Annotated in this window: 30 protein-coding genes, 2 pseudogenes and 1 riboswitch (1 of these 33 cut by a window edge); of the genes and pseudogenes, 19 read left to right on the top strand and 13 right to left on the bottom strand. The window is 46.3% G+C overall.

Annotation, left to right across the window (positions count from 1 at the left end; genetic code table 11):
* Both Q0307_RS00225 and gltB read right to left on the bottom strand, forming a co-directional pair.
* On the bottom strand, positions 1-1061 hold the 5' portion of the coding sequence (locus Q0307_RS00225; RefSeq protein WP_298654756.1) for a glutamate synthase subunit beta. The gene continues 430 nt to the left of window position 1, outside the view; only the first 1061 of its 1491 coding nucleotides appear in the window; it begins with the start codon at positions 1059-1061; its stop codon lies beyond the left edge, outside the window.
* 20 nt (positions 1062-1081) lie between these two features.
* Complete coding sequence (gene gltB / locus Q0307_RS00230; protein WP_298654757.1) at positions 1082-5674, bottom strand: glutamate synthase large subunit; 4593 nt, start codon at positions 5672-5674, stop codon at positions 1082-1084.
* Positions 5675-5844: 170 nt separating this feature from the next.
* Between gltB and dnaG the strand changes: the two genes are divergently transcribed.
* From dnaG to Q0307_RS00240, 3 genes and pseudogenes are all read left to right on the top strand, one after another.
* On the top strand, positions 5845-7662 hold the full coding sequence (dnaG, locus tag Q0307_RS00235; RefSeq protein WP_298654759.1) for a DNA primase: 1818 nt from the start codon (positions 5845-5847) through the stop codon (positions 7660-7662).
* A gap of 59 nt (positions 7663-7721) precedes the next feature.
* Complete coding sequence (locus tag Q0307_RS19005) at positions 7722-7988, top strand: transposase family protein (protein ID WP_366936728.1); 267 nt, start codon at positions 7722-7724, stop codon at positions 7986-7988.
* Positions 7989-8143: 155 nt separating this feature from the next.
* Positions 8144-8485, top strand: a pseudogene (locus Q0307_RS00240) (transposase family protein); the annotation flags it as partial.
* A gap of 719 nt (positions 8486-9204) precedes the next feature.
* On the opposite strand, the pseudogene Q0307_RS00245 reads toward Q0307_RS00240, so the two are convergent.
* A pseudogene (locus Q0307_RS00245) lies at positions 9205-10239 on the bottom strand (IS110 family transposase).
* A gap of 481 nt (positions 10240-10720) precedes the next feature.
* Here Q0307_RS00245 and Q0307_RS00250 point away from each other — a divergent pair.
* Complete coding sequence (locus Q0307_RS00250) at positions 10721-11899, top strand: helix-turn-helix domain-containing protein (protein ID WP_298654761.1); 1179 nt, start codon at positions 10721-10723, stop codon at positions 11897-11899.
* Here Q0307_RS00250 and Q0307_RS00255 read toward each other — a convergent pair.
* The 5 genes from Q0307_RS00255 to Q0307_RS00275 all read right to left on the bottom strand — a co-directional run bounded on the left by Q0307_RS00255 (position 11888) and on the right by Q0307_RS00275 (position 16922).
* Positions 11888-12883: a protein adenylyltransferase SelO family protein gene (locus tag Q0307_RS00255; RefSeq protein WP_298654763.1), complete on the bottom strand. Its 996-nt coding sequence runs from the start codon at positions 12881-12883 to the stop codon at positions 11888-11890. The two genes, Q0307_RS00250 and Q0307_RS00255, sit on opposite strands and share 12 nt — an antisense overlap.
* Positions 12884-12944: 61 nt before the next feature.
* Entirely contained in the window at positions 12945-14465 is a 1521-nt protein-coding gene (locus tag Q0307_RS00260) for an aldehyde dehydrogenase family protein (RefSeq protein WP_298654765.1), read from the bottom strand.
* Between the two features lie 116 nt (positions 14466-14581).
* Positions 14582-14869 carry a hypothetical protein gene (locus Q0307_RS00265; RefSeq protein WP_298654767.1) on the bottom strand — a complete coding sequence of 96 codons (288 nt, stop codon included), beginning with the start codon at positions 14867-14869 and terminating at the stop codon, positions 14582-14584.
* 35 nt (positions 14870-14904) lie between these two features.
* Positions 14905-15747 (bottom strand): methyltransferase domain-containing protein, encoded by an 843-nt coding sequence (locus Q0307_RS00270; protein ID WP_298654769.1) that lies wholly within the window; start codon positions 15745-15747, stop codon positions 14905-14907.
* A gap of 2 nt (positions 15748-15749) precedes the next feature.
* Positions 15750-16922, bottom strand: a complete 1173-nt coding sequence (locus tag Q0307_RS00275; protein WP_298654770.1) for an MltA domain-containing protein — start codon at positions 16920-16922, stop codon at positions 15750-15752.
* A gap of 235 nt (positions 16923-17157) precedes the next feature.
* Between Q0307_RS00275 and Q0307_RS00280 the strand changes: the two genes are divergently transcribed.
* The 3 genes from Q0307_RS00280 (at position 17158) to Q0307_RS00290 (ending at position 23927) form a co-directional block, all read left to right on the top strand.
* The gene (locus Q0307_RS00280) at positions 17158-18288 is read left to right on the top strand and encodes a polysaccharide lyase (protein ID WP_298654771.1); all 1131 of its coding nucleotides are present in this window, start codon (positions 17158-17160) and stop codon (positions 18286-18288) included.
* Between the two features lie 993 nt (positions 18289-19281).
* The gene (locus tag Q0307_RS00285; RefSeq protein WP_298654773.1) at positions 19282-20826 is read left to right on the top strand and encodes a P-loop NTPase fold protein; all 1545 of its coding nucleotides are present in this window, start codon (positions 19282-19284) and stop codon (positions 20824-20826) included.
* The gene (locus tag Q0307_RS00290) at positions 20823-23927 is read left to right on the top strand and encodes an NACHT domain-containing protein (protein WP_298654775.1); all 3105 of its coding nucleotides are present in this window, start codon (positions 20823-20825) and stop codon (positions 23925-23927) included. The genes Q0307_RS00285 and Q0307_RS00290 overlap by 4 nt, the downstream gene beginning before the upstream one ends.
* Before the next feature lies 1 nt (position 23928).
* Here Q0307_RS00290 and Q0307_RS00295 read toward each other — a convergent pair whose 3' ends face one another.
* On the bottom strand, positions 23929-24519 hold the full coding sequence (locus Q0307_RS00295) for an HAD family hydrolase (protein WP_298654777.1): 591 nt from the start codon (positions 24517-24519) through the stop codon (positions 23929-23931).
* 145 nt (positions 24520-24664) lie between these two features.
* On the opposite strand from Q0307_RS00295, the gene Q0307_RS00300 reads away from it, so the two are divergent.
* Positions 24665-25513, top strand: a complete 849-nt coding sequence (locus Q0307_RS00300) for a heme-dependent oxidative N-demethylase subunit alpha family protein (protein WP_298654779.1) — start codon at positions 24665-24667, stop codon at positions 25511-25513.
* A gap of 18 nt (positions 25514-25531) precedes the next feature.
* Here the strand turns inward: Q0307_RS00300 and Q0307_RS00305 are convergent, their stop codons facing one another.
* Positions 25532-26311, bottom strand: a complete 780-nt coding sequence (locus Q0307_RS00305; protein ID WP_298654781.1) for a carboxypeptidase-like regulatory domain-containing protein — start codon at positions 26309-26311, stop codon at positions 25532-25534.
* Positions 26312-26421: 110 nt separating this feature from the next.
* Between Q0307_RS00305 and Q0307_RS00310 the strand changes: the two genes are divergently transcribed.
* From Q0307_RS00310 to Q0307_RS00335, 6 genes are all read left to right on the top strand, one after another.
* Positions 26422-26916 (top strand): SH3 domain-containing protein, encoded by a 495-nt coding sequence (locus Q0307_RS00310; RefSeq protein WP_298654782.1) that lies wholly within the window; start codon positions 26422-26424, stop codon positions 26914-26916.
* A 222-nt stretch (positions 26917-27138) separates the two neighbouring features.
* Positions 27139-27702 (top strand): uracil-DNA glycosylase family protein, encoded by a 564-nt coding sequence (locus tag Q0307_RS00315; RefSeq protein ID WP_298654784.1) that lies wholly within the window; start codon positions 27139-27141, stop codon positions 27700-27702.
* Between the two features lie 69 nt (positions 27703-27771).
* Positions 27772-28149, top strand: coding sequence for a DUF2750 domain-containing protein (locus tag Q0307_RS00320; protein ID WP_298654786.1), 378 nt, complete (start codon positions 27772-27774; stop codon positions 28147-28149).
* Positions 28142-28972 carry a S1-like domain-containing RNA-binding protein gene (locus tag Q0307_RS00325; protein ID WP_298654788.1) on the top strand — a complete coding sequence of 277 codons (831 nt, stop codon included), beginning with the start codon at positions 28142-28144 and terminating at the stop codon, positions 28970-28972. Before Q0307_RS00320 ends, Q0307_RS00325 begins: the two co-directional genes overlap by 8 nt.
* Before the next feature lie 113 nt (positions 28973-29085).
* Positions 29086-30045, top strand: a complete 960-nt coding sequence (locus Q0307_RS00330) for a MerR family transcriptional regulator (RefSeq protein WP_298654789.1) — start codon at positions 29086-29088, stop codon at positions 30043-30045.
* Complete coding sequence (locus Q0307_RS00335) at positions 30042-31445, top strand: deoxyribodipyrimidine photo-lyase (RefSeq protein WP_298654791.1); 1404 nt, start codon at positions 30042-30044, stop codon at positions 31443-31445. Before Q0307_RS00330 ends, Q0307_RS00335 begins: the two co-directional genes overlap by 4 nt.
* Here the strand turns inward: Q0307_RS00335 and Q0307_RS00340 are convergent.
* Positions 31442-32212 carry an SPOR domain-containing protein gene (locus tag Q0307_RS00340; protein ID WP_298654793.1) on the bottom strand — a complete coding sequence of 257 codons (771 nt, stop codon included), beginning with the start codon at positions 32210-32212 and terminating at the stop codon, positions 31442-31444. The genes Q0307_RS00335 and Q0307_RS00340 overlap by 4 nt on opposite strands.
* Before the next feature lie 79 nt (positions 32213-32291).
* Positions 32292-33239, bottom strand: coding sequence for a thiamine-phosphate kinase (thiL, locus tag Q0307_RS00345; protein WP_298654794.1), 948 nt, complete (start codon positions 33237-33239; stop codon positions 32292-32294).
* Between the two features lie 324 nt (positions 33240-33563).
* Between thiL and serS the strand changes: the two genes are divergently transcribed.
* The 5 genes from serS to gcvP all read left to right on the top strand — a co-directional run bounded on the left by serS (position 33564) and on the right by gcvP (position 40016).
* Positions 33564-34838 (top strand): serine--tRNA ligase, encoded by a 1275-nt coding sequence (gene serS, locus Q0307_RS00350; protein WP_298654795.1) that lies wholly within the window; start codon positions 33564-33566, stop codon positions 34836-34838.
* A 131-nt stretch (positions 34839-34969) separates the two neighbouring features.
* On the top strand, positions 34970-35278 hold the full coding sequence (locus Q0307_RS00355) for a DUF192 domain-containing protein (RefSeq protein WP_298654798.1): 309 nt from the start codon (positions 34970-34972) through the stop codon (positions 35276-35278).
* A 92-nt stretch (positions 35279-35370) separates the two neighbouring features.
* Positions 35371-35457: riboswitch (glycine riboswitch) on the top strand.
* Between the two features lie 156 nt (positions 35458-35613).
* Positions 35614-36696: a glycine cleavage system aminomethyltransferase GcvT gene (gcvT, locus tag Q0307_RS00360; RefSeq protein WP_298654799.1), complete on the top strand. Its 1083-nt coding sequence runs from the start codon at positions 35614-35616 to the stop codon at positions 36694-36696.
* A 26-nt stretch (positions 36697-36722) separates the two neighbouring features.
* Positions 36723-37115, top strand: coding sequence for a glycine cleavage system protein GcvH (gene gcvH, locus Q0307_RS00365; RefSeq protein ID WP_298654801.1), 393 nt, complete (start codon positions 36723-36725; stop codon positions 37113-37115).
* Positions 37116-37136: 21 nt separating this feature from the next.
* Positions 37137-40016 (top strand): aminomethyl-transferring glycine dehydrogenase, encoded by a 2880-nt coding sequence (gene gcvP, locus Q0307_RS00370; protein ID WP_298654803.1) that lies wholly within the window; start codon positions 37137-37139, stop codon positions 40014-40016.
* Positions 40017-40083: 67 nt separating this feature from the next.
* Here the strand turns inward: gcvP and Q0307_RS00375 are convergent, their stop codons facing one another.
* Positions 40084-40446 (bottom strand): YbgA family protein, encoded by a 363-nt coding sequence (locus tag Q0307_RS00375; protein ID WP_298654805.1) that lies wholly within the window; start codon positions 40444-40446, stop codon positions 40084-40086.
* Between the last annotated feature and the right edge of the window lie 48 nt (positions 40447-40494).

Below are 40494 nucleotides of genomic sequence, written 5' to 3' on the forward strand. Positions count from 1 at the left end.
TCTTGGCCATAATCGATTCTGAAAATCAAAGGCCACTCTGGCCAAGGATTAGTTGGAGCGCGTTGATCAGGCGCACGCGGCATAATTTCTAACTGAGTGACCGATTTGCAGCCGTGACGCAGCGAAGTACCTACACAGTCAGTGCCGGTATCACCGCCACCAATCACGATCACATGCTTATCTTTAGCCGAGATGTAGTTGCCATCTGCATGTTTGGAATCTAACAAGCTTTTAGTATTCGCTGTTAAAAACTCCATTGCATAATGAACACCTGCTAGCTCGCGACCAGGCACTGGTAAATCCCGTGCTTGAGTCGCTCCAGCGCATAAGATTACTGCATCGAAGTCCTTACGTAGCTCAGTTACCGAAATATCTTTGCCAACATGCACACCGGTGACAAATTGAATGCCTTCAGCCGCCATTAAATCAACACGACGCTGCACAACTTCTGTTTTGTCCAACTTCATATTAGGAATGCCATACATGAGCAAACCACCGATACGATCTGCGCGCTCATAAACAGTCACCTCATGACCCACTTTATTCAGTTGATCGGCACAAGCTAAACCGGCAGGGCCTGAGCCAATCACTGCCACTTTTTTACCAGTACGAACTTCAGGTGGTTCAGGACAAACCCAGCCTTCAGCGAAGGCTTTATCGATAATACTGACTTCATTCAGCTTAATCGTTACAGGGTTTTCATTTAAGCCTAAAGTACAAGCACCTTCGCAAGGAGCAGGGCAAACGCGGCCGGTAAACTCAGGGAAGTTATTGGTCATCCGTAGACGCTCATAAGCTTCGCGCCATAGACCTCGATAAATCATATCGTTCCATTCTGGAATCAGGTTATTCACAGGGCAGCCACTCGCACCACCCGGTAATACTTTTCCAGTTTGACAGAACGGAATGCCACACTCCATGCAGCGTGCACCCTGACGTTGACTTTCTGCTTCACTATGGAAATGGAGATGAAACTCACCCCAGTCCTTGATGCGCTCTAAAGGCGAACGATCGGCTGGCAGTTCGCGCTCATATTCGATAAATCCAGTTGGTTTACCCATTCTTTTTGCAATCTCCCTGCTTAGTTGCCGCTGGCACGAGTAACATCTTCATTGTTCGCTTTAAAGGCCGCCATTAAAGCTTCCTCGCCAGTCATACCTTGCGCTTCAAATTTTTTCACTGTCTCTAAAACACGTTTGTAGTCATGGGGCATCACGCGCACAAAGTGCTGAATGCTTTGCTGCCAATTTGACAGCAGCGCTTTAGCCCGTGGGCTATCGGTATGCAGAATATGCTTTTCAAGCATGCCTTTGACATGATCAAGGTCTTCAGCTTCAGTTAAAGGCTCGTAGTTGACCATTTCACGATTACCGCTAATGGCTAAGATACCTTTTGGATCATAAACATAAGCGACTCCCCCCGACATACCTGCAGCGAAGTTGCGGCCAACGTCACCCAGCACAATCACTCGACCACCCGTCATGTATTCACAGCCATGATCACCAGTGCCTTCAACAATGACATTTACCCCTGAGTTACGCACGCAGAAACGCTCACCGGCAATCCCACGGATATAAGCTTCACCGCTAGTTGCACCAAAGAAGGCGACGTTACCGATCAGGATATTTTCTTCAGCGACATAGCGGGCTTGTTTCGGTGGGTAAACAATAATTTTCCCGCCTGATAAACCTTTGCCGATATAGTCGTTCGAATCACCTTCAAGCTCTAAAGTCATCCCGCGTGGTATGAAAGCACCAAAGCTTTGACCGGCTGAACCATAGAACTTCAACTGAATAGTGTCATCTGGCAGGCCTGCTGCACCATAGCGTTTGGTGATTTCATTCCCAGTAATCGTACCCACCACGCGGTCGATATTTTTCACTTGGAGCTCCGCTTTGACGGGTGTGCCATACTCGATGGCAGGTTGGCAGGTCTCAAGAAGAGTACGTATATCCATTGACTGGGCGATGCCATGATCTTGTGCACGATTGCACCGCACACCATCACATTCTTCTAGCTCAGGTTGATAGAGCAGGGCAGTTAAATCTACTTTACCTGCTTTCCAATGATCAATTGGCTTAGCATATAAGCGGTCAACGCGACCGATCATTTCATCAATGGTACGGAAGCCTAGTTTGGCCATATATTCGCGCATATCTTCAGCAATGAAATGCAGTAGATTGATCACGTATTGTGGATCGCCACTGTATTTTTTGCGCAATTCTGGATTTTGGGTGGCAATACCGACGGGGCAAGTGTCTAAATGGCAGACACGCATCATCACGCAGCCTAAAGCGACTAAAGGTAGGGTGGCAAAACCATATTCTTCAGCACCTAATAAAGCGGCGACGACGACATCACGCCCCGTCATGAGCTTACCGTCAGTCTCAACCCGCACTCGGCTACGTAAATTATTCAGCAGCAGCGTTTGATGGGTTTCTGCCAAGCCTAATTCCCAAGGTAAACCTGCATGTTGCAAACTAGTCTTGGGCGAAGCACCCGTGCCACCATCATAACCGGAGACTAAAACAACATCCGCTTTACCTTTAACCACACCCGCAGCAATTGTACCGACACCTGAACCAGAAACCAGTTTGACGTTAATCCGTGCTGCTCGATTCGCATTTTTCAGGTCATGAATCAGTTGCGCCAAGTCTTCAATCGAGTAAATATCATGATGCGGTGGAGGCGAAATCAAACCGACCCCCGGAGTGGTGCCCCGATTCTTCGCAATGTAAGGATAAACCTTTTTACCCGGCAACTGCCCTCCTTCACCAGGTTTTGCACCTTGGGCTAACTTGATTTGCAGCTCTTGCGCATTAGTCAAGTAATGGCTGTTAACCCCAAAGCGACCAGAGGCAGCTTGCTTAATCGCACTGCAACGTGAATCACCATTCGGCTCTGGAATATAGCGTGCTGGATCTTCACCACCTTCGCCGGAGTTGGATTTGCCACCAATCCGATTCATCGCAATCGCTAAAGCTTCATGGGCTTCAGGACTAATCGAACCTAAAGACATTGCACCGGTTTTAAACCGTTTAACGATCTCAGAAGCTGGCTCAACTTCACTCAAGGGAATCGCTTGATCAGCATAATGAAAGTCCAGCAAATTACGCAGATTAAAGCGCACTTCGGGATCATTATTTAGCAGCTCGGTGTATTGTTTAAACAATTGATAGTCATTAGTCCGCACGGCTTTTTGTGCCATATAAATAGTTTGCGGATTGTACTGATGCTCATCTTCGCCACTACGCCATTGGAACACGCCACCTGAGTTCAGGGTTCGCAAACCACTGTCATGCTGTCCATAAGCATGCTTGTGACGCATTAAGGTTTCTTTAGCGATGGTATCGAGGTCAATCCCACCGATACGCGAAGCAGTCGCAGTGAAGTAGCGATCTATAACGCTTTTATGAATCCCTAGAGCCTCGAAGATCTGTGCACCACGATAAGACTGGACAGTCGAAATACCAATTTTTGACATGACTTTAATCACGCCCTTGGTCGCTGCTTTAATATATTTCGCGATGGCTTTATCGTGCGAGGTCCCTTTCATGATACCTTCGCGTAGCAGGTCATCAATGGACTCAAAGGCTGTGTAAGGGTTAATTGCTTGTGCGCCATACCCTAATAAGGCAGCAAAATGATGGACTTCGCGTGGCTCACCGGATTCGAGAATCAAACTGACACGAGTACGTTTACCATCACGAATCAAATGATGATGCAGACCAGCAACCGCTAATAAGGACGGGATCGGTGCAAAGTCTTTATCCACGCCACGGTCTGATAGGATTAATAAATTAGCACCATTATCGACGGCATTATCCGCAGCAGCAAATAATTCGTCTAAGGCTCTTTCTAAAGCACCTGGTGTGTTGTCTGCTTTAAACAGAATTGGCAAAGTCACTGACTTAAAGCCAGCTTTTTGCACATATTTCAGCTTAGCTAATTCATCGTTATGCAATACAGGTGATTGCAATAGAATATGATGGCAACTTGCTTCAGTAGGATTCGTGATATCACCTTCTGAACCTAAGGTGGTCAGAGCTGAAGTGACGATCTCTTCGCGAATCGCATCCAAAGGTGGGTTGGTGACTTGCGCAAATAACTGTTTGAAATAGTTAAACAGCGGCTGCGGTTTATCTGATAATACCGCTAACGGCGAGTCACAGCCCATTGCACCTAAAGGATCAATACCCTCAACGGCCATCGGTACGATGACTTTACGCACGTCTTCATAGGTGTAGCCGAAAGCTTTTTGACGCTGAATCAAGGTGTCATGATCTGGCAGTGGTGCTTCAGGAGCGACTGGCAGATCTTCTAGTTTAGTCAGATGCTTATCGAGCCAAGCTTGATAAGGCTTAGCAGCAGCCATTTCGGCTTTGATTTCTTCATCAGAAACGATACGACCCGCAGCCGTATCGACTAATAACATACGCCCGGGTTTTAGACGTTGCTTAGAAATGACTTTTTCAATCGGTAGATCGTCTAATACCCCCACTTCTGAGGCGAGAATGATTAAATCATCATCGGTCAGATAATAACGGGAAGGACGCAGACCATTTCGGTCTAAGGTCGCCCCTACCAAAGTACCATCCGTAAAACCTAAGGCAGCGGGGCCATCCCAAGGCTCCATCAAGCAACTGTGGTATTCATAGAACGCACGCTTTTCAGGACTCATGCTTTCATGATTCGCCCAAGGCTCAGGAACCATCATCATCATCGCATGCGGCAGGGAGTAACCTGAGAGATATAAAAACTCTAAAGTATTATCCATGCGTGCCGAGTCGCTACCATCTGGACGCACAATCGGGGTGAGATTCTTTATATCAGTCTTAAAGACTTCGGTTTTAATCATCGCTTCACGTGCATTCATCCAATTTTGATTGCCGCGCATAGTGTTGATTTCACCATTGTGAATCATATAGCGGTTGGGATGAGCACGTTCCCAGCTCGGGAAAGTATTGGTAGAGAAGCGTGAGTGCACCAACGCAATCGCTGACTCCATATCCGGGTCATTTAAGTCCGGATAGTATTGCGCAACCTGCTCAGTGGTGAGCATGCCTTTATAAATAATGGTACGCGCGGACAGGCTGGCAAAATAAATGTAGCCCGGCTCTTTACGATAGAGTAAATCACCGCTGGTACGCTTACGAATGACATAGAGTTTGCGTTCGAAGTCGATACCCGGTTCCACATCCGTAGAGCGGCCAATGAAAACCATCTTCATGGCTGGCATACTACGCAAGGCGGATTTACCAATCGGGGCTGGATTCACCGGAATATCGCGCCACCCTAATAAGGTCTGACCTTCCGCTTTAATCATTTTATCTGTGGTGGCAATGGCATCAGCACGTGCCGCTTCATCTTGCGGCAGATAAACAAAGCCAACCGCATAATCACCGACTGCAGGCAGGGTAATTCCTAATTTAGCGCATTCCTTCACCATGAACTTGTGTGGAATTTGCAGCATAATACCCGCGCCGTCGCCGGTATTTTCTTCGCAACCACAGGCCCCACGATGTTCCATATGCGTTAATACTTTTAGCGCTTGCTGAACGATCTTGGCAGATTTAACGCCTTTTAAGTGAGCAACAAAGCCCATGCCACAGGCATCATGTTCGTTGGCAGGGTCATACAGACCCTGCGCCGGGGGGAGTTCAGTGTATTTCATCGGAACCTTCGGGCAACAAAAGGGGTACTATTATGGATAATTCACAGGGTATATGCCAGTATCCTGATATAATCATACTCAAGATAAAAGCGGCGACGCTTGATAATACAGGCAGTTACCACATTTTAATCGTATTAACCCACTCACGCAAAACCTTTTACGGCTGATCCATGACCGGACGCATTCCCAAAGACTTTATTGATCAACTGCTGACCCGTATCAACATTGTTGATGTGATTCAAACACGCTTGCCTCTTAAAAAAGCAGGGCGTGAATATATGGCTTGCTGTCCCTTTCATGGGGAGAAAACTCCGTCATTTACAGTCAGCCCTACCAAGCAGTTTTATCATTGTTTTGGGTGCGGTGCACACGGTTCAGCCATCGGCTTTTTGATGGAATACGAGCATCTTGATTACACCGAAGCTATTGAGGCTTTGGCACGCATACTAGGCATTGAAGTCCCTAGGGAGCGCGATGCAAAATCTATGCCTTTAGCATCGAAGGCTAAGCTTGCTGATCTATATAGCTTATTGACTGAAGCGGCCAAATTGTATACCCATTGCCTCACCCAAGCGCTAGAAGCACAAGCCTATTTGCAGCAACGCGGCCTAAGTATGGCCGTGGTGCAGCAATATAGCTTAGGTTTTTCACCGGATGATTGGCATACCACCAGTAGGCAATTCGCTGCGCAGTACGGGCAGGATAAGTTACTCGCTAGTGGCTTACAGCTAAAAAATGAAGCGGGCAAAATTTACGATCGTTTTCGTGGGCGCTTAATGTTTCCGATTCGCAATCGTAAAGGGCAGGTGATTGGTTTCGGTGGGCGTGTCTTAGGTACTGGAACACCCAAATATCTCAATTCGCCAGAAACGGAAGTCTTTCATAAAGGCTCAGAACTATATGGTCTCTTTGAGGCTCGCCAGCAAACCCGCCAGTTAGAGCGTTTGTTGGTAGTGGAGGGATATGTGGATGTAATTGCCCTCGCGCAGTTTGGTATTTCTTATGCCGTAGCTACCCTAGGTACTGCAACCACGCAACAGCATATTAATTTACTATTCCGCCAAGTACCGGAAGTCATTTTTTGTTTTGATGGTGATCGTGCAGGTAAAGAAGCGGCATGGCGTGCTTTAGAAACAGCTTTGCCTGAGCTACGTGATGGGCGTGAGGTACGATTTCTATTCCTCCCTTCTGGAGAAGATCCTGATACACAAATACGTAAAGTCGGGCGTGCTGCTTTTGAAGATGCTTTAACTAGAGCCTTGCCCCTATCGAAGTTTTTCACACTCGGTTTAAAGGAGGAGTTAGGTTTTAAAGCGGAGTCGACTTTGCATGTGAGTGAAGATAGTGCGTTATTTGCCAATGAAGCCAAGCGTCTACTGGATTTAATGCCGGATATTTTGCTCAAGCAGCCACTGATGCAAGAAATTCAACGTTTGAGTGGCTTGGCTTTAGGTCAAGAGCTATCTTTAACTGAAGAACCGAAAAGTTTTCGACAGCAAAATCCTAAGTTCAAAGGCAAATATGCAGAACATGAGCCGCAGGGAGTCCGTGCTAAAACGGCCAAGGATTTCGAGGTACGCAAAACGCCAGTACGCTATGCAATCACTCTTTTGGTGCATTCTCCCGAGTTGGCCACTGAAATAGAGCATCCAGAAAAACTCTTGGACTGGGGCTTACCCGGTTTAGACTTACTGGTTAAATTAGTTGCCACGATCGAGGAGTTTCCACAGATGCATGCAGCAGCTTTGTTAGAGCGTTTTCGTGATACGCCACATGAAAAAACTTTGTTAAAGCTAATGCTCTGGCAACCTCAATCTAGTGACGAAGCTTTGCTTAGGAGAGAGTTTCAAGATTGCTTAAGACGGATGAAAGTCCAAGCAACTGATAAAGCTGTTGAACGCTTAGTGGCTAAAGATCAAACTCAAGGCTTAAGCGAGCAAGAGAAACATGATTTATTTTCCCTGCTGAATGAGCGGCACGTTAAATAAATGCAAATATAGTAGATTTCTTGCGACAGTAGTGTAAGAGCGCTTATAATAGTCTAGAGATGACCTATGAATCCGTTCAATCCTTATCCGCGGCCGCCTTTAGACGAAGTGTGGGCATTGACCGCAAGCTATTCCACGAACTGGTTAAGGTGTTATCCCAAGCGGAACAGCAAAAGAAGAAGTCCGGCCGTCCGAGCTTGAGTCTTGAAAACCAACGCTGCTTAGCGTTAAGTTATTGGAGAGAATACCGCACCTTTTTTCATGTAGGCTTGAGTTTTGATGTACATGAATCCAATGCCCAACGTATTACGTGTCGTGTGGAATAGCGCTTAGCCGCTTCTGGTTACTTAGACTTAGTAAAGCCTAGTGAGAGTCCCGCTAAGGGAGTTGAAGCGGAAGCGCCTGAAACGATAGAGTCTGTCGTGGTGTTATTAGACGCCAGTGAAGTCCCCATTGAGCGTCCTAAAAAAGCCAAGAGAGCTTCTACAGTGGTAAAAAGCACACGCATACGTTGAAGTTTCAGCTCGTGATCGATGAACCTACGGGTGAGATTCGACAACTGGCGGTTGCACCGCATCATGAGCATGACCTAACCCTCGCGCGACAGCAGCCTCTCCCTTTACCGAAGAACGCCTTATGTGTCGTGGACTTGGGTTATCAAGGCTTAGCTATTGACGGTTGTCGGGTTGTGTGGCCGTTTAAGAAGCCGAAATCTCGCTCATTGGAGCCAGAAGAGAACATCTTTAATCAACGCTTAGCTCGCATTCGGGTCAAGGTCGAACACCGTATTCGTTCTTTAAAGATCTATGGTTCTCGCTACTAAATGTAATCAACTAGTGAATTTATAGGTTAAGGCATTGTTATACTAGCACGCATTTTACGAATGTTAGCTGTTTTAAACGGTGAGCGCTCCTTGACAAATTTTAAAAATCTGTGTGCATCTTTTAAAATAACTCCTCCATACACAGCTATAAAGTCGTAATTCGATCAATTACTGGTCATGATTTAGAGGAGTGGGTGTAGAGTTTTAAACTAGACTGATTGCCCAACGAGTCATATATGGTCTCTACAGTCAACTCTTTCTGGCATTTCCTTTCCGGCAAAGATTCAATCCCCCCTTACTCAAAGCGCAGACCCTGTGCCTTTTGGTGCAACAGCCCCTGCTGATGTCTTTGCCTGAAACGCTGGTATTGTCAAGGAGGAGTCTTGCAGGGAAGCTCCTTGATAATGCCGGTGTGTAAGTCATCCTGTTGGCGGGCATGTTGTCTTCATGCGATGTGTCTTTCCCCTGTGTTGCTGATAACGGTTTTGCTCAAGTACAGGCATTGGACAGACCAAACTGCATTTGTATATCCGGCTTCTTTACGCGGGGCGCATGGCCCCAGAGCTATCATGGAAACCGCGTAGTAGGTGCCTATCGCTCGATCGGGCTTGGTTTGGTTTACGTCACTCTCGTTACCGGCTTTTCCTGCTACTGGTTTAACCTGTCAAACCATGAACGTACTATCGTCAACGCAAGGTCAGGGAAAGGAAAACGGGGTATCAGGCTGGGCAGTACCCCGCTTGGTAAGGTTTGCCGCTTTTCCAGCACGCCCACACGATCTGCGCCAGTTTGTTGGCCAGCGCGACAGCGGTTTTGTTATGCCCGCTGAGCTGTTCCAGTTTGACCGCCCATTCTTGCAAGCGGCCAAGGGGTTTGCCGGATTTCACCTGGCGTTTGGCAGCCACCAAAGCCGACCTTGCCCCGTGGATCAGCAGGGTGCGCAAGTAGGTACTGCCTTGTTTGGTGATGCTGCCGAGGAAACGGCGGTGGCCACTGTTGCCTTCGCGTGGGGTGATCTGTGTACCTTAACACCGGGAATAGTACCGTCCAGGCCACTGCTACTTTCGCGTGGGGTGATCCCTAGCCATGAGGCAAATTGGCGGGCGGACTGGAACTGTTCGGGTTTGCCGACCGCCGCGACAAGGGCGGTGCTGGTCAGCAGCCCAATGCCGGGGATGGTTTGCAGGTTGGCAACCGTTTCATTCTGACGGGTGGCGTGGATGATCTGCTGTTCCAGTTATGCCATATGGGTTTCCAGCATTTCCAGCTTCTGCATTAGCGGACGCAGCATGTACAGCGTGAGTGAGGACAATGGTTAAACGTGAAGGTTGGCTTCCCGCAAGGCTTCGCGGTCACTCGCAGGCAACGGGATGCCATGTTCGCGGAACACGCCACGCAGGAAATTTATCTGTGCCACTTTGGTGCGTTTCCATTATTCACTCAGGCGGTGCATCTGTTTCAGTTCTTGCTACTCGATGCTTTTGATGGGCACCGGCTTGATCCCTTCGCAGCGGTACGCTTCTAGCAGGGTTTCGCAATCGGTAGGTCGGTCTTGTTACGGCGGCGGTAGGGACGGACATATTGTGCGGGTAGCAATAGGACTTCGTGTCCCCACTCACGGAATAACCTGCCCCAATGGTGGGCACTGCCACAGGCTTCCATCACCAGCAGCGCGGGGCTTGGTCATGGATAAACTGACGGAAAGCGTAGCGGTTAAGCCGCCGCTGGGTAATAAGGTATTGTGGGCTTGCCATCGCCAACTCGAAAACAGCAGTGGCAAGGTCGTTGGTGCTATTCGTGTTGAAGGCCTAAGCTAACATCAAGTTGAAAAGTATCTAGCACAAAACTTAGGTTTCACCCATTGTATAATACAATCAACTCAATGCTTTTATCTGATATTTAACCGATAAACGCACTACAGTAGAAGGCTAAGTCAAGGCAATGGTATTTAAAAGTAGTTGTGAAAGAAAGCCCATTAATTTAATGAGAGTATTTGCGAGCTTTCCCGATGATACGCTTCATCTAGGGGTTGTATTTTTCGCCATTTTGGAAAAATGACCGATTCTCGAATCAATCGCCAAAAGAAATACCATCTGTGTGAAATCAGCTCTTCTTCGGAATAAACTTACAGTCTCTAGGGCAGTACGATATACTTTTTAACTAACGCGTAAAATTAATGGACTTTTCTTAAAGTCGTAGCACTAGCTGGAGAGGCTAGTTAAGGGGAGGAGGGGTATGCAGCAGTTTTCAAGCACAGGCTTAGCCAAACGACGCAGGCTCATCGAATCCCAATGGAGTCAATTTGTCGCGGGCAGTGCGCCTTTAAGTAGTGAAGCGATTCGCCGCGATATTATAGGTTCATGGCAACGTAGTGCACAGATCACTTCTATCCAGCAGGGGCAAGCCCCTGTTGATGATGCTTACACAAGCTCTACGCTCTGGAAAGAATCGATCCTCCGCCAAGCTGCTGAGCGCGAGCAAGAGCAAATTATTCAATTAGCCCGTGAAGGTGAGTTAGTCGCTGCAATTGCCGATGCCTCTGGGCGCTTACTCTGGACTTATGCCAGTCGACATATGCAATCCAAGGCTGAAGCGGTGAATTTTACTGCAGGGGGGCATTGGGATGAGCGCTCAGTCGGTACTAATGCAGTGGGGCTATCCTTAAACCTTAAATCAGCGGTGACGGTGTTTTCCTCAGAGCATTATCAGCCCTTTGTGCATGATTGGGTTTGTTATGCAGCGCCGATTATTCATCCACACTCGGGTGAGTGTGTAGGCATTTTAGATCTATCCACCACGTGGAAACGCCACACACCGTTAGGCCAAGCAGCGGTAACAGCATTGGCACGTTCGATTGCGCGCTGCTTACCGAGTCATTTACCACGTGCTGAGTTAGAAATTCACGCCCTTGGTCAGCCGCGAGTCATTTATCGGGGTAAACCTTTAGCTTTACCGCAGCGCTATTTAGAAATGCTCTGTTTATTGGCTTTGAACCCACAAGGTTTGAGTTTAGAAGCTTTCCATGCTGCTTTATATGGCGATGCACTGGCTTCAACTGCGACTTTGAAAGCTGAAATTTCTCATTTGCGGCGCAGCCTTGATGGTCAAATCGGTTCACGCCCTTATCGGTTATTAATCCCAGTTTGGGCAGACTTTATTCAAGTTTGGCAGGCTTTGCGTGAGCAAAAAACTAATGAAGCCCTAGCTTTGTATCGCGGATCTTTAATGCCGCAATCAAATGCGCCGGAGCTGAGTGAATGGCGCTATTGTATTGATGCAGTGATGGATCAGGTTTTAGATACCTGTGTTGAACCTAGTTTATTAGTAGATAAAATCTGCCAGAATCCAGCAGGGAGTGATTTAGTACGTGAACGTTTGGCAGAGTTGATCGCTAGGCCACGGTTACGTTGGTGATTCAACAGTTGCTAAATAAATCGCTTCATAGGTTTCTAAAGCGGCTTTTAAGTCTGTCCATTCAATCAGTGGTGATAAAGCACGGGCTAAAATATTGCAATTCCATAAACCCACTACAGGCTGTTCAGCGAAGGCATAACGGCCTTTTTCATCAGCAGGGCTACTTACAAAATGAGGTTTACGCTCAGGATTAAACGCACTTTCTCCTAAATCTAAACTAATGCCAAGAATTGATTGGTTATCGGTATTCATCATCCCATGCACGAAACCGACGCTTTGCCAGTGTGCAATGAGCTGAGCAGTACGCTCAACGACTGCTTGGAAAAAAGCAGCATAAGGTTTGGGCTGATTTAAGCAGTCTGGATAGTAATGCTGTATGACAAAATCAGCTAATTGCTGAAGTTCTACATATTTGCGTTCAAAGTAATACAACTCAAAATGCCCAAAGCGAATAAAGCTAGGTGCTAAGCGCGTTAAAATAGCGGCGGTTTGAAAACCTTGGCGATAAACTAAGTTTTTTCCAGCACTGAAAGCCAAACACTGTACCGTAGGTATGCCTAAGGCGGCTAATTGTGCGCTCATATTGTATTCATGCAAGGCTTCATTTAATCCCGCCAAACCATCGGCGTGGCGCGCATAAGCAGTTTTGCCAGCCCCTTTTAGTTGCCATTCTAGATAGTCTTTAGTAGTTTCAATGCCGCCTAAAAGGATGCTGCGGCCATCACCTAAAAACGGATTGAATTTACCCAGTTGATGCCCCGCATAAGCTTGTGCAAGTGGCTGCATGCCTTTTAGTAGTAAGTTACCACTACAGATTTTTAAGGCTTCAACACTGGAAAAAAAGCTTAAATTCAAACCAAGTTGTTCAGCTAATACCTGATTTGTACGGATGAAATAAGGCTCAATTAAACCTTGTGGTGTACTAGAAGTAAAAAAATCCGCCCCTAAGCTATAGAAGCGGTTAGAAAACATGAGGTCGGACAAGGATTTCTGCATAAAATCGAGAATTGCAGGCTGATGCAATTCCCGAACACGAGGAGGAAACTTAGAAGAAACCTAATGGATTGATGTCGTAGCTCACCAACAAGTTTTTAGTTTGTTGATAGTGATCGAGCATCATCTTATGAGTTTCACGGCCTACGCCTGATTTTTTGTAACCACCGAAGGCAGCATGAGCTGGATAGAGATGGTAGCAGTTAGTCCATACGCGACCGGCTTGAATACCACGACCCATGCGATAAGACAGGTTCATATCACGCGTCCACACCCCAGCACCTAAGCCGAATTCAGTGTCATTGGCGATAGCTAAGGCTTCAGCTTCATCTTTGAAGGTCGCTACGGACACGACTGGGCCAAAGATTTCTTCTTGGAAGACGCGCATATTATTGGTGCCTTTTAACAAGGTGGGCTTAACATAGAAGCCATCTTTGTAATCACCGTCTAATTGCTCAACTTCACCCCCCATTAGGACTTGAGCACCTTCTTGTTTACCAATGCTGATATAACTTAGGATTTTCTCAAACTGTTCTTGAGAAGCTTGAGCGCCGACCATGACATCAGTATCTAAGGGATTACCACGTTTAATCTTCGCGGCACGTTCAGCCACCATACCGATGAACTTTTCATAGATGGACTCTTGAATCAGTAAGCGAGATGGGCAAGTACAAACTTCGCCTTGGTTAAAAAAGGCTAATACCGCACCTTCCACGGCTTTACTGACGAATTCATCTTCTTGATCCAATACATCCGCGAAGTAGATATTGGGTGATTTACCACCTAATTCAACGGTGGACGGAATAATGTTTTCTGCTGCATAGCCCATAATCAGTGAGCCAACGGGAGTAGAACCTGTGAAGGCGATTTTGGCAATCCGCTTGTTAGTGGCTAAAGCTTTACCCGCTTCAGCACCAAAACCATTGACGATATTTAACACCCCCGGAGGTAATAAATCGCTAATTAGCTCAGCAAACAACAGGATCGAAGCAGGGGTTTGCTCCGCAGGTTTCAGCACGATGCAGTTACCAGCCGCTAAGGCTGGAGCTAGTTTCCATGCAGCCATTAACAGTGGGAAGTTCCAAGGGATGATCTGGCCAACAACCCCCAATGGCTCATGGAATTGATAAGACACAGTATTGTGATCAATCTCACCCATCGTGCCTTCTTGAGCACGGATACAGCCTGCGAAATAGCGGAAGTGGTCAACGAATAAAGGAATATCCGCATTTAGAGTTTCACGCACTGCTTTACCATTGTCCCAAGTTTCGGCAACGGCTAATTTTTCCAGATTAGCTTCCACGCGATCAGCGATTTTCAGCAGAATATTAGAACGTGCAGTAATCGAGGTTTTGCCCCAAGCATCTTTGGCCGCATGGGCTGCATCTAAAGCTAATTCAATGTCTTCAGCACTAGAGCGTGGAATTTTAGTGAAAGCTTTACCATTCACGGGAGAGATATTATCGAAGTATTCCCCTTTAACCGGAGCAACCCATTGACCACCGATAAAATTTTCATACTGTGATTTAAAATTAACGACTGCGCCTTCAGTATTGGGATTGGCGTATTGCATACTCCTAGCACTCCTCTTTGCAATTTGAATATGATGTTGGTTCAGGCAAGTATTAGCCTGTTGACGCAAGCTTAGCGCAAAGAGGGTAGGGAAACGGTAGGCTTAAAACCTACCTTTTACCAACGTGTTTCGACTTCTTCTGGCGGATAATAAGGGGTGAGTTGCTGTTCTTTCACCTCGGGTTGTCCCCTTTTGGTTAGTGCTTGTTTCAGTTTAGGGGGTGGCTCAAGGCTAGGTATTGGCAGCTCTGGTGGTAGACGAACAGGCTCTGGTTCAGCTTGAGGAGGCTCATCAGTTGTCAAAGCTTGAGTAAATAGCTGCACTTCTTCAGCCGTCGGTGGTGCATAAATGTCACGTAATCGATGCGAGGCGTCTCGCAAGCCTTGCGCATGAGAAAAGCTCATAATAGTTCCCTCACAGAACCAACAGTAGGCTTAGTTTACACCCAAGGTTTGCGTGCAATAAAGGCCGAGACAGGCCGCCCATCTTCTAATATTTCGATCTCATCTAATAGCAATTCAAAGCCTTGAAATTGCTCAGCTAATTCATGCGGTGCTAATAAAAACTTAGGGTTGCGGGGACGCCCAATCGCGGTCTGTTCACAACCCTGCATGAAAGTTTGGTAGATAATAATCCCGCTCGGTTTTAATAACTCAGGTAAGAGCGGAAATAAAGGTCGATGCAAATAGCGGGCAACGCAAATTAGCTCAAAACTACCTGAACTAAACTCGGGCAAAGGTTTAATTTCGGTTTCTAAATCACGCAAGATAGTAGTGATCTTTAGGTTTTGGCTCATGGCCAATTGCTGCACCCGCTGCAAAGAGTCTGCTGACCAATCCACACCAGTCATTTGCCAACCGTGTTGTGCTAAATAAATTAAATCTCGTCCCGCGCCACAAGCTAAATCCAAACCTCGTCCCATAGGAATTTGATAGCGTGGCATGAATTCCTGCACAAAACGCTGTAATAAAGGGGCAGCTTGCCACCATTGTTTAGACTGTAAACCCACTTCCCACTGCCCTGTTGTTTGTAAGTGTTCAACTAAGTGTTCAGTCCACACCAGATCGTCCAGCAGCTTATAACCACGCTCTAGTAAAAACGCCCGCGCTAGTCTTAAATCCTCAGACTTGCCACAAAGTTGTAAGGGTTGCGAGCGTTTGGGTAGCTCATGTAGACGCGCAAAAAGTTCTTGAGCAGGCAATGAACAAGCCCCCACAGTGTGGCCAAGCTGGTATTCAGTAAGGGGGCGACAATCGATTAAAGCAGTAGCGTTCGTGGTCATGGTTAGTTAGCTGGTATGTTGGCGTTAGGTTTTAGGATATAAAAGCGCGTTTTTTGTTTCATATGTCCGGCCCAAGTTTCAGCTTGTTGACCTGTGCCAAAGAAAAAATCGCCGCGTAAATCGCCTTTAATCGCCCCCCCCGTGTCTTGCGCAAACATCAAGCGTTGTAAAGGCTGATTAGTGTCAGGATAAGTCGTATCAATCCACATTAAGCTACCTAAATCAATCACTTTACGATCCACTGCTAAACTACGCCCTGCGGTTAGTGGTACCCCTAAAGAACCTACTGGCCCTTGCTCGATATTTTCACGCAGACTGAAAAATACATAACTTGGATTTTCATTAAGCAGCTTATCGGCTTCAGTAGGATTATCGCGCAGCCATTGTTTAATCGAGAACATATTAATCGTGCCGGCTTTCAACTTGCCCCATTCTTGCAAACGCTTACCGATAGCGACATAAGGTAAGCCATTTTGATTGGCATAAGCGACCCCAACCACCTTGCCATCAGGTAATTGCACTCGCCCTGAGCCTTGAATATGCAGGAAAAATAGGTCTTCTTTATTATCTACCCAAATAATTTCTTGGCCTGCTAAAGGCTTAGTAGCGCCATCAATAGTAGCGCGGTCGTAATAGGGTACGACTCGACTGTTTTCCACCAAACGTCCACGCACCCGCTTATCTTTCAATTCTGGATAAAGCTCGCCTAGCTCAATCGTGAGCATATCTTTGGGGGGACTATAAAGTGGATATTGAAAGCGTTCGCTTGGGGTAAAGCTGCCTTGTAGCAGCGGTTCATAATAGCCAGTGAGCAAACCTTCAGCTTTAAGATTTTCCCCAAATAACTGATAGGGTGTGAAGTAATGCTCAAAGAATAACCGTGCACTCGCTGCATCACTAGCAGGATTAGCTTGGGCTGCTTGGCAAACAGTTTCCCAAAAAAACTCTTTCTTTGCCATCACTAGGCAGTTATTCAACAAGGCAGGCCAAACTTCTTGTGCTTGATCTTGATTCCAACTTGGGAGTTGATCCCAAGTTAGGGCTTCACTCGTGATTGGGCTGGGTGGCTTAGCAGATAATGGGTTGGTTTTTTGATCATCACAAGCGCTTAAAACTAAAGCAGTGGCTAGGGCTAAAGTCAGTGAGAGTTTCCAGTGAGAGCAAGCATTAAGCATCACGCGATCCTTGATTTGCAAGGCTGGCATTATCAGGAAAATTACGATTAACTACAATTTAAGCCAAGGTATTGTAGAGTTTAACGGTGCTGTTAATTTCTGCCTGCGCGCTGATTGCAGCAGGGCGTGCTTGTGTATAAAGTAAGTCGCCAAGTTTAGGGGGATTTTACAGCTTAAATTTGTAGCTTAGTCCTACAGATGATTATTCAAGGATCGAGATTCGGGCTTAACATTGATGAAAAAATTCCTTCAAACCATGCTATTGATGGCTTTGGCGTGCAGCTTGTCGTTGGCTCAAGCAGAAACCCAACCAATTGCTAAAAATACTGCGGTTACAAAGCAAATTGCTGCTCTTCCAAGTGATGTACGTTTAATTCCAATGGAAAACAAATCACAGCCTTATGAGTTAGCGGCTAAGCTGCAATGGAACCCGCATGATAAACGTTGGGATAAGGTTTTAGTTTTGTATAATGGCGCGAGTAAACCTCCTGCTGATCATCCAGTTTGGGCTTATTTCAAAGCCTTAGGTTTACCTGATCGTGCACCAAGTAAACCGGGGGAAAATCTAGCTTATCGGCCTTTCCATGCGAATGCTTATTGCGATGGCAGCACGCCTTTAACTAGTGGTAAGGCTATGCGGGTTAGCTTTGATGGTGATGAGTTGGGCAGTTATGGGCAGAAAGACTATTTCCGTGATTGGAATTGCCCACAATGGGGGATGGGCTTAAAAAATCTAGCGATTGTGAATGGCAAGGAGTCGCGCACCGGTAAAGATCAAGCCTTGCGTATTAAGCTTTTGAAGGGCTTATCGGGTTGTGATAATGAAGTCAGTTGTATTAATTGGAAACCGCAAATCGGCCAAAAATTCGACAGTTTGTATTATTCTTATTGGGTGAAATTCCCTGAAAATTTCGATCCGGTTTTAGGGGGGAAATTACCGGGGATTGGTAATGATAATGCGCGTACTGGCGGTGGTAAACCTACTGGGCATGATGGTTGGAGTGTGCGTGTCATGTGGGATCGACACGGCAAACTAGGCCAATATGTCTACCATATGGATCAGCGTAGCCACTTTGGTGATTTTTTTGAATGGAATGGGGTAGAAATTCAAAAGGGTAAATGGCAGCAAATTAAAACATTTGTGAAACTGAATTCTGCCGGTAAAACGGATGGCGTGATTAAAACTTGGTTGGACGGTAAAGAAGTGTTAGATAAGCATGACTTACGTTTCCAGTCTGGGGATAACTTGAAAATCGAGCGTTTCTTATTTTCAGTATTTTATGGAGGTTCAGGGCCAGAATGGGCACCGGCTTTCGATAATGTCATCTATATGGATGATTTCACTTTATCCGTGCAGCCTTTATAAGCTTAACCAAGCCTTCAAAGAAAAAATCATGCTTCATACTGGCTTTTTATTAACTCTCTTTCACAAAAGAAACTAGGCAGTTCAACGTTGTAAATCACTGTGATTAAATTAAAGCCTCACGCCAATTGTTATCACTGATTGTGATCGCGTGAGGCAAGCATCCGAAAACACTTCACGTGGATAAAGATAGGGTCGACCATAATACGGCGTTGCCGTGGTTCGCGCTCATTTGTTCTGCTGTTTCGTGCCTTTACTAGGGAGCACACAGAGAACCCCATCTGTTGTAAGTCTTAATCATCCTTATGTAGTGGAGGCAGGCGAGGCAATACCGAAGGTTCGTGTAAACAGATTGAAGTCATGTAGTACTCCACAGCATAAGACGTACTCAGCCCGCCCGCTGCAGTAGTGAACTAGGGCTTACGCTTTGACGGTATGCGTTTTGTGCTTGCCGTTGTAGCAGTGATGCTGTTTTTTGGGTGCATCCAATCGCCCTCTCGTTGATAACTCACGATATCGGATCAATTAATCCTCCACAGCACGAATAACTCGGGAGACGCTTGGCTCATTCACCTCATCGCTCATCCCTATGTGGAATCAAGTTCAGTACGGTACTCCCACTACTAGCTCACACTCATCAATAAATGATCTTCGAAGTTCAAATTGCGCGGGCGTCCGGTCGCAGTTCTGTTGAAGTACCTTTAACATCGCGTAAAATGTCGACCACTGAATGCCGGCTAGCTTTTTAAACGACGTGTTACTTAAAGACAAAATGGTTTCATACCTTATCACTCTAGTATGCCAAGTATCTGCGCGTTGAAATTTCTATTTTTGATCTAAAATTAAGCGATTTTTCACTTATGAAAGAGGTCTAATGATGTAGCTCTAATAATCTTAATCTAGATTAAGAGGTTGATATATATATAAACACTTAAGCACAGAAACAAGCAAATATTTTTGCTAAGCTGAGTCAGCTTTAATCGACTTGAGATACCTATGTTATATTACAACGATCAGTGGGACGTTTCTGAGCGCTTGGGCATGGAAGCTGCGGGGGATGGTTTAGCTAAGATGATTCTGAGTGTTTCACCGCCTTTTACGATTGCAGTTGCTGGAAAGTGGGGATCTGGCAAAACGAGTCTCATGCAAAGAGCGTTTGTGACTTTAGGTGGTGAACCGATTAGTAAAGCTGTACCGCTCGGTGAATTACGTAGTGCACAAGGGGAAAGGGTTTATGACTCTAATTTGTGCGCACGTAAACAAGAGCGCCGCACTGCTTTAGGCTGGAACGAGGATTTTTGTAAAGGTTTAGAAAGCTCTTTATGCGTTTGGTATTCACCTTGGCAGCATCAGGGGGCTGCTAATCCCTTAGTACCGCTCTTGCTAGAAGTTAAACAGCAATATCTACTCAGAGCTAAAAATACCTTAGCTGATAAAGTTAAAGAAAAAGCACGGAATGGGGTTTTAGCAGGCTTTACTCTCTTAGAGCGGGTGGTTGATGGCGCACTAATGCTTGATAAAAAGATTGGCCAACCCTTCTTAACCGGCACTACGGAAGCGATTCGTAATATTTGGAATAATGGCGATGCAGGTTTAAGTGAGCTTAGTGATGGTCAACGTTTTCACTTACAGTTTGAGGATGCGATTGAAACAGTTCTACGTAGTTTAAATGCAGATTCTGAAGATTTAGCAGCCAATGCCCGCTTAGTCGTATTTATTGATGATTTGGATCGTTGTGAAGAATCAGCCGTGATTCAACTGCTGGAGGCGATTAAATTATATCTAGGTACACCACGTTGTGTGTTCGTATTAGGGATGGACACTATTGCGGTGTTAGAAGCTTTGCGCAGCCATTGGCCGGCTCGCTCTGAAGATCATAACCGTGAGTATTTAGAAAAGCTTTTCCAAGCCACTATCCGTGTTCCTGCACCACGCAAAACTAGTGCCTATCATTTAGTAGAGCAACAGCTTAAAGAGCATAAAATTCCAAATGCAGCAACTTGGGCTATGCAATTAGTGGAGCTGATTGAACCTAATCCTCGTAAGTTAAAGAATTTTACCAATAGTTTATGTGCGGTTTGGAGTATGCATCGACTCACAGCAACCCGTGAGGATGATCAAACGATTCGACGCTTGATTTTGTTTCAATATTTAAGCCTCTACCATCCAGCAGTCTGGCGTATTTTGGAGCGCCAGCCTTGGGCTTTGCAAGTTCTTCGCGCCGTGCTTATGGGGAATATCCAAGAAGCTTTAAGCTTGCCAACAGGTTATTCAAGAGCGGATCAACGCATGATGGAAAGTTATTTCTCACGCTCGTTTGCACATATCTTACGCCACAATAGTTCCGATCCGAGTAAAGATGAAAAGCACCGTGGAGTAGAAATGGAAAAGGCCGTGGAGCTATTTTTGGAGCGTATTGATCGTAAGCGTTCGGATGAGGTCTTTGCACGTTTAGCACAGGAAACTTTTACGAATGAAGATGAGGTAGATGAATGCTTTTTGTCGATTGTTGCAGCTCAAGCGACGGGTGCTAATCCATGAGTGACTTACAATCGGTGGCCGAGAAAAATGCACGCTTCAAAGCACGCGGTGTGTATTACCGTTGGCTGGTACAGCAATACGGCAGTATTCCTTTAATGGAAATGGCAGATGATCCTGATCCGATTAGCTTGCGGCAAATCTATATTCCGTTGCGCTTAGGCGAGGAGGACATGGATGAGAATGCCATGAATCCGCCGGAGAAGTTCGAGGAAGAAACGGAGGCAAATCTCCTCGGTGTTGATGCTTTCACTGCAGTGGTCAATGAGCGCTTTTTGGTCATTTCAGGGCGTCCGGGGGCGGGTAAAACCACCTTGGTTAAAGCCTTAGTCCATGAATTATGCGGTGATTATGACAGTCGTTTTCGCCAGCAAATGCAGGAAAAACATGGCAATGTTTTTGTCATTCCGATCATTCTACGTGAATTGCCCCGCCTTGCTGAAGTGAGCTCGCTAGCGGAATTATTGGCAATGTGGTGGCAGCGTCAAGCGGAGTTAAATCGCTTACAGGCGTTTGTAGAAGCTTTAGACCTAGCACGTTTAAAAGCTAGCCTCGAATTAGATCGCCTAACGCCGCTCATTATTTTCGATGGGGTGGATGAAGTTGGTAGCTTAGAGGTACGCGAGCGTCTGTTTGCATTTGCGCTACAAGCCTGTGACACCCTGCGTTTTCTGGTGACCGGTCGACCGAGCGGTTTAGAGGGAATTAACAAGCAACTGACTCGCTTTGTTAACAACGACGCTATTGTGCAAGCATGGCGTTATATCCTACCGCTCACTCGCCCTCAAATAGAATCCTTTATTACGAAATGGTATCAGTTACGTCCAGAGTGGGTGATGCGCTTTCAGTCAGGCACGGATGATTTTCGCAAAGCACTGAGTGATCCGAATCGTGCGCATTTGCTCTCGTTAGCACGCCGCCCCATTTTTTTAGCCTTAATGGCTTTAGTACATTGTACGCGCAATGAAATGCCACACGGTCGAGCCGCTTTATATCGCGCGATTGTCGATTTGTATTTAGAGCGTCAACAACGCAATCGCCGTCTGAAGCAGCGTCCTGATGGTTCGCCTATGCCGCAATGGGATAGTAATGAACCACGTATTGCTTTGGGCTATTTAGCGTGGTTGAGCATGCAAAAAGGCAGCGAAAAAGCTGAGGATGCTGGTGCAGATGAGCGGCGGATTATTTGGCAAAAAGATGACCTGCTCGACACTTTGCGAAGCTTGCTCAGTAACTCCAAACAAGTACGCTTCAGTGAAATTAAACTAGATCAAGCCGAAAGTTTGCTGGATTATTATCTTTATCCCGCTGGTTTATTGGTTGAACCGGCTGAGGGGCAGATTCAATTTGCACATTTAAGCTTTCAGGAATACTTGTGTGCCGAATTTTTACAAGCGCGGATGACGGGCTTAAAGCTGGAAAAGGAGTGGAAAGAAAAAATCCTCGTCATGCTGAGCAAACCGGGTTGGTATGAAGTCGCACTGTTATTACTTGCGGTGCATGCCGAGCGCACTCAAAATCAAGGCCATTTTGAGCTATTAGGCTTATTGGATTTAGCCCAAGCGGAGCAAGCACGCTTATTTTATTTAGGGCTATTAGGGCGTGAACTCCCCGTCAAAGACGAAGAGCGCTTGCAGTGGCTACCGGCTTTGATGATTGCTGCAATGTTGCATCCGAAGCTAGAGGAAATTAGCAAATTAAGCGCTTGGCCAAAACTAGCAGAGGCAGGTTTGACCTATATTATTGCTTTGCTGGCTGATTTTGATCCTGAACAGCAATGGGCGTTTTTACTAGATAAATTAGAGAAAAATCCTCCTACTTATATTCAAGACAATGTTGCTTTAAAGGAATGGCAGGAAAACGCCAAACAGCGCTGGCTAAACCCAGTTGAGGGTGAATCATGGGAAGTTGCATTTGGTGCTCAAGAGGCACGTAATCATGCTGTGCTGAATCTGCTGATTGAGGCTAGTTGGGGGATTGATCTTGAGGATAGCTGGCAACCGCTCAAGGATCAGCGTTTAGACAAACTCATCGCCAGTGTTTGTAAGGAACAAGACTGGCTTTGGAAAAAGACTACAGAAGCTAATCAATGGGAGTGTTCACGCAGTTTACTTTACAGCGAAGTGCTATTTAATACTCAACAAGCCAGCCAATTTCAGCTTCAGCAGCAAACGCCTTTAAGTGCTTGGCTGTTACAGGGTGAAGCCTTTGATACTGTTATTTATATTTATGATGTAGTAAGTTTTCCTTCTATTTTTACCTCGATTTATCCTGAACAAGCGCTCACTATTCAACGTAGCCGTTTGTCGTTAGCTTATTATCAATATCTACAATTCTTAGAGTTCGCCACCATCAGCCAGCAGTTTGAGCAGCGGTCGCGGTCGCTGTCGCTGTCGCGGTCGCGGTCGCTGTCGCTGTCGCGGTCGCGGTCGCTGTCGCTGTCGCGGTCGCGGTCGCTGTCGCGGTCGCGGTCGCTGTCGCGGTCGCTGTCGCGGTCGCGGTCGCGGTCGCGGTCGCTGTCGCTGTCGCGGTCGCTTCCTTGGTATGCTAATAATAAAACCCTGCTAGCTGATTTAGAAAAGGTTGTAGATCAAACAAGCCCAACTGATGAACTAGTCGAGCCAGTTTATTTAGCCGTGTTGGGCTTTGCGTATAATTGGGCAGCTTGGGATTGGTTTAGCGAGCAGGTGGAAAATCCGCAGTTAGTGATTAAGCGTGGCGGGCGAGTAGCTGAGCCTTTACCAAAAGAGTTGGGCTTGTTTGATGAGCAAGGTTTGCCCTATACCCAGCAAAAGTGGTTTAACTTAGTCAAGCTACAAGCATGGGCGAGTAATCCTGATAATTGGCTGGCATGGGTATTCCCTGAGGGCTTGAACGCTGCAGATGAAGCCTTATTACGCGCAGATATCGCTGAGTTACAACCCCATGACTGGTCGCCTGATGGCTTTATGGAAGCAGTGCTCGCGGACTGGCCGGAGGATCAGGCTGAACAGGATTGGAGCTTAGAAACTCGTGAGCAAGCTATGCGCCAAGTGATTGAGCAGTTTTTGCAAGAGCAGGGCGCGGGGAGTCAGGGCGATAAACCCATGAGGACTCTTGAGTAATTTAAACGAGTAGTTCCCGCAAGCTGCTAATGCACCAATCCGCATGCTCCCGCGCTGGAAATGCTGCGCTGGGGTCAATATAGAGAGTCCTAGTGCCTGCTGCCCGCCCAGCTTGGAGGTCATACACAAAATCACCCACCATTACGGCTGCCTGCGGTGGTGCTTGCCATTGCGCTAATAAGCGTTGAATACCGGCTGGATGTGGTTTAGGTGGAGCACAATCACGGCTGACTAAATCCGCTGCTGCAAAATGCTGAGCTAAACCAGCGGCAGCTAAAGTCACTTGGGTATTAAGCACACTATTGCGCGTGAGAATGCCGACTCGTGCGCCTTGTGCGCTTAAATAGTTTAATAATTCCAGCGCACCTTCAGCCGCTTCTGATAGTTTGGCAATCTCTAATTCAATCGCTTGTAAGCGTTCATAAAGAGGGGCTGCCGTTGCAGGCGGCAGAGTGGCTAAGCTTTCCAGAATGGTTTGATCGGCTGGCAAACCTAAGGCTTGACGAATAGCACTAAAGTCATGCTTGGCAAGCGTTAAAGTGCCATCCATATCAAAAATCCAGTATTTAGAGCTGATCAAGGGGTGTGGCATAGTGATTTTCCAAAGCTGTTAGCCTGTGTATCTTAACGAGCCAGTGTCTGCTTTGACTAGATTAAGTTGAGTGGAGTGCAGTATTGCTCTTAAGCCTAAGGCTCTGCCATATTAGGTAAATGATTTAGGTAAAGGAACACTTAGTATGCTGCCCATTTTCACGCCTGCGCCCCTCATACCTTGGACGGTGGCAAGTCCTTTTAAAATGCGTCCCGGTTTGTCACGTCTCGAGGAACTCGTCTTTAGTTTATTTCAATGTGATGACTTAGCGGCGCAGTATGCTGAGCGTAAACGGCAATTGCTCAATGAGCAGCGGCAGCAGGTCTTAATGGGTGAAGCTGATCCCGCTGTTTTAGTGGAAATTGCTAAACACTATCAACAGCAAACGGCTATTCAGCTAGACGCAGAGGTTGAAGCGCTGACTTTAGGGATGCAGGAGGATTTTGTGATTCTGCATGATGAGCTACAAGGCGAGCGCTGGGATATGAACGCCCGCTTTTTGTCGGTGTGTTTCCCCTCGAATTGGAATCCCAGTGAGAAATTGGGCTTAAATTTCCACGCGATTCATGCGCCAGTGGCGGATAATGCGCTGTTACAAGCAGGTGCCAAAGGGATTATAGATCTGGCTTTTCGCAAACAGCCGATGCTGCGGCATGTATGGTTATTAACACCCAATAGCGATTTGCCTTCTCATCCTTTACAACGCCCGCGTTTGTGGGGCGATGCCATGCAACAAGCAGACAGCGGTTTATTGTTAGAGCAGCTTTATTTTCGGGTAGAGCGGCAAACCACTTTACCTTTGCCAGCTTTAAAACGGGGAGTGTTCTTCATTCGAGTGATGGTCGCGCCTTTAGTCGATGTACTAAGACTTGAGCCTGAGCGCGCTCAGCAATTAGCAGCAGCGCTCGCGTCGATGAGTGCAAATATTTTGGCCTATCGTGGGATGACTGGTGCCTTACCTCGTTTATTAACTGAATTGGAGCACTTTGGCTAAGCCTCAGCAGCTATAAATTTAAGGGCAAGCGCGAGAGTGCCAGCGCCCGCGTTTAATTTCGCCCATACAGCCATTGATAATGGAAGGTGTGTTGGCAGCACATTGGCCTTCGCTCGCTCGTGGATTGCGATCTTTGGCTAGGCAAACTTGGCTGCTACATTGTTTGCCATCGGTGCATAAGCGCCCTGCATCTTTATAACTGAGATTACAGCCCTTTACACCGCGACTAATAAACTCCCATTTGCCCCCTTGGGCTTGGCATTTTTGCTGTTCACTCGCCACAGGTGGTTTAGGCGGAGTTGGTGGCGTGGGTGTTGTGGCAGGTACTCCATCCAGCTTCAGGTTGAAGCGGTTTTTGAGTGGCGTTTCTAATCCACCTTTGAGAGCTTGTTGGCAGGTCGTGGCAATCGGATTGCTTGGCAAATGAGTGCTGAGGAAAATAGGAATAGGCTTATAGCCCCGAATGAATCTAGGGCGGAGCTTAGGATATTTCTTTTTGAATGCCATTAGTTCGGCAGGAGGTAAAGGGCGTGCAAAATACATCGTCCGAGGATAGCTAGGAATCACCAAGCGATAGTAGCCCCCTTTATTACTGGTCGCACTCGCTTGCAGTTTAGTATCGCAGTTATAGAAATAAGCTTTCACCGTAGCATTTGCAACCGGTTTGCCATCTTGTAGGACTTGTCCAGCAATTTCTAAATTCTTTAATGGCACGGGTGGAGGGGCTGGTTTAGCCGCCACGGTTTGAGTTGCCAATCCTAAAACTAATAATATCAATCCATAAAGTTTTAAACGCATAACAGATCCTTAAGTTTAAACCGCAGCAGTGTCTATAAAACTTTGCTAAAGGTAAAGACAGAGCGCGTTAATTTAAATTCCTAGGATAATAGTTTAATCAGGAGGTCAAGATGAAACTGCGTTTATTTATGCTAAACGCCTGCTTGTTGAGCCTTAGTTTTTCAAGTGTGCAGGCTTTTACTGGCCCAGCGATGTATGCGGTGGTTTGGGTAAAAAGTGAGGATAGTTTGCGCTTAAGAGCAGGGCCTGCAACGAGTTATAAGATTCTGAAAAATATTCCCTTCAATGCGATCAAAGTAAAAAATCTTGGCAGTCGCACCGCTAACGGTTGGTGCAAAGTGCAGTATCTCGGCGTGAGTGGCTGGTCTTTTTGTAAATACCTCGGTGAATCTTCGGGAGCGCGTTATTACTCCTCACAGGGTTATACTGGCTCTTTGAGGTTTTACCAGCAAGCCAGCAGTAAAGCTGCAGTAGCAGGCATGTTGCCTGAATATGCCACAGGTATTGAAGGTTTAGACGCTTGCGTAAGCACTTGGTGTCGGATTCGCTACGACGGCAAATTAGGTTGGGTACAGCGCAAGTATCTGGCTAGTTGGCAGTTTTAAAATTATCTAATGATTTTAATGCTAGGGATCTATGAGCTTTTAGTTGACTAGCTGATAAGGACTTTATCAGTCTAAAGCCTTGGAATGCTATGCTAGTGAACTGACACTCCATTAAGAGGCTGATGCTTGAAACCGGTCAATCTGCCATTAAGAGTTATTAATCCCGCTACTGCTTTGCTGCAACATCAAACGCAGCTAAAAGCATGCCAGCTTTGCCCTCACATGCTTCGCCCTGTTATTACCTGCCAGCCGGTGTTGTCGCCCGTTATTTTACTTGGCCAAGCACCCGGTATTCATGAAGCGAAGGTTATGCAGCCTTTTGGTTGGACAGCAGGGAAAACTTTATTTCAGTGGTTTAGTAGTATTGGCTTGGCTGAGGCTCAATTTCGTGAGCGCGTCTATATGGCGGCGGTCTGCCGCTGTTTTCCGGGGAAAAACCAGAAGGGCAGTGGGGATCGAGTACCTTCAGCAGAGGAAATCAGTAATTGTGCAAGTTGGTTAGATGTGGAGTTACAACTGATGCAACCTCATTTGCTAATTTTGGTGGGAAAGTTAGCTATACAACAGTTTTTGTCGGCTAGAAAATTAGAAGAAGTAGTAGGGCGTGTGCATCAGCGTCAATTAGCCGAAAAGACGGTGGATTTATTGCCGCTACCGCATCCTTCAGGTTTATCAACTTGGCCACATACGGAGCCGGGCAAGACTTTATTGCGCCAAGCCTTACAAACTTTGCAGGAGCATCCAATTTGGCAGCAACTTGTGCACGCTGAGCTAAAAGCTGGTTAAAGAAACTGCTTATCGAAGTCTGACATGCTATGCTTAAAACCATTATCCGCTGCTATTAGTGAGACCCCTATGAGTAATCCCGACGCTGAATACGAAGCTAACTATGATGCTTTTATCGCTGAAATCAAACAAACCGGAGAAGTCTGGGGTTTATGCACTGATGAAGATGATTGGGCAGTGTGTGCCTCTTCCGCTTATGAAGATACCGACGTCATGCCATTTTGGTCATCAGAAGCTGCTGCACAGGCGCAATGTGTGGGTGAGTGGGAAGTGTTTCATGCCCAAGCCATTCCTTTAGAAGAGTTTTTGAATGATTGGCTACCTGGCATGCATGAAGATGATGTGATGGTAGGACCCAATTGGGATGAGAATCTTGAAGGTTTAGAAGTAGAGCCTGCGGATGTTGCGCTTGAGTTAGACGACGAAGTGCCTGAAGCAAATGCTTAAAATTGGTCAATTTAATTCGCTAAGACTAACGCGCTTAGCGGATGCAGGTGTGTATTTAGACGCTGGCAGTTATGGCGAAATCCTGCTGCCACGTCGTTATGTGCCAGCGAATGCACGGCCTGAAAGTATGCTTGAAGTCTTCGTCTATCTGGATTCTGAAGACCGCTTAATAGCCACGACTGAGCGTCCTCATTTGCAGGTCGGTGAATGCGCTTATTTAAAAGCAGTCGACTCGAGTCGACATGGCGCTTTTTTTGATTGGGGCTTAACTAAGGATTTGCTAGTTCCTTATAACGAGCAAGAGCGCCCGATTGAAGTGGGTAAGTTTTATGTGGTACATGCTTTCTTAGATGAACGCACTGAAAGTATTGTGGGGACGACGCAGTTAGCACAGCATCTGAATGAATTTAGTTATTATTTCAAGCCAAGCCAAGCCGTTAATTTGTTGATTTATGCTCGTGATGAATTCGGTTATCGAGCGGTTGTTAATCAAACCCATCTAGGTTTGTTATACCAAAATGAAGTGTTTCAAAATTTACGGATTGGCGATCAGGTCAGTGGTTATATTCAGCAAATCCGCCCTGATCGGAAAATTGATCTGACCTTGCGTAAGCCCGGTGTTGTAGTCGAGGATGCGTTGGCTCAGCAGATTTTGGTACATTTAAAGCAGTGTGGTGGGAGTTCTAACTTCACTGATAAAACACCCCCTGAACAAATCTATGCAGAGTTTAAGGTGAGTAAAGCACATTTCAAACGGGCTTTGGGTTTGTTATATAAGCAAAAGTTGATTCAATTGACCCCAGAGAAAACCACGCTACTTTAAACCTAAAATTCACTCTTCTGTTCATAACACCACACAAGCAGTATAGAGATTTCCCAATGCCTAGATTCTTCTCTATAGTGTGACCATACTTATACAAGGGTGTTACAGGGTCGATGGTCAAGCTAACTAAGCAAGCTACTATGCAAGCAGAAGCGCTATTTCCTATTGGTACTGTCTCTGAGCAAACTGGCGTACATTCTGTAACCCTCCGTGCTTGGGAGCGCCGTTATGGGTTGCTCCGGCCTTCACGCACGCCTAAAGGCCATCGCCTCTACAGTCAGCAAGATATTCAGCGCGTTAAGCAAGTCTTACATTTATTGGAGCAAGGTATCCCTGTCAGTCGTGCTCAAGAAATTTTGCGCAAGCACGCTACTGAAGCTGGTACTGATCTGGCTGAGCAAGTTAAATTAGTGGCTGGTGAAGATCCGTGGAAGCAATATACTAGTCTGTGTCGCCGCTCGATTTACAAGCTCGATGCGAAGGCTCTTGAAAAGGTGATTGATGAAGCGATTGCCTCTTATTCCTTAGAAATTGTTGCCCACAAATTACTTTTGCCTTTGTGCACCGACCTGTACGGGCAATGTTGTTTGTTAACCTCTACTAAGGCGGATCACGCGTTCTGGTATCAATTTCTCTCAGCCAAACTAAGTGCTTATTATCTGAATACTCATATGCAGTCGCGCAATAATGGGTTTCGGGTGATAGTGATTGGAGTCAGTTGTCAGATGGTTTATCTGCAAACTTTGATGTTGGCTTGCTCCTTAGGTATGCAGGGTTTTCAAGTGAGCTTACTTGGGGCTGATTGTCGCCCTGAGCATTTACCTTTGGTATTAGAGCGTTCGCAGTTTGATTCGCTAATTTATTGTAATCCAGATGCGGAAGTGCTGGCCGGTCTAGAGGTGCTGTCACGCATGACCAAAACCGAACTACTGGTGCATTATTTAGAATCTGCTAAGCAACCTGTTCTACCCGAAACGCTTAAACTCTTGCCCCTAGCTTTTAATGAAGCTTCCCTGCAATTAGAGTCTTTGCTGTTAACGCGAACTCCTTCCCCTCTTGATCGCCACGAATGACTTGCGCCTTAGTTTGGTTTCGCCAAGATTTACGTTTAGCCGATAATCCTGCTTGGTGGGAAGCTTGCGACCGTTGTCAGCAAGTCATTCCAGTCTTCATTGATGACCCAACACCCACTAGCTTAAGCCAATTAGGTGCTGCCAGTCGTGTTTGGTTGCAGCATAGCTTAGCGAGTTTAGAGCAAACTTTGCAGGTTCGTGGAAGTCGTCTGATTCTGCGCCAAGGCTCAGCTTTAGCAGTTTTACAAACTTTAATTCGCGAAACAGGTGCGACTCATCTATTTTGGAATCGCTGTTATGACCCAGCTAGCCTAGAGCGTGATAAAGCGATTAAGGCTGCTCTAAAAGAAGATTTATCTGTACAAAGTTTTAATGCGGCTTTGCTGCGCGAACCTTGGCAAGTCCTGAAAAATGATGGACAACCTTATAAAGTCTATACGCCGTTTTGGAAAGCTTTACTTAAACTAGGTATTACTCAAGAGCTTTTACCTGAACCTAATACTATTCCCAAGCCCAGTCAATGGCCGTACTCTTTAGTTTTGAATGATTTGCAACTGTTACCCAAGATTCGTTGGGATCAAGGGATGATGCAAACTTGGCAAGTGGGTGAGTTAGCCGCTTTAAACAAGCTGATGAATTTTCTAGAAACTACGGTCACTGATTATAAAACAGCACGTGATCAACCTGCTGTTTTAGGTACGTCACGTTTGTCACCGCATTTACATTTTGGTGAAATCAGCCCAAGGCAAGTTGCTTTTCTCGCCCAGCAGTATTTGGCTGAGCATCCAGAGTCCAGTATGGGTGTGCAACATTTTGTGCAAGAACTGGCTTGGCGGGAGTTTGCTTGGTATTTGCTGTATCACTTCCCACAAACCCTGAGTGAGCCATTAGACCAACGCTTCAAAAAATTTCAGTGGGAACAGGGTTATGAAGTGCAGTTACAGTGTTGGCAGCAAGGGCAAACTGGGATTCCGATTGTCGATGCAGGTATGCGCGAGCTATGGCAAACGGGTTGGATGCATAATCGCGTGCGCATGATCGTGGCTTCACTCTTAACTAAGAATTTGTTGATTCCGTGGCAAGTCGGTGAAGCTTGGTTTCGCGATACCTTAGTGGATGCTGATTTGGCAAATAATATATTAGGTTGGCAATGGGTCGCAGGTTGTGGAGCAGATGCAGCGCCGTATTTTCGGATTTTTAACCCGATTTTACAGGGTGAGAAATTCGATCCGCAAGGCGACTATGTACGCAAGTGGGTGCCTGAATTAGCAGGCAGGGCAGCCAAGGAGCTTCACCATCCACGTGTGTTAGGTGATGGTTGGAAATATCCTTGGCCCATCACCGATTTAGCGCTCAGTCGGCAGCGTGCCTTAGAGCGTTATGCACAGCTTAAAGCTTAGCGGAAAGTAACAAAAGCACCGGATTCGCCTGAGGCACTGCGTACACGCATTAAGTTAGAGCGCGCTTCTGATTCAGAGCCAAAAGGCACACGGACTTTGTATAAACCATCAACTGAATCAACAACTGCGTTTAAGCCTCGACTCGCCATAGAACTACGCACTTGTTGAGCTTTGCTGCTGCTCCCTGAAGCAAAGACTTGTACTGCAGCACGGCCAGAACTGCTGCCGATACTAGCGCCGTTGCCACCGCCTCCTGCATAATAATCATTACCGCCGCTATTGTCGGAGCTGCCATTAGCATAGTAATCACCACCACTGCTCCCACTGTTACTGTTTGTGTTAGCGCTATAGCTATCATAGCTGTCGTTATTACCACCGCTATAATCATAAGCTTCTGTAGTACCCGCCGTGTCATAACCACCACTTGCTTGGCCTTGCTGACCCCCTTGACTTTGGTCATAGCCATTAGCCGCGTAGGTATCATAACCGCCAGCTTGTTGACCTTGCTGTCCACCTTGAGCGTAACTCCCGCCATATTGCGGTTGTTGAGGTTGGGCAATTTGTGGTGGGTAATAGTTAGAACTGCCACCCTGTTGTGGTTGGGCATAAGTACCACCGTAACTGCCTCCCTCTGTTAGGGGGCCAGCTTCAGGAATATTACTAGTTGAACCCGTTGCGGAAGGGTCTTCATAAGGTGTATTACTACAGGCAGAGACCAAAAAAACCGTTGCTGACAAAGCTAAAGCCAGACGTAAAGAGTGTTTCATATTGTTGTTAGCCCTCAAATAAATTGTTATTGCTTTATAAGACAATACTATAGTCTCATAGTTCAGCAGACAAGCTAAACTATTGAAAGTGATTATAGCCGTCTGGAAGATTAACTAACGGATAATCGATGCTAAGTTCTGACGATTGGCTAGTTATTTCGCCAATACATTTTAAGTGCAGATGATTAACTAATTGATAATTTTCTATTTCTTTTAAAATGTGTTTTGGAACAGTAAATAGTAGCTCATAATCATCCCCGCCGGTTAAAGCAAAACCTAAGGCATTTGATAAATTTAATTTTTGCAAAGTGGGGCTTAAGGGGATTTGCTGATGGTAAAGTTTTGCCCCGACCTGTGAACGTGCTAATAAATGTTTTAAATCAGCGACCAAGCCGTCGGAAACATCCATACAACTATGGGCACGGCCGCGTAGCCAAGCACCTAAGGCAAAACGTGGACTAGGGTAGTTAAGGCATTCAATACAATAATTGGCGTCAGTAATGGGCAAACTTAAACGTTCTTGGATAACCGCCAAGCCAGCCGCCGCATCTCCTAAATAACCTGAGACGAAAATTAAATCACCGACTTGTGCACCACTACGCAACAAGGCTTGCTGTTTGGGTGCGGTTCCCATCACTTGAATGCTGATACTTAAAGGCCCACGAGTCGTATCGCCCCCGATGAGAAAAATACCTGCCGCATGAGCAAGCTCTTTTAGACCGCGTGTAAAGTCTTCTAACCAATCCTGATCAAGCTTGGGGAGGGTTAACGCCAGGGTAAACCAACGCGGTTTAGCCCCCATCGCCGCTAAATCACTTAAGTTTACCGCTAAGGCCTTATAGCCAATCGCATGCGCTGGGGTATCTAAGGGAAAATGCACGCCGTTGACTAGGGTATCGACTGAGATAATCAGCTCTTCATCAGGGGCGATTTGAACAATAGCAGCATCATCTCCGACACTGACACTGACTTCTTCAGGGAATGGTGTCCAAGTAAAATAATGCTGGATAAGATCAAATTCATGCATACGGATCAGCCCTTGTTTTAAAATGCAGAAAGCCCCAAGTAGCTGGGGCTTTCATGTTCCTCAATGGTGCTAGAGACAAATACCATTTAACCGACACTGACCAGAGGATGCTTGTCTTTTCCTTGTACCCTAACCGACACTCATCCTCAGTTCAAGTTTAGTGCGAATCCAGAGATTTCACTGTAACTCATGATAAAAAGATGGTTTTTTAGGTCAAAAGGTGTGAATTTGCATCTAATTGAGCTTTCCTTGCTAAGCTTACTGCGGCAAGCCTCTGAGTTTTGCTACTATATACTTTTCTTAAAATAATGATGGATAACGACAATGCTGGATCCCAAGCGACTAAGAACTGAACTCGACGAAGTAGCTAAACAGCTAGCACGGCGCGGTTTTAAGTTAGATGTGGATGCAGTGCGGGCGCTGGAAGGGCAGCGCAAAGCACTCCAAACTCACACTGAAGAATTGCAGAATCAACGTAATCTGCGCTCCAAAAGTATCGGTCAAGCCAAGGCGCGTGGTGAAGACATTGCTCCTTTAATGGCAGAAGTATCGAGTTTGGGTGATCAATTAAAAACCGCTGAGCAAGATTTAGCGAAAATCCAAACTGACTTAGAAACTATAGCTTTAGGCTTGCCGAATATTTTAGATGCCTCTGTACCCGATGGTGCGGATGAAAATCAGAACGTCGAAGTGCGTCGCTGGGGCGAGCCTAAGCAATTCGATTTTGAGCCTAAGCAACATTTTGAGTTAGGTACTAACCAAGCTTGGATGGATTTTGAGTCAGCTAGCAAGTTAACGGGTGCGCGCTTTGTCGTATTGCGTGCAGCGATGGCACGCTTACACCGTGCACTCACGCAATTCATGCTGGACACACATACTCAAGAGCATGGTTACACTGAGTTGTATGTGCCCTACATGGTTAATGCAGATAGTTTGCGTGGCACGGGGCAATTACCTAAATTTGAAGAAGATCTTTTCAAACTCAATAATGAACAAGGTTATTATCTAATTCCTACTTCAGAAGTACCCGTCACTAATTTAGTCCGCGATACCATCGTCGATGCGGCTAGCTTGCCCTTAAAGTTTACTTCTCATACCCCCTGTTTCCGTTCTGAGGCAGGTTCACACGGTAAAGATACCCGTGGCTTAATTCGTCAACATCAATTTGAAAAGGTGGAGATGGTGCAGATCACTCGCCCTGATCAATCTTGGCAAGCTTTAGAGGAAATGGTAGGGAATGCAGAAGCCATTCTGCAAAAACTCGGTTTGCCTTATCGGGTGATCACGCTTTGTTCGGGAGATACGGGTTTTTCAGCGGCTAAAACCTATGACCTTGAAGTATGGTTACCGGGGCAACAGAAATACCGTGAGATTTCTTCTTGTTCTAATACCCTAGACTTCCAAGCGCGCCGTATGGTGGCACGTTTCCGTAATCCAGAAACGGGTAAAACAGAATTACTCCATACGCTGAATGGTTCAGGTGTGGCAGTAGGACGTGCGTTGGTGGCTGTTGTAGAGAACTATCAACAGGCAGATGGACGGATTCGCATTCCGGAAGTGTTACGCAATTATATGGGTGGGGCGGAATATTTGACTTGATCCGCTTATTCGGCTTAATTCTATCTTTATGCTGTTTGGCTGCTTGTAAGAAGCAGCCAAATTCGCTTCCGCAACCTCAGCCCCTAAACTTCGATCACACCATCTATTTAAATCATCAGCCTATTCAAGTGGTGGTATTTGATACGCCTGCTGAGCGTGAAAAAGGCTTGATGTGGGTTAAAAAAATCTCTAAAGATCATGGTGCTTTGTTTGTGTTTGAGCAGGAAGAGAACGTGGGCTTTTGGATGAAGAATACCCTGATTTCTTTGGATATATTGTTTTTTAATAGTCAAGGTAAATTGATAAAGGCTCAATCTGCTGTCCAACCCTGTCAAGTAAAAAAATGTGAGGTGTTAGAAGCTGAAAAAGTCAAATTTGTCCTAGAGCTAACAGCTAACTCATTAGCTTCTTCGAGCTTAATTTTAAGAGTTCCTTACTAGTGTTTTGGGAGATTACTAATATTTAAATGTCAAAGGCTGACTAGTTTTACTACCTTTAATTGTTGTTTATGCTATAAACTCTCCCTTCAACAAGCATCTCAGCAGGAGAGCGCTTCAGTAAGAAGCCGCCGAAGGCGCATAGCCCGTAAACGCTCAGGCAAAAGGACTGTTAGTGATGGTTGACTCTGGAGAGTGGTGCGGCTGCATCCACCGAAGGGTAGTAACTTATTGTGTCTGCAATGGCTCGCAGTAAGGAATCTCTCAGGTAGCAAGGACAGAGGGGCGGTAGATAGAGATGATCTGCCGCCCTTTTTTCATGTTAACGGGAGAATACAATGCAACATACCCCTTTCTATCAAAAGCATCTTGAGGCTGGCGCGAAAATGGTTGATTTCGCTGGCTGGGAAATGCCGATTCATTATGGCTCACAATTACAAGAGCATAAGCAGGTTCGCAGTGATGCGGGTCTATTCGATGTCTCGCATATGGTCGTCTTAGATCTGCAAGGCATGGATGCCAAACCTTATCTGCTCAAGCTACTCGCTAACAATGTCGATAAACTCAAAGAACCCGGCAAAGCTTTATATAGCTGTATGTTGAATGAGCAGGGTGGGGTGATCGACGATCTAATCGTCTATTATTTGGCGGATACGGCTTATCGCATCGTGGTCAATGCCGGTACTCGCGCTAAAGATTTGGCTTGGATGCAACAGCAACTCCAAGGCTTCGATGCCCAACTCACTGAGCGTTCAGACTTAGCTATGCTCGCTGTTCAAGGCCCGAATGCACGCGCTAAAGTATTCTCGTTAATGCCTGCTGATGAACTAGCCATCGCTGAGTTCTTACAGCCGTTTTATGGTGCACAGATCGGTACTTGGTTTATCGCCCGCACGGGTTATACCGGTGAGGACGGTTTTGAGCTGATGTTCCCCGCTGAGCAAGCTAACAAGGTTTGGGATGCTTTGCTGGGTGCAGGTATTCCACCGACCGGATTAGGCGCACGCGATACTTTACGTCTTGAAGCAGGAATGAATCTGTACGGTACGGATATGGATGAAACTACCTCACCTCTAACTTCTGGTTTGGGGTGGACGATTGCTTGGCAACCCACTGAGCGTGATTTCATTGGTCGAAAAGCGTTAGAAACAGAAAAAGCTGCAGGCGTACAGCAAAAATTTGTCGGTTTAGTTTTAGAAGGCAAAGGGGTGCTGCGTAATCATATGAAAGTCACTTGTGAGGCGGGTGACGGTGAAATTACCAGTGGTACTTTCTCGCCAAGTTTAGGCGTTGCGATTGCTTTGGCACGTGTACCTGCAGCTTGTGGTGAGCAGTGCTCTATTGATATTCGCGGTAAGCTTTATCCTGCCAAGGTTGTGAAACCTGTGTTTGTTCGGCATGGTCAATCGGTTTTAAGTTAATTGTTTAGTTAATTAGGAGATTTCAAATGAGTAAGGTTCCAGCCAATTTAAAATATGCCGATTCCCATGAGTGGGTGCGTGGCAATAGCGATGGTACGGTGACGATAGGGATTACTGACCATGCCCAAGCTTTATTAGGTGATTTAGTCTTCGTCGAACTGCCAGAGCTTGGTGCTGATTTAGCGAGCGGTACTGAATGCGGGGTGGTCGAATCGGTGAAAGCAGCTTCAGATATTTATGCACCGATTAGCGGCGAAGTTGTGGAAGTGAATGAAGCGTTAGATGGCAGCCCTGAGCTAGTGAATACTGATCCCTATGAAGCAGGCTGGATTTTCAAAGTAAAGCCAGCGGATGCTAGTGAAATTGCTGCACTGCTGTCGGCGGAAGCTTATGGCGAATTAGTCGCTTCCGAAGCCTAATCACTGACTGAGTAACACAACATGATGAACCCGTTAAACGTTGCTCTGAATATTTTAGAGCAGCGTGAATATTTTATTGCCCGCCATATTGGCCCCAATGAAGCCGATACCCAAGCCATGTTAGCCACCGTGGGCGCAACATCCCTAGATGCGCTCATTCAAAGTACAGTGCCCGCGAATATCCTCACCCATGCGCCGTTAGCGATAGGTGATAGCCAAACCGAAGCAGAAGCTTTGGCGTATTTAAAAAGTTTAGCCTCTCAAAATAAGGTCAACAAGTCTTATATCGGTTTAGGCTATTACGACACGATAGTACCGCCCGTGATTTTGCGTAATGTGATGGAAAATCCGGGTTGGTATACAGCTTATACGCCATATCAACCGGAGATTTCGCAAGGTCGTTTAGAGGGTTTGCTCAATTACCAGCAAATGGTCACTGATCTGACCGGTATGGATATTGCCAATGCGTCTTTGCTGGATGAGGCTACTGCAGCAGCCGAAGCCATGACTTTATGCAAACGCTCCAATAAGTTGAAATCGGATAAGTTTTTTGTCAGTGACGATGTATTTCCACAGACGATTGATGTGCTGAAAACACGGGCGCACTATTTCGGTTTTGAGCTGGTTATCGGCAAAATTTCCGAGCTTGCGAAACACGAAGTGTTTGGCGTGTTATTGCAATATCCATCGGTGACTGGTGAAGTCATTGACCTTGAAGCTACTATTAAACAAGCTCATGCACAGAAGGCTTTGGTCTGTGTTGCCGCTGATTTAATGGCTTTAGTGATGCTCAAATCGCCCGGTGAAATGAGCGCGGATGTGGTGCTTGGTAATACCCAGCGCTTTGGCGTGCCGATGGGTTTTGGTGGACCCCATGCAGCTTATTTTGCAACCAAGGATGCTTATAAGCGCACGATGCCCGGACGGGTGATTGGCGTGTCGATTGATAGCCACGGCAAGCAAGCGCTGCGTATGGCGATGCAAACTCGTGAGCAACATATTCGCCGCGAAAAAGCGACCTCGAATATTTGTACGGCGCAAGCGCTTTTGGCGAATATGGCGGGTTTTTATGCGGTCTATCATGGCCCGGAAGGTTTGAAAACAATCGCGGGACGCATCCAACGTTTAACTTCGATCTTAGCCAAAGGCTTGCAGCAAAAAGGCGCAAAACTGCTGCATGATACGTGGTTCGATACGATTGTCGTGGAGAGTGAAGGGGCTTATGAGCGTGCTTTAGCCGCAGGCATTAATCTGCGTAAAGTATCGGACTCGCAAGTCGGGATTAGCGTAGATGAAGGCAAAACACGTGCAGATATTGCTGAACTCTTTGATGTATTACTCGGTGCAGGTCATGGTTTAAGCATTGATGCTTTAGATCAAACGGTACTGGCAGAAAAGTTCAGTGGTATTCCGTCTGGCTATCAACGTACTTCCGATTTCCTCACGCATCCCGTATTCAATGCGCATCACTCTGAATCAGAAATGCTGCGTTATCTGAAGCGCTTAGAAAATAAAGACTTTTCGCTGGTACATGGCATGATTCCGCTGGGGTCTTGCACGATGAAGTTGAATGCTACAGCGGAAATGATTCCAGTGACTTGGCCTGAGTTTGGCAATATCCACCCGTTTGCACCGAATGAGCAAACCGTGGGCTATCGCGCCATGATTAAGGAGTTGGAAGATTGGTTGGTGGAAATCACTGGTTATGATGCGATTTCTATGCAGCCGAATTCGGGCGCGCAAGGTGAATATGCGGGCTTAGTCGCGATTCGTCGTTATCAAGCCAGTCTTGGGCAAGGGCAGCGTGATGTGTGCTTAATTCCTAGCTCCGCGCATGGTACGAATCCTGCGTCTGCTGCGATGGTTAATCTTAAAGTTGTCGTCGTTGAATGTGACGCGAATGGTAATGTGGATGTTGCGGATTTACGCGCTAAAGCTGAACAACATGCTACGAATTTGTCCTGCTTAATGGTCACTTATCCATCTACACATGGAGTTTTTGAACAAGAGATCGTCGAGATTTGCGAGATTGTACACCAGTACGGTGGGCAGGTTTACATGGACGGTGCGAATATGAATGCGCAGGTCGGGTTATCGAAGCCGGGTAAATTTGGCTCGGATGTCTCACATCTCAATCTGCACAAGACTTTTGCGATTCCGCACGGTGGAGGTGGTCCTGGCATGGGGCCGATTGGCGTAAAAGCGCATCTCGCTCCATTCTTATCTAGTAACGTGGTTAATCCGCCGTTTGATGCGCTGGTGGGTAATAGTGCAATTTCCGCTGCACCCTATGGCAGTGGTTCGATTCTGCCCATTTCATGGACTTACATTAAGCTCATGGGCGCGAATGGTCTGAAACGTGCTACTGAAATGGCGATTCTGAATGCTAATTACATGATGCAGCGCTTGTCTGAGCATTATCCCGTGTTATTTCGGGGTACGAATGGGCGGGTGGCGCATGAATGTATTATCGATATTCGCCCCATTAAAGCTGCGTCCGGCATTGATGAATCAGATATTGCCAAACGCTTGATGGATTACGGTTTCCATGCACCCACCATGTCCTTTCCGGTCGCTGGTACACTGATGATTGAACCGACCGAATCCGAACCGAAAGAGGAATTAGATCGTTTCTGTGATGCCATGATTGCGATTCGTGAAGAAATTCGCAAAGTGCAAGAGGGTGTGTGGCCTGCCGATAATAATCCGCTAGTGAATGCACCGCATACGCTGGATGATTTAACGCAAGCTTGGGAGCGCCCCTATTCACAAACGGATGCGGTATTCCCGAAAGGCGTGATTCCGACCGCAAAATATTGGCCAACGGTGAATCGGATTGATAATGTCTATGGGGATCGGAATTTGGTTTGCTCTTGTCCGCCGATGGAGAGTTATCGGTAAATTAACAGTTTGCTGGTGTCAGCAGTTAGTTAAGTGAAAGGATAAAAAACTTTATCTTTTCACTGCTTTAAATTAAGTTCAACAGCATCAACTCATTTGGGTGCGGTTTTAAATAGTACTGCCGCCCAATATATGGATGAGGATGCTTACGAAAATGATGTTTTAGCAAAGTAATCGGCACAATTAAAGGTAGATAGCCTTGCTGATACTGGCTAATCGTTTCGACTAATTCAGCTCGATCTTCACGCGCTAAATCGCTTGGCAGATAGCCCACTAAATGCGCCAGCACATTACCTTGTTGACCACGTGATGCACGCTTAGCTAAGACTTGCATGAGCTTTTGAATATATTCAGCTTGTAAGCTCGCTAAATCGGTGGTACCTGCTTGGGCAACAAGCTGACCGAGTTCACGCAAACTGTTTTGGGTCATGCACCAGAGGAGTTGAAGAGCCACTAAAGCGGTAGTAACTTAAGCGAT

Source organism: uncultured Thiothrix sp., assembly GCF_937873765.1.
In the GTDB taxonomy this organism is placed as follows: domain Bacteria; phylum Pseudomonadota; class Gammaproteobacteria; order Thiotrichales; family Thiotrichaceae; genus Thiolinea.

Excerpts from the sequence above, each read along its gene's own strand:
- gltB (WP_298654757.1), bottom strand. The coding sequence starts at position 5,674 with ATGAAATACACTGAACTCCCCCCGGCGCAGGGTCTGTATGACCCTGCC.
- dnaG (WP_298654759.1), top strand. The coding sequence starts at position 5,845 with ATGACCGGACGCATTCCCAAAGACTTTATTGATCAACTGCTGACCCGT.
- Q0307_RS19005 (WP_366936728.1), top strand. The coding sequence starts at position 7,722 with ATGACCTATGAATCCGTTCAATCCTTATCCGCGGCCGCCTTTAGACGA.
- Q0307_RS00250 (WP_298654761.1), top strand. The coding sequence starts at position 10,721 with ATGCAGCAGTTTTCAAGCACAGGCTTAGCCAAACGACGCAGGCTCATC.
- Q0307_RS00260 (WP_298654765.1), bottom strand. The coding sequence starts at position 14,465 with ATGCAATACGCCAATCCCAATACTGAAGGCGCAGTCGTTAATTTTAAA.
- Q0307_RS00265 (WP_298654767.1), bottom strand. The coding sequence starts at position 14,869 with ATGAGCTTTTCTCATGCGCAAGGCTTGCGAGACGCCTCGCATCGATTA.
- Q0307_RS00270 (WP_298654769.1), bottom strand. The coding sequence starts at position 15,747 with ATGACCACGAACGCTACTGCTTTAATCGATTGTCGCCCCCTTACTGAA.
- Q0307_RS00275 (WP_298654770.1), bottom strand. The coding sequence starts at position 16,922 with ATGCTTAATGCTTGCTCTCACTGGAAACTCTCACTGACTTTAGCCCTA.
- Q0307_RS00280 (WP_298654771.1), top strand. The coding sequence starts at position 17,158 with ATGAAAAAATTCCTTCAAACCATGCTATTGATGGCTTTGGCGTGCAGC.
- Q0307_RS00285 (WP_298654773.1), top strand. The coding sequence starts at position 19,282 with ATGTTATATTACAACGATCAGTGGGACGTTTCTGAGCGCTTGGGCATG.
- Q0307_RS00290 (WP_298654775.1), top strand. The coding sequence starts at position 20,823 with ATGAGTGACTTACAATCGGTGGCCGAGAAAAATGCACGCTTCAAAGCA.
- Q0307_RS00295 (WP_298654777.1), bottom strand. The coding sequence starts at position 24,519 with ATGCCACACCCCTTGATCAGCTCTAAATACTGGATTTTTGATATGGAT.
- Q0307_RS00300 (WP_298654779.1), top strand. The coding sequence starts at position 24,665 with ATGCTGCCCATTTTCACGCCTGCGCCCCTCATACCTTGGACGGTGGCA.
- Q0307_RS00305 (WP_298654781.1), bottom strand. The coding sequence starts at position 26,311 with ATGCGTTTAAAACTTTATGGATTGATATTATTAGTTTTAGGATTGGCA.
- Q0307_RS00310 (WP_298654782.1), top strand. The coding sequence starts at position 26,422 with ATGAAACTGCGTTTATTTATGCTAAACGCCTGCTTGTTGAGCCTTAGT.
- Q0307_RS00315 (WP_298654784.1), top strand. The coding sequence starts at position 27,139 with ATGCTTCGCCCTGTTATTACCTGCCAGCCGGTGTTGTCGCCCGTTATT.
- Q0307_RS00320 (WP_298654786.1), top strand. The coding sequence starts at position 27,772 with ATGAGTAATCCCGACGCTGAATACGAAGCTAACTATGATGCTTTTATC.
- Q0307_RS00325 (WP_298654788.1), top strand. The coding sequence starts at position 28,142 with ATGCTTAAAATTGGTCAATTTAATTCGCTAAGACTAACGCGCTTAGCG.
- Q0307_RS00330 (WP_298654789.1), top strand. The coding sequence starts at position 29,086 with ATGGTCAAGCTAACTAAGCAAGCTACTATGCAAGCAGAAGCGCTATTT.
- Q0307_RS00335 (WP_298654791.1), top strand. The coding sequence starts at position 30,042 with ATGACTTGCGCCTTAGTTTGGTTTCGCCAAGATTTACGTTTAGCCGAT.
- Q0307_RS00340 (WP_298654793.1), bottom strand. The coding sequence starts at position 32,212 with ATGAAACACTCTTTACGTCTGGCTTTAGCTTTGTCAGCAACGGTTTTT.
- thiL (WP_298654794.1), bottom strand. The coding sequence starts at position 33,239 with ATGCATGAATTTGATCTTATCCAGCATTATTTTACTTGGACACCATTC.
- serS (WP_298654795.1), top strand. The coding sequence starts at position 33,564 with ATGCTGGATCCCAAGCGACTAAGAACTGAACTCGACGAAGTAGCTAAA.
- gcvT (WP_298654799.1), top strand. The coding sequence starts at position 35,614 with ATGCAACATACCCCTTTCTATCAAAAGCATCTTGAGGCTGGCGCGAAA.
- gcvH (WP_298654801.1), top strand. The coding sequence starts at position 36,723 with ATGAGTAAGGTTCCAGCCAATTTAAAATATGCCGATTCCCATGAGTGG.
- gcvP (WP_298654803.1), top strand. The coding sequence starts at position 37,137 with ATGATGAACCCGTTAAACGTTGCTCTGAATATTTTAGAGCAGCGTGAA.
- Q0307_RS00375 (WP_298654805.1), bottom strand. The coding sequence starts at position 40,446 with ATGACCCAAAACAGTTTGCGTGAACTCGGTCAGCTTGTTGCCCAAGCA.